The following is a 57,671-nucleotide window of genomic DNA, read 5'->3' as shown; positions in this document are numbered from 1 at the left end:
AAAGCAGCCCTATTAAAGATAAAAATCCATAAAGAGCAACAAAACTTAAGACATTCGGCACAGAAATTTTACTTGCTAATATGCCACCCGTAGCTGGACCAACAATTGCCGCGATTCCGACGAAAGAACCTGTAATCGCACTTCCGCTCCCCTGCTTTGAATTTGCAGTTGTATTCGCTAATAACGTAAAAGCAGCTGGTGTGATAAAGCCACTACTAAAGCCATGTATACAACGGACAATTAACAAAGTCGTCGTGTCATCAACAATTTGATACGCAAGTAATGATAGAACGGACGCACATAAGCCAAAAATAAGTATTTTAAATGCACCAATTTTGTCAGTGAATACCCCTGAAAAAATATTCCCAAACGTATTCATAAAGGAATACATTCCGACAACGATCCCTGCGATAAATGTTGTCGCACCAACAGAAAGTGCATATGTACTCATGACAGGTAACTGAACAAATAAATCAAAAAATGAGAAGAAAATGATTGCATAGACAAGCCATTGCTTTGGAATCGGCTTAACATGTGATTGTGGTTGCATTTTCTTTAATTTTAGCTCATAAATAAAATTCCCAAACGGAATAAATGCAACGGCAATGGCAGAAATGGACCAAAATATATTCCATTGAATACGGATTTGAACAATAGCAATTGCGATTATATATAAAACGAATATCCCACCGTGTAAACTACCATTAATCGTGACGAAAATTGGCAAATTTGCAAAATATTTAAGTGGCATCGCGATAAATAAGAGCGTAATAAGTGATAAGCCATCTAAGATTCCCATTATTCTTAAAAAACGTATCGGATGAATGGCCAACTCCCCCTCCCACAGCAAAATCGTACATCTCATTATAGCATGGTGTAGGACAAGAAACCTATTTGAAACAAATATTCATCCGATAATCCGTCGATTCGTGTCTAAATTTAGAAAAATTCGTCATGACTAGGAATCCTATTTATGATCTTCCAAAAAATCTTTACTGAAGCTTGTTTTAGAAGCATTACTTGATTTTTTTGCGCGAACTCCCCTTTGCAAAACCCCTTTACCAAACTTCTTTTCAATTGAATGAACGAGTTCGACAATCGGCTCCTCTTTCGCATGCTGTTCAAAGTTAAACAAATTCAATTGCTGTGTCGTTTCTGCTTGGTCGACAACATTGGAAACAGTAATGCCCACGAGCCTTATCGGTGTTTCATCCCAGTTTTGGATAAATAGATTCCAAGCAATGTCATAAATTGCATCCGCATTTTGAAGTGCATTTCGAACAGATTTACTACGGGTTTGATTCTTCCATTCAAAGTTACGAATTTGAATACTGACCGTTGTACCTACTAAATATTTCGCCTTTAAACGCTCCGCTACACTACGACTGAGCTTTTCGAACGTCTCTTTTAAAATGTAGTACTCTGTTTCATCCCTTGGTAATGTTGTGGAATTACCCACACTTTTAGTATCATAAATCGAATTGGGGTCGACATTTCGCTCGTCTATCCCATTCGCTCTATTTTTTAAGCGTACTCCATTTTTCCCTAAATCCTTTTGTAGCATACGTTCATCAGTATTTGCCAAGTCTCCTATTGTCGAAATTCCAAATGTCGCCAATTTTTTTGCAGTGCTCTCACCTATTCCGTGCATCTCGATAACTTTTTGAGGCCATAACAATTGTTGGATTTCTCGCTTTCTCAATACAGTAATTCCGAGTGGCTTTTTCATATCCGATGCGGTCTTTGCTAAAAACTTGTTCGGCGCAATGCCTATCGAACATGGTAAATCGAGTTCTTCCATAATACGTTGCTGGATCTCCTCTGCAATTTTCACAGGATGCTGTGTTTTGGCACGTTCTGTAATATCTAAATAACCTTCATCTATTGACACCGGTTCAACAAGTTCGGTATAGCTTCGTAATATCGAAAATATGGCAGCACTTGCGACCCGGTATTTTGCAAAATCAGGTGGTAACAAAAGCAGCTGTGGACATTTTCTTTTTGCTTCTCCAACCGTCATTGTTGTATAAATCCCGTGCGCTCTTGCTTCATATGAACTTGTCACAATAATCCCTCGGCGCTCTTTCACATTCCCTGCAATCGCAATCGGTTTTCCTTTTAAGCTTGGATTATGTGCTTGTTCAACCGACGCATAAAAACTATTCATATCCACATGAAAAATAACTCTTCCTGCCACTATTACCACCGCCTCTGCTTCTATTTTAATATGAAAAATGTTCAGAATCAAAAAAATCCGAACCTCAGAAATTGAAGTTCGGACCATTTATTATTTTCTTTTCACTCGGTAAATCACAAATAGCATAATAAACCAAAGTGGCGTGAGCATTAACGCTGTTCGAGTCGCTTCTGAAACCGCCATAATTACTAGTAAAAATGCGAAGAAAGCTAAAACTAAATAGTTAATAAACGGTGTTAATGGTGCTTTAAAAATAGAAGTTGCATGTAATTCCGGGTGACGCTTTTTGTAAATAATATGCGAAATTAAAATGATACTCCATACCCAAATAAAACAAATCGCACTAATCGTCGTAACAATTTCAAAGGCATCCTCTGGCATGAAATAGCTTAATAATGCCCCAATTGACACGACAATTGCAGAAAAAACTAAGCCATTTTGTGGCACGCTTCTTTTATTTAATTTCCCGAATTTTTTTGAAGCTTGGCCATTTGAACCTAGGCTAAACAACATGCGGCTCGTTGAAAATAAACCACTATTTCCGGCAGATGCTGCTGATGTCAATACAACAAAATTAATAATACCTGCTGCCGCTGGGATGCCGACTAAAGCAAAGACCTGTACAAATGGAGAGCTTTCCGCACTTAATGTATCCCACGGATTAATTGTTAAAATAACGAATAACGCACCTACGTAAAATAATAAAATACGTAGTGGAATTTTATTAATCGCGGAAGGAATATTTTTTTGTGGATTCGCTGTTTCCGCTGCTGATACGCCGACTAATTCCATTCCGACAAAGGCAAAGACTACCATTTGGAAAGCCATTAAGAAGCCAAATGCGCCATTCGGGAATAATCCGCCATGCTCCCAAAGATTTGATACGGCCACTTGTCCTGTATTTGTTTCAAATCCAATAATTAATAAAACAATTCCGATTGCAATTAATGCAATAATCGTAAAAATTTTAACGAGCGCAAACCAAAACTCTAACTCACCGAAAAGTTTTACGGTTAATAAATTTAATCCAAGCAATATGACTAAACATGCAATTGCTGGTACCCATTGCGGGATGTCAAACCAATACTGCGTGTACATACCAACCGCGATGATGTCGGCCATTGCTGTCATTATCCAGCAAAACCAATACGTCCATCCTGTCACATAGCCCGCCCAATCACCTATATATTCTGTCGCAAATTCAGTAAATGATTGATAGCCACCTTTTGATAGTAGTAATTCTCCTAATGCACGCATGACGAAAAATAGTGCTATACCGACAATTAAATACGCCAAAATAATAGATGGTCCTGCTAATGCAATCGCTTTACCCGAGCCTAAAAATAACCCTGTCCCAATCGTTCCACCAATTGCGATTAATTGAACATGTCGATTTTTTAGTTCGCGTTTTAATTGTTGTTGTGCCAAGATGATTCCCTCCGATGACATTATTTTGTTCCATCTTTTCAGTACGGATTGAAATAATAGCGATGTGGCTCGCGGTGAATCAATTTTTCTGAAAATAAAAAGAGACTGATCCTAAATGGAATCAGTCCCTTAAACGTAAGAATAACAACGTTATTTTATACACTAAAAATAACAACGTTTTATATTACCCTTCTGTCCTTTTGCCTGAGATTATGAACCCTTCGGCGTCGCAATGATGCGCTCTCTCCAGAAACTGCTCCCGTCTGTAGTTTTATCCACAACGATCTACGCAATGATACTTTATGCATTTGTATGCCTATTAGTTGTCTAAATTTTTAGACATCTAATAGTTCGCGTCCAACTCTATTATTGTACTACAACATATCTTATCAACTAATTTGTTATAAAACAATGACTAATTTTCATTAACAACTTTTTTCACCTGCATCAATTAGCATATTCCTTACGTTTCTATTCGATTCTATTCGTAAGATAGAGAATTTTCGAATAAAAAATTACACCCTAAATCTTATTAAGTAGTGGAATAATAGATTAAGTAACCCTAGTATATTCAAATTCTTTTAAAATAGAGCTTGAAAACCATTTTATATGATATTACCTTTTCTAGGAAGGGAGGAATAAAAAATGAAAATAACTTTTGAAGAATTACCTGAATCAAGGATTGCTTATTTTCGAAACGTTGGAGAGTACGGTGAAAAGCAAAATAAAGAATTAATGGAGTCATTTAAAAGGTGGGTACAGTTGAATGGGTTATTTTATAATTCTACAATTTTAGGTATACCACAAGATAACCCAGAAATTACTCCTAAAGAGGAATGTCGTTATGATGTTAGCGTTGTAATAGATAAAGACTTTAAAGTGGCAGAGCCAGCTCAGGTTGGTACGTTTTCTGGGGGAAAATATGCTGTTTTCTTGCTTGACCATACAAAAGAGGCAGTCAGTGAATTTTGGGGCACTATTTTTTCTGAAATAGAAAAAAATAATCTATCAATAAGAGAGCAGCAACCCATTATTGAAAGGTATACTTCACAAATGATAGATAATAATTTGTGTGAAATATTAGTTCCTATACAGTAATGAAATTGGAGAAGGGCTATTTATAAGCCCTTTTCCTCTACTGAATTCGAATGACTATTACGAGTAATGGACCATTCTACCAATCCCATTCCATTACCTGCACTTATTTTTGTGAGAATCCGTCCAAATTATTATAGATAATCTATAGTGTAAAATATTAATATCACCCCAACTATACACATAATCCAGGATAATGCAGAACTTGAACTTCTTGATATTTTATTACGAAGGTTAACTAAGATAGGGTTTATCAACTTTCCAAATAATTTATATCCCAAAAATATAAGCAGAGCTGGTAGAACCATAATAATATTGTATGCTGCTATAATTGGAAGCCACTGATAATAAGGTATATCTATTGTCGTTAATAAGCCAATAGCGGCAAAATACGGTAATGCTGTGCCTGCCTCAATGATAAAAGTCGTAACACCAATAATAATAATCGAGAATATGCTCTGAGTTTTAGGCTTTGGGATATTACTTTTATTATTTGCAGGGATAAAAAAGCTAGCAATAAATAAAATCAACCCTAATACAAAAATTCCCCAGCTAAATATTTTATTTTGAAAAATGTTTGAAAATGCTTCCATAATTAAATTTAGGCCTAACATCATGATGATACCTAACGAAAAATATAGTAGCACGACCGTAAATAGATATGCTGATAATCTTGAAGTCAAATTTTTATTGTCAGTTAAAACCAGGAATAAAGTAACACCAATAATTGTAGGGCTTAATGTATCTAAAAGAGCTAAGCCACCCAAATATATTAATATATCTGTTCCCATCTTTCCCTCCACACAATTATGTTCAAATAACTATGTTTTATTACCGAGATAATGTATATATGCCTTTTCCATAAAGTTAAGGACTCCTTTATCAATTGGATATAGGCTATACTTTCTTGATTCCTCGGATGACATTCTAATATCCCAAAGTTTATCTAAAAATTCTTCTTCGTCATTAAAGTCTTCTCCTATTTTTACATCCATCCTCTTAATGATATTTTGAATTCGTGTATTACTATAACTAAGATGCATATATTTTTTTAATTGTCCTACTAACGCAATCCACTCTAAAGAGTCTGGATCACTGCTAGCCATTTTTGGGAGTTTTCCTAATACTTCTATGTTTTTTAAATTAAATTCATCTCGATTATTTTTTATTACTTCCTTAGAATCCTTATTATTATATAAATCCATAATTTTTTTAATTCTAAATTCTTCTCCATCAATTGCTATACCGTTTATTAGTTCCCTTAAACTACTTTCAATCTTTGATAGACGCTCCTTTTCACTTATAACGTAAGATAGTTGTTTTAGTAGACTATTGGACCAATCCCATTCTTCGGACTCTAACATCATTTTGATTTCACTTAATTGAAATCCTATAGTTTTTAAGAATTGTATTTGCTGAAGTTTCTTCAACTCAGAGTTTGAGTATAATCGATGACCTCCTTCAGTTTTTGATACAGGTTTCAGAAGTCCTATTTTGTCATAATATCTCAAGGTTCTAACTGATACACCGCTCAGTTTTTTAAATTCGTTAATATGAAACAAACTAATACCCTACTTTCTTATTCATTTGTAGTATTAAAAAACATGATTTTTAATACGTAACCAATTCCTAAGCCAATTAGCACCCCTGGAAAAGCATTATCAAAAAACAAACCTACTCCTGCCCCAATAATAACGCAAGCATAAATAATAATATCGGCTTTCTTCATAATAGGATTCTCCTTTAAAATTAGTTATAAAGTAAAAGCTCTAATAACAGTATAAAAGATGACGCAAGGTCACTTTCAACTAATTTAAACATCCCACTGTAATCAGGTTTAATAAGGGAGAAAAATGCTTAAACAAACAACCGTAAATTTATTTTTAGTACTAATTTTACTTTCAGGCTGTTCAACAAGAGAGGAAGAAGTAGTCGCAAATAAAGAATCCATAGATGATATTGAGGAGATTATGATATATTTTGCAAGTACAGCTGTTGTGTTTTTCCAAGCGAAACAAATGAAATATAAGCCAATTTTACGGTTTATGATGACGGATTTTAAAAACAAACTAGCAATCAGAGAACAACCAATTATTGAAAGATATACTTCAAAAATGATTGATAATCATTTATGTAAAATATTAGTTCCTATACAGTAAAAAAAAAAATGGAGAAGGGCTCTTTTTACGCCCTTTTCCACCACTGAATTCAAATAGCTGTTCTATTCGTCATTTTCATTTCACCGCTACTTGATAGGACGCAGTGTCGATTTCACCTAATTCACGGATGATATGCTTATTTCTCTTTACTGTTGGTTTTTCGGTAGAATAGAATTGGATGGACGAGATGTGCCATAAATCCCCGTCACAAATACGAGTTAATACGGGCTGCAATAACGTAACTTCCTTTTCTTGAAGCTTAATTTTTACAAAGTGCTTATGCAGTACGTTGTCATGCCAATGGGTCATGTTCATTGGATCAACTGAGGTAATTTTCAATGGCCCTTTTATTTCTACCAAATAATTATTATTATTGAAAAACTGCTGCACTTGCTGTTCTTTATGTTGATTCATGATTTCCGCAATCGTGTATGCGTCCTCATTGCACTCTACTTCAACGTCAATATTGAAATCGCCTATTTGTTCAAGGAGCTCAAATACTGTTAATTGCTCATCAAAGAATTGTTCTTTCCAATCTGGTCGCCACTTGTCTAACGCTAGGCAAATAAATAGTCCCGAATCATAGCAACTTTTACGGATAGCTAACATACTTTCTTTCGCATCTATTAGTGATTTCCCATATAAATGAAAAACATCATCCACCGTTTGATTCGTAACAAGGAGATAAGTTTTTAGCTCACAATAAAAAGCTGGTCCTTCAATCGATTCCATCAGTTGTTCATATTGTACGAATTCAGAAAACAATATCGCACGTTTTTTCCGAATGGCAATAAATTGCTTTAACGCTTGCAATTTTTCAAACTCATTTTTTAATAATATCGCGTCGGCTAATAATGCACGCTCTTTTACCCGATACGCAATGTTTTGAGCATCTTCTGTGTACATGACCCCACTGATTTCATTCGGAAAACGCTTTTCATCCTGCAAATATTGAAAGCCGTGAAATAATTCATGAACGACGATTGCCATTAATTGTGGGAAGGTTTCATAGCGATTTTTATCCACTATCGCTGTTGGATAATCTTCAAAGATTAGCAATCCATCCGCTATAAAGCGCTCATCTTTTGGAATCTTGAAGTATTGTTCATTTGGAAATTTAGGATGATGAAATACATAAACATCATTTTCATCATAAATGGCAAACGCGACTTTTTTAAAATTTGGCCAAATTGTATGCAAAAACTCAGGTGTCTGCCTTTGTATCATTTGATTGATTTCTAGTTGTTTCAATATGCACCTCCAATGAAATCTGTCTCTAATTGCATTAGTTCCTACATAAAAACTCTTCCATAAAACGTTTCTTCATTTCCGGCCATTCCTCACTAGTGATGCTATACATAACGGTATGACGTATTGTGCCCTCTTTTTGAATCATATGATTGCGTAAAATGCCTTCTTTTACAGCACCTAGACGCTCAATCGCTTTTTGCGAGCGGACATTTTCATGACCTGTTTTAATTTGAATTCGATTGAATCTAAGTTCTTCAAAACCGTATTGCAATAATAAAAATTTGCAATTTGTATTTATATTCGAACGCCAATTTGCTGGTGTAAGCCAAGTAGAGCCGATTTCGAGGCGTTTATGCGCCATTGAAATATCCATATAAGAAGTCGAGCCAATAATTTCATTCGTTTGCGCATCGACTATCACGAATGGATAGTCGGTTTTGGCATCTCTTTTATGTATTGCATCTTCTACATAATGAACGACACTTTCCCGGTCTAATAACGTTACCGACATATGCTCCCAAATTTCAGGGAAACGCGCGGCATTTAATATTCCGTCTATATGCTCTGTATTAATAGGTTCTAATTTTACAATATTATTTTGTAAGGCTTTCATCTACTTGACCCCACCTTTAACAGTTCAATTTCGTTAAATATTCAATTTTCCATTCAAGCAAGTAACAATAATTGTTCGACAACTTCATCCATTGTCGCAACAATTTTGCCGTTTCGCTTAATGAGCCCGACAACGAATAAATTGCGGTAAATAAATTGATTTTCTGTGCCATCTTCAATTAATGCATCAATTTTTTTCGTATTCGTACGTCCCAACTGGCGAACATCAGAAAACAGCGCAATAATTGGTCGATTTAACATCGAAAACGCACCGATTTCCGCTGCCACACCCGAGTCAATCTCAATGCCATCAATAACAGCAATTAATACATCACTTACTTGCAAGCTCGCTAAATCAGCCTCTGCAATGGCTAAGCTATTGGCATAACTATTTTTATCATTTATGGCACCATTTTCTTGTGGCACATACAAGTCAATCGTTGGTACAGCTTCCCGTATTTTCGCAGCTAACACCTCATTGACGTACCGATCTCCAATTGAAAATAATCCATTTGCTAAATATGCTTTCATCATTTTTACTCCCTTTTCCACAATTCAATTTCGATTACTTTATTTTTGTACTTACAATTATTTTCCATATCATAACAACAAACAATGCAAAGAGGAACAATCCGAATGGAAGCCCTAGCGCAATATCGTCACTAACAGAAATTTCGATACTTTCATACACAAGAAAGGCAAATAACATGTTTATAATGTTTTTCATATAATTTAGCATTTGACGACTATTTAAATAAAAGGCGTGGACATTCGCTTCACATAGCCTTTCCGGGTAATTATGAACATGTGGATAACGTTCAATTAGCTCCATGAAAAACGTAATTAGAATAGCAATAACTGGCAAAATTAGAAGCTCATATTTTGACCCCCAACGATCAACCTCTCCTGCCGCATTGAAATGGGCAGCTACTTGTGCAGGCAAGGACGACCATTTCAAAAGTAAGTAAAGCACCATTGCAACAAGTGATGCGTACCCAATAATATTCGCTACACGTTCTGAATTAGATTTTTCGATATGTAATACCGGTCGATAATAGGTATTCATTCACTAACACCACCTTTTCCTTTTATACGAGTCAAGGCGCTACAAAGTTCCAAATATTCGAAATATTGTTCAATTTACATTGGATGGCTCGAAAAAACACGCACATCCCACTCTAATGGTGTTGCGTGTTTTTCGTTGCCACGTTATTTTATAATGTGGCTTCTTCTGTTTCATTTTCTAGCATTTTGTGCAAGTATTGAACAATTTCACGAATGCCTTCTAGTGAATTCACTAAAATATCTGGATCAATACAAGAAATCATGCGATCTTCTAAATTCGCAACCGCCGTAAAATATTTCGTTTTCTCATAATTCACCAAACCCATTTGCTTAATTATAGAGGGATCAAAATTTAGTATTTCTCTTGCATCCGAAACATATAAACCATAGTTCACAAGCTCGGTATTTAAAATAATGATACGGGCAATATCACCAGATGTCGAACGATTATATAAAATTCGTTGCAAATCAATTACTGGAATAAGCTCCCCACGATTTCTCGTGAAGCCTAATAAATAATTGGGTAAATGCGGAATCGGGGTCACACGCTCTAGCTTTTCAATCGATACAACTTGCTCAATTGGTACCGCATATTCCTCATTTCCACATGCGAAAACGACCGATTTTTCAAATTTCATTTTGTCACCTCTTAATTTGTTGTTTGTTTCACTATTGCCACTAATAAATCAGCTAATTTTTCTAACTCTTCAACAGGCATTCTTTCATTTGTCGTGTGAATTTCTTCATAGCCTACAGATAAATTTACTGTTGGAATCCCGAAGCCTGCAATTACATTTGCATCGCTACCGCCACCAGAAATACCTAACAACGGTGTACGATCCACTGCTTCTACGGCAGCCATCGCGATTTGAACAACTTTATCTTGTTCCGTTACGCGGAAGCCTGGGTACATTAATTTTACTTCTACCTCTGCACGACCACCATTTTCCTCTGCAATTCGCTCAAATGTTTCTTTCATATGTGCGGTTTGCACGTGTAATTTGGTTTCATCGATTGAACGGGCTTCCGCAAGAATATTTACTTCATCACAAACGATATTTGTCGCTTGTCCACCTTCAAAACGACCGATATTTGCTGTTGTTTCTTCATCTAAACGACCTAATTTCATTTGAGCAACCGCTTTAGCAGCAAGTGTAATGGCCGAAATCCCTTTTTCCGGTGCAACCCCTGCATGGGCTTTTTTACCGATTACTTTCGCAGAAACTTTCGCCTGGAATGGAGCGGCTACGACGATCCCCCCAACTTTTCCATCACTATCAACCGCGAAACCATATTTTGCAATAATATGTGCCGGATCTAATTCTTTTGCACCGACTAAGCCACTCTCTTCACCAGCAGTAATAATGAATTGAATCGTTCCATGTTCAATATTTTGTTCTTTTAATCGACGTGCCATTTCAAATAAAGCGGCCATCCCTGCTTTATCGTCTGCACCTAAAATGGTTGTGCCATCCGAATAAATATAGCCATCTTCACGGATCTCAGGCTTTATCCCTTTACCCGGTACGACTGTATCCATATGTACAGTAAAGTAAATCGGATCAATTGCCTTATCCCCATGCAATGTTGCAATAATATTTCCTGCGCCATGGCCGTTGCGTGTATGTGCATCATCCTGGAAAACGTCAAAGCCCATTTCCGTAAGTTTTTCCACTATTACTGGTGCAATGACTTCCTCATGCTTTGTTTCAGAATCTATTTGTACTAACTCTAAAAATTCATTGACTAAACGACTATTCATCTCGAAACACTCCTCATTATATAGACTATTTTATGCCTTATTTTACGCCCCTATTTTTGAAAAAACAATGCTTGTTCATCCGATTAGTAAATGACTTGCTTTTGTGTCATAATTTCTTGTTTTTTCTCTAAAGAAACGTCTAGCTTCATTTGAAGTTGCTGCAAAGTATTATTAACATCATCTTGCACGCGTGAAATTTGATTCATGGATGTAGAAATTTTTGAATGGATTGACCAAGCTGAGAAGATATCATCAAAGAAATAATCAGCAAATTTCACCAATCCATCCGTATCAATATTTAAAGTGTCCTGTTTCATTTGTTGAACATCTAATAATTCATTATGAAAGCGTTGCAACGAAATTTGGGCATTGTGAATCTTACTATTGGATTCATCTAGCTTGTCATGTTTCAAAGCGGTCGCAATAAACCCACCACCGAAATATGTGTCCCACGTTGAATACGAGCTGGCACTCTTCAACGAATGGGCAGCATCAGTTAAGGTACGTATAGCATTTTTCCCCGCATCTATCGCTTCATGAATTTCTATTACTAATTGCTTCAATAGTAGTTCATCTTCTAATAGCTTCGTTAATTTTTCCGCAACATGTGGGGCATGCTGCATAAGCCACAATTCTCGTTTTCGTTCCAATTTTTGAAGTTCTTGCGCGACATAGGACTCATTTACTGCATTAATTTTATGTACAAGGTCGACCAAATCATCCTTTAAATCTTCATGCGTTAATTGCGCTTCAATAAACTTCAATTCGCTAACTGCCACGACATCAAGACGCTGCTCAATCAGCTCATCTTTTTTCCCAGACCATTCACGGAACAAATTAAGTATCGATGTTTTTTCCAGTTTCTGAAGCTCTTTTTTCGCCGCTATCAGTTCGGATTCATAATGCTTTAATTCGCGATTTGCATGTTGAATTAATTTTTCAAGCGTCGTATGCTGCTTCTTCCATTTATCGACGTTCAGTAATTGTAATCGGTAATTTTCAGCTTGCTGTTGTAATTGCTCCCATTCCATAGAAAACGCCCCCTTATATATTACAGTGTAATATGTTTAACTAGTGCTTGTCTAAGAGGTTTTTGGTTAAATTGATTTCTTTTGCATATTTAATACATTTAATACAGGTTTAGTTGGTGCTTTTTACGGTCGTTTGAAGACTTCTTTCAAACCAAATTGTCCATATATAATAAAATACTCGCTCCTAATATAAGAGCAAGTACTAATTTATTTCTGCCATATACCGTAATGAAATTTAGCTGTTAAGCGTACATCTCGTACAAAATCATATTGCTCAAAAAATTCGGATTTATAGTGGGCTTTTAATACGACGCGTTTTTTCGCAACTCGTTTCGCCTCACGAATCCACTCTGCATCAAGTGCGATATGACTTCCAGCATGGCGCAATGCTTCAAAATTCGTCGCTTCTTCAATGACTTCCTCAAACATTGGATCCATATACACAACATCAAAGCTATTGTCTGGTTGCTGTTGTAAAAAATCTACCGCTTTTGTATGAACAACTTCTATTTGACGCATGCATTCCGTCAATGGAAGCTCTGTTGTATCATACGTTTTCATGCCATTTTGAACAATGAATGCAATATTTTGATCCACTTCAAGGCCGATTACTCGTCCTACTGCCCCCACCGCATAAGCCGCAACCATACTGTCTGAACCAATGCCAAGCGTACAATCTAAAAAAGAATCGCCGCTCAGCAATTGACAAGCTTTTAATAAGGGCTCTTCCTCACCGCGCGCCACTCGTTTCAAACGAAATGCAGCAGAGTTTGGATGGAAAAAGAACGGCGACTCAGCACCATTTGCATAATATTCATATCGATTTTTTCCAGCGACAATGATATTCGCTGTATATTCGTCCATCAGCTTTGAAACCGAACGCTTTTTCCGCGGAACCACTTTTGCATTTAACGCTTGACACGCAGCATTGACAAGCTGTAAGGACAGGTCATCCGGTCTTCCAGCTGTTGTGACAATGGTTTTTACTCCGCACATACTTGCTTTAATACATCTGATAAATGCTCACGAATTTGTTCCATTGGATAGCCTTCAATTTGGTCACGTGGAATAAAATACGCTAATTGCCCATCTTTTAAAATAGCCATTGAAGGTGAGCTTGGTGGCACTTCATCAAAATAACCGCGCATCGCAACTGTTGCTTCCGGATCTTGGCCCGCAAACACCGTCACTAAATGATCAGGCTTTATTTCAGCAACCGCTTCACGAGCTGCTGGACGAGCTAAGCCCGCTGCACATCCACATACCGAGTTGATAACAACTAAAGAAGTTCCTTTCGTTTCCGCCATAAACTCATGCACACTATCTGCAGTTGTTAATTGTGTAAAACCGGCATTTTCCAGCTCATCACGCATAGGTTGCGTTACTTGTCTCATATATTCATCGTAAGCATTTGTCATTTTTCATAACCTCTTTCTTTTTCATATGTATTCACAAAGCCTAGTATAGCAGGGTTTTTGGTGGTTGTACAAAGATTGGATTTCACCAAAATTCACCTACATTAAGAATTTCTGTTGCTTTTTTGTTGCTTTGGTTACTTTTACGTTGTCGAATTTTACATTGAAATATTCTCAATATAACTTTTCTGCTTTTTTCATATGTAATTGATTTTGATAATTTATTCCACAAAAATAGCCCTCCACAATTCTGTGGAAGGTCTATTTTTTATACTCTATAACCTGTAATTTATATGACTGACCATCGATTTCAATTTCCCTCAATTCCGCTAAGTTAATTCCTATTCGGGCATCTTCAAAAAATAACATGCTTACTCCATTAAAATTCATTACTTCCATTTCGGACGCACGAGTGTTCTATTAATTTATCTTATCCCTTCTAGCTGATTAAGAACTGATTTAAAGTCCTGTAATTCCCCAATATCTCGGAAGTTTGTAAATGGATTACCTACAACTCTAATTCGTTCCAATACAGCATTTATTGTAAATTTTTCTGGTCTTAAGGAATCATTCACCTCATCCCAATTTAATGGCGTTGCTATTAGTCCTTTTTCGTTTCCGCGTGTCGAATAAGGTGCAATAATTGTCTTACCCTCCCGATGCTGTACATAGTCTAAATATAATTTATTACCTCGATTTTTCTTTAGGCGTTCTGTGGTAAACCATTGTGGATACTGCTTTACTAAAAAATTGCAGACAAACTCAGTGAAAATCCCTGTTTCTTCATAAGTAAATGTATCAATAGGTAACGGAATATATATTTGCATCCCTTTCCCTCCCGAGGTTTTTATAAAAGATTTCAACTTAAATTGATCAAATATAGCCTTCATTTTTACAGCAGCACTGATAGCTAAGTCAAATTCATTAACTGACGGTGGATCTAAATCAAATACAATTTCGGAAGGCTTCTCAGTATTCATAGTTTGAAACGGTATGTGAAACTCTAATGCAAGTTGATTCCCTAGCCACAAAAGGGTTTCGATATTATTACAAAGGATAAAATTAGTACCCTCCACATGTTCAGTTGAAACAAATTCCGGAATGTTGTCTGGACTATTTTTCTGATAAAAACTTTCTCCTAGTGCACCATGAGGAAATCGAATAACCGTTAATAGACGGTCACGCAAGAAAGGCATCATATGTGGGGCTACGGTTTGCAAATATAATAAATATTCGTCTTTATTGATACCTATTATTGGCCAAACAGGTTTGTTTGGATGAGTTACTTGTACCGCTTCTGGAATTGGTTGAAGCTGTCGTTGCATTTGTTGCCAAATACATTGGTCGGGATTCAAATCAAACCTAAATACATGGAATTGTGGTTCTCTTAATTTACTTCCATCAAAATCAATGCATGCAATATCGACACAAACTGATGGTTCAACTGAAATTGTTTCATTTACTTTTCTTCCATTGGACTGAAAGAAAGTAATAAGTGTTTTCATCTCTTCTTCCCGTAAGCCGTGTTTAAATGTGACAATCTCAATCAAATTATCATCTTGGTAAACACCACCACTAAAATAGCCATTTCCTGTGTCATACTTGAACACAATCACCGAAACGAATCGCCAATTCTTTATCTTCAACCAATTTTTTGACCGAGTATCACTCAGCCATTTACTCATCTTTTTCTTAGCGATCATTCCTTCTCCATTGTAAATTTTAATACTATTCCATAAGTCTTCACTTTCCACAAATACGTCAATTGACTGAAGTCGCTTTGTATTTTCATAGTTAATTTTTATTGGAAGTTGGACACCTCTAAAAAGCTTATCTAGTATCTGCTTACGAGTCGTTATATAACGATTAAATTGATCTTCACCTCTATATTTCAGAAGGTCGAATACTACATAGTGACAAGGAAATTTTCTAGCGTGTTCTGTAATAACTTCCTTGTTACGCATCCGACCTCTTTGCTGAACAATAGAAAAGTTACTTTGAATATTATTTACTAAATAAACAAGTTCCCCATCTAAGAATAAAGGTAAATGAGCTTTAATCGATTCGTATATTTCATTACAAAAAGCTATAATCTCAGGAAACATTTTATTTAACTCATTATCGTTTCTACTTTTTAGGATTGGCACTTTTTCTACCCACTCTAACGTACATCGAAAGCCATCGTATTTGGTTTCATAAAGCCATTCATCACCCATAGGGATTTCGTTGGAATCTGTTAACAACATAGGTTTCATTATGTAGACCTCTTTTTTCCTTAGTTTTTGATTAATAACTATTACTAATACATAAAAATTCAATAAAAATTAATAATAAGAAGATTAAATAATAAAAAGTAGGTGTACTATGCATACAGTTTGGAAAGGTAGTATTAGTTTTGGGCTTGTAAATATCCCGGTTAAACTTCACACAGCAACAGAAAATAAAGATATAAAATTACGCCAGTTACACAAAGAATGTAATACACCCATTAGCTATAAAAAAGTTTGTGAAGGTTGCAGCAAAGAAGTTACAGAAGAGGATATTGTAAAGGCATACGAATACGCGAAAAATAAATTTGTGGTATTAGATGCAGAAGAATTAGAAAATTTAAGAAAAGAAAACGAAGATAAGGCAGTAGAAATAATTGATTTTGTGAAACTAGAAGAAATTGACCCTATTTATTTTGAAAAAACCTACTTTTTATCTCCTGACACAACAGGTTCTAAGGCATACGCGTTGTTACGGAAAACATTAGAGGAATCTGGTAAAATAGGTGTTGCGAAGATTATTATACGATCCAAAGAGCAACTGGCTGTTGTCCGAGTTTATAAAGAAGCTTTGGTTATGGAGACAATACATTTCCCCGATGAAGTCAGAAGTGTTAGTGATGTTCCAAACATACCTAATGTAGATGCTGTTGTTCAAAATGAACTTGATACTGCACTTATGTTAGTTGAACAATTGACAACAATCTTTAATCCCGAGAAATATAATGATGAATATAGAACGGCATTAATGGAATTAATAGAAGAGAAAAAATCTAACAGTACAGTTACTGTTAGCGACAAACGACCTTTACCCGATAACGTTACTGATCTAATGTCAGCGTTACAAGCTTCCCTTGATAAAACTAAAAAGCCTGCTACAAGAAAAAGAACTACTAAAGCCAAGAAAAACGCTTAATAACTACAATTTTATCTAGTCGCAGCGCTTGTACTCGCTGCGGCTTATTTTTTTCTATCATACAGGCACACGGCTAATTAAGTGCACTTCCATTTCATAGAATATAGCGTAAAGTAATTTAACTTTACAAATCCTCTTCCATATTTCCTTAAAAGGGTCACTTTTAAACAAGTGATCCTTTTAATAGTTTCTTTAATACTAATACATATATTTTTCCATAACCGCCCAAGCTCGTCGGTATGTTACATCACAACTATTTTGACTAGGTGTTTTACCACTTCTCACCAAAATAAATCCCCTTTTCTCAAGGACAGCGATTGCCATATCTAATTCTTATAATAGGATAATGCAAATTTAGCCTTACAAAAAATCTCTTCTTTTACAAGCCTCTTGTAATTAAACCGAGGGCCACTTTCGATGTGGCCCTCACAATATTCTTCTGTCGTCACAACAGGCTGCCTTTAATCCCAGTCCATTCAAAGGTTATAAAAATTGCCCAGAAACTTGAACGCAAATCTAGTATTTTCAATTTCAAAATCCCCGGCTCTTTACTACTATTACTAAATAATTTTGACGAAGTGTATAGTAACCCTTTTTAGTGATAAAATCCGATATTCCCTATTAAATTTGCAAATCAGTTTCATAAAACCCCAAAATTTGTTACAATAAGTTGGAAATTCCATTTTTTGAAGGGAGCACTTTATATGTTTAGCAAACTTTCCATTATTTTCTCTGTAATAGGGACTGTTTTAATGAGTTCTTCTTACATTTATCCAAATAACTTTGAAATTCTTATGATATCGGGATTAACTTTACTTATAATAAGTTTATTATTAAGTTCTACTGCTTTATTTAAGAGAGAACAAGGAAAAACGAAGTTTTTACCTGTTGTAGCGTTTTTCATTTTAAGTTTTATAATTACCTGGAACGAACCGTTTCAAATTGTAAGATTGCTAACTTGGATTAAAAATTAATCAAATTAACCGTCAATTAGTTTTCAACTTCTTACACTCTTTTTTACTACACATTTTTTTAATTCCGAACAATGGTATGGATCCAAATAAAGTTTTCGGAATCCATACACGAACATTCACAAATTATTCAGTAACGCCCAAACACTTTTGCAGATGCTATATAGAAGTTATCTAGTCTTATATGAATACAATCTACTTTCGACTATTCGTATATTTCTTCTAATGTTTTTCGTATTGTTGCATTTTCTCAAGGATTTAATAATTTCATGGTATTACCTATGCTTTTCAACTACAAAATTACAATCACTTACCGTTAACGCTCCTTACCACACATTTTATTTCGAATGCTACGTACTAAATCGCCTCTAAATAATGCATCGTGTATCCGTCTTTACTTTTAACCTCTTCTGCCAATTGTTAGAATTTGCTTACAATTTATTATTTCCATAATTTAAATCTTCCATTAAAATGTTATTTCTTGTATATTTGTCTTATTAAGTTAATTAATAGGAGAATTTAAAGTGCCTTTTACTGATAAATTAAAAATTATGAAAAAAATAGAAAAACTAAGATCCCAATTGATAAATGTTGGGATGGAAAAAGGTCTAACCCATCCAAATACTATTAAAATAAGTCAAGATCTTGATAAGTTGTTAAATGAATACGGAACGAAATAATTAGGTAATTACGTTCTTCTCTCGGTAAAATGTTGATTAACTTTTAACTTTAAATCGACTTACACCCCATTGTTTTGACCTTTCCAAATAAATATAATTTTCTTGAGTCCATTGATGTTCCTGCCATAAATTGCGCCATCCTTTGATGAGATGCTGTTTGATTGTTTGTTAAATGGCCACCGATTTGACGCGTTTCCCCATCAGTAAACTTGAAGAGCACGATCACTCTCATCATCCATCACATCATCAATGGAGTAAGTTCGATCCACATAAAACGGTACGCCACCTTGTAAATGGATCCGTAAATTATGCTGTTCGTAATTACAACGACAATTATGGATATCAACATCTGCTTTTCGTTCGATATCTTTAAATTTGTATACATGCCCCTCGAACTCAAAGAATCTAGCTGGTTCACGATAGTCGCCGTAAATAGCAGAGTTATTTTCTAAAAAATCCTTTAATTCATGGGAGCTTTAACCCCTTCACAACAGAATTTATGTTCCATTTTTAGCATGAGGTATTTTTGAAAACAAAAAAAATCAGGCTCAAAATTAATTGACACCTGATCGTAAATATATAGAATTGGAGGCAGTCTAATTTCAGTTCAAATATCTTTAATATTTTCACATAAAATTACTATTAACCGTGTCTATTCATTAATAATTTGTTTTTTTTGAACGCAGAGATAAGCGTAATGCATACTATTGAGATAATTCCAATAAAAAACATCAAGAACCCTATTGGGATTAAAAAGAATGCCGGTTCTACTAAAGTACCATCTTCTGCTACACTACTACCAATTACAGTACTCACAATAAAACAAATAACCCCTAAAAGTATCGGTGTAGAAGCAATTAGATATTTTTTCATTATTTTTTTCCTCCATATAATTTATAATTTTCAAATTCCGTTCCAACATTGCCGCAAAACAAAAACCAAAATATTCCATAAATACAATTATCATTTTTTAAACATGTTGATAATTCCTTTTATTTCGTAAGGTACCTCCTTAACTTCTAATGCTAGAATAACTAAAAATATATCTTAAGTCAATTATTTTTTATTGATAATCAATAAAAATATATTGTTATTCACACCTTACATTTACAATGTGTTAGATGTATTTTTTCTTTGCCGAAAAAAGGTGAGCTCAGCTAACGTGAAATAAACAAAAAAGTCCGTCGTGACTGCTAATAAACAGTAATGACGGGCTAAACATTGTTATTTAGTTACTGATCGATGAATGATTATAAACTTAAGGCCTGCATAATCCCATTTGTCATTGACCCTTTATCGAACTTATCTAACGAGGATCTATCGATGAATTTTTATTATCAGCTTATTGTAATTCATCTCTCAATGCGTTTTTTTCGTAGCTGATGTAAATTCCAATTTGTCCACTTCTTCTATTTTAATTGATAATTTAGCATTAAATAACGTTTGCTCAGCTTTACGGGAATTGAGCAAACCTTTTTGTATATCTGATTGGTGCACCAGTAAATCAGATAATTATAACTAGTATCTGTTATTATTTTTTAAGCAGCTGGCGTAATCCGTTCGATCCTGCAGCGTTGCCTTGACAACGATTATGTAATAACTCACCAATCAATCAAATTGATTTTGATTTATCCTACCAGTTAAACCGTACGTTTTAACGATGGTATTTGTATGATTAATAAACTTTTGCTTATCCTCAATCAAGTTAGAATCAGCTGGCGCATGCGTAATCTTGTCGCCTTGTTTAATACCTATTTTTTAGCTGATGTGACTTTGATAATTGATAAATTTTTGCTATTTTATTAAGTTAAAACGCATTTTGAAACTAATCTTCAACAAGTAAAGCCAACAAATTGTTGACTTAACTTGTTAAACTAATGTACTTTAACTTAAATACCTATAGAGTCTTAAATTTCTTTAATAATCTCTATTCTGTTTCCAAAAGGATCTCTAAACTCAAATCGTTCAAAATTGGGAATTGGTACTGAATCCAAAATTTTTATTTCATTTTCTACTAATACTTTCCTCCAATAAGATACATCTTCTACCTGGTAAGCTAAATGGGCTTTTGTAGATAATCTATCAAAACCATCTTCTGTTCCCACATGTACCTCTTTATCACCAACTTTTAACCAAAAGCCACCTCTACCTCGAAGTGAAACTGGCTTTTCAATTGCCTCTAATCCTAAAACGTTACAATAAAAATTTTTACCTTCCTCTTCAGCACCTTTTGGAATAGTTATTTGTGCGTGATGTAATCCTAGAATCATGCATTTTCCCCCTAAGTATTAAAACAATATCTATTCTTACAATTATTAATTCGTTGTTTATACAAAATTCCCCTCTTTGTCTTTAATGTCTCTTTCAAATAAAGCTTCAACAACTTTTGGGTCATCTTTACTTGCTAAAATCAGTGCTTCTTTTATGGTAAGGAAAGCATTATAAAAAGAATAGCTATTAATATGAATTTTTTATATGGGACACTTCAATTTCTGCTGTTTTGTTTTATTCACATCTCATTTAAAAATTATAAGTTCAGAATTAATTTATTGCTATAAATGACCTGTATAGTTTTGTTGTTAAGAATGGGAATTCATGTATTTTTTATGCTTATTTCCCGCGCAATATTTTCTTAATATTCAGTAAATAATTCTTCACTCAGGTTTACTTTTTAATTTCTTTCCACTCTAACAAATTAAGTAGTCCACCTTTATTAAGACAAGAACCATCAAGGACATTAAAGTAATAAACTAATAAAAAGTTCATAGAATATTAATGCATCATACAATTAGTAATTGTGATTAATTACAAAATATAACAAAGGGGAATGGCTATTAGCATTGAAATTATTACTCTTGCACCAACATTATTTCATGTGTATAAAGCGGGAGAGTCGAATCCTAAAAAAGAAAAGCGCATTATTTATGGGCAAGCTACATCAGACGCAAATGGTATAGCAATATTTTACTTTACAGACAATGCATTAGCTAATGGCAATACACTGTTATCAACGATTGACTATGCAGTGTCAAGTGTATATTCTACAAATCCATCGATAAATTTAAGACCGAGAGTACAAATGAGAGAGAAGAATATTAGTGCAAAATATGTCTCTGCTAATATAACAAATATTAGTGGTGTAACAGTATTAGGTATTAGTGTATTAGGTTCCGAAAATCCAGTAAGTGGAGTTACTGTAGATTTTATGGTTCTAGGCAGTTTTAATAATTAAGGGAAAGCGACGAAGAAATTGTAAAATTCGTCACACCTCAACTACACGTGGGTGTAAATACGTTAAATAATGTAGTTACTAAAATGTCTAATAGAATAGGTAATGGATTGTATACACTGGGAATGAAGTAACTGAAACAGATATTGCATATGCTTTTTATTTAGAAACTGATTCAAAATTTATTAATTCTTATGATAAAACTAATTACCACATAGATTGTTTGGAATTTAATTGAAATAGGAAATTGAAAAGTCTAAAATCACCAATAAAAATGCCCTCCAACGGCTATGTGGAGGGCTTTTAATTTTTGTGCACCTTATTAACTTTACTTGGAGAGATTTTTCAAGTACCCCGATATCATTGGAACTGCTACACGTACATCGTTTAACTCGGAATACTTGAGCTCTGCTTCCTCTAAATTAGCGTGGGTAAAACTCTTTATGACTTCAAATTTATCTAAGTCTATATCCGTTATTTCGTCATTATTCGCTCTGTAATATTGTACCTTTACTATAAATTCTTTACGGTCAAGCATTACCATTATGTATTCTGGCAATTCATCAAAAGTCATAAATACGTTAACTTTCATTTGTTCAGCGCTATTCGTAAGCATGCTATCTCCCCTTTTCTACCTAACTTCGACATAATGTACAATACTCCTTCTATAGAGAATCAAAATAGTTCGGCATAGTTTCTTCCAACATAAATCACCCTTGCATTTATCGCTTTCGTCAATTGTTCCACACTATTCAGCTTCTATTTCAAACGTGGTAATCGTATCGATTAAACTGCTAATAGATAACTCAATAGCTATGTATTAGCAAATAATTCTGCTTTCCTATTTATTTGATTATCACTTTCATAGCAAATTTAACTTATATTTTTAATATAATTTTTTTCATAAAAATAGACATAGACCAAGAAAAATCCAGTTTAAAATCATTAATTATTAGTGTAAGACTAAATATTGAAAATTTATTTAACAAACTCTAAAAATCGCAAATGGTTTATGGATGGGTTCAACAATTTACTTTAAAAGTGAGGTGACAAAAAAATTATGAACGAAGTAAATCCCCCAAAAATGGAATATAACGATTGTAGTGATGAAAATAGATTTTATTGGCCCCCTATAAAAGCCATTGAAAAATCCCATATTCCCTCTCCCCCAGTCATTGTACCTGGTGGAACTATTATTCCTACGATTAATAGATATTTTTATATTGCTCCACAAAATATTAGTCTTACAAATGGAGTCACTTTACCGGCGAATCTATTTTCAGATGATAATGGAAATTCAGTAACAGCATTCAAAATTTTTAATCCCAACGGATATGTCAATCTTTATATCAATGCGATGATGCAAGAAGGCAGTATTTATACAGTAACTCCAACTTCCTTAATCTTACCCCCTAATAATGCAACGATTTTTGCTAGAACTCCAATCATTATAGAATCATTGGGATTTACAATGGATTCGGGTTAAAATTTTCGGAAATTACTCTTTTCCAATGAAGGAAGGTGAAAAAAATAGCACTTTCAATTATTAATATTAATGTAAACGTTACTGGAACTTCGACAAGATTTTTTAATGTATTGGCTGCAAACTTAACGGTAGCTGATGGTACTACGATTGCTGCAACTGCTTTTTTAAACGACAGTGGGGCTGCTGCAACTGCTTTTCCGGTAGTAGTAAATGGTTACTACAATTTCTATATTAACGGTGTATTACAAGAGGGTGGTTCTTATACAATTTCTGCAACAGAGTTAACTTTTAACGTTGTTACAGGTACACTTGGAGCTGGAACACCATTAGTAGTAGAAGCTGTAGAATTAATTACACAAACTTAATGCAATTTTTAATTATTCACTAAACTATTCAAACTATAATTCTTAGCTATTACCATGTAAAAAAACAATACCAAATCACAAGTTCAAATAGAAGGTAGCTTTTAGTCTATCTTCTATTTTCGTGCTTAGGTCCAATTTTATCCCAAGTGGACACTTTTTTATTTCATCGAGTTTTACTTCTCTAATATTAGATTAGCCTTTAAGCTGCATACTAAATTAGTTTCCTTTTACTCAACTATTTTTTTTTATCCAAATTCTGTTTTAATTCTTTGTACTTCTCCTCACAAGCCTTAGCAGCATCTCACTAGTATAGACCTCCTTGAGGATTTAATAGGTAATTGATATAGAAAGAGCCCCCATTCTTCAATAGGGGCCCACTAAATTAATTTCTCCCACACATATAATTAAAATAATTTCACTTTTTAAGATAATCATTGTTATTTTCTCTCTGCTCACAGGTGCTATTCATAATATTCTTCTAATGTTAACCCTTGATTATATAATTCAGTGGCTATATTTACACCAACATAACGAATATGCCATGGTTCATATTGGTAACCGGTAATATTTTCTTTGTTCTTTGGAAAGCGAATAATATATCCATATTTATGAGCGTTATCTTCAAGCCATGCTGCCTCTTCTGTATCCGCGAAACAGTCAGCTACTGCACAGGAACCATCGGATCCACTAACGTCAATTGCTAATCCTGATTGATGTTCGCTTGTTCCAGGAACAGCACTATATGTTTTTGCTTTTTCGATTCCATCTCTTTCAACATAATTATTAAATAGGACTGTTTGAGTTTGAGAAGAACGATAGGCTGAAACACCTGCTAGATGAATATTCTGCTGATTCGCCGCATGGAACATTTTTTCAAGATCCTTCGCTGCTTCTTCTCTCATCATTCTTTTTTCTATTTTTTCATTAAATAAAAATGGAACATTTGGATAAACGAGATCTTTCGGTTCATAGCCTTCCGGAAAAGCATTTTGTTTGTTGACAAGTACGGTCATACTTTCAGGATCAGCGACAGTGAGAAACCCCTGTTGTATTTGTTGGTTGTTTTGTTCATTTCCGGAACAACCAGAAACAATTAGAATCATCATGGATAGTGCAATTGTAGTTGTTTTTTTTATCATATTTATATGCCTCTTCTTATATTAGTAGTAAGAGTTCTTTCCGATAGAATTTCCAGTTGATCCGGATAACTGTGGGATCTGTTGGATTTCCTATAGGAGATAGTCACCTTTTGGCTCCTTCACTCTTTTTTATGTTTTACCTGTTTGACCCTGGTATACACGAGGGACCAAAATAAAACTTCCATTTTAACCATTCAAAATAGTATAGCTAACAGGTGCTTACCTGCTTATTTGTGTTATCTAATTTAATACTTGTACGCCTCGTGCATTCGCTACTACGCACGAATCAGCTGTACAAACCACCGGAGAGGAGAGAGTAAATTTACCCATTCACTTTCTTTCAAACTCTTTAATAAACATCCATTTTTTTTGCACAAAAAATGCAAGGTTTATTTGAGTGCGTTTAAAAACATTTTAGATTCTTAGAAGCTCAAGAGTTTCCATTTCCGAAGTTTTTTATGGTTGACATATCACCACTGGGCTTTTCGACCAAATTCTATTATCTGTAAAAAATCAGTGATTTTTTTCTCTGTATTATCTCCCTTTCATCAAGATAGTATTAATTATAAAGAATAATTATTAATAAAAACTTAGGAGATTTCTTAAGATTTAATGAAATTAAAGGGAGGTAATTTATAACAAGGATAATGAGGAAAAACTTTCACCTTCAATGTAAATGCTCAAGAACTACGGACTTTTTTATTAATCTAAAAAACTACATCTTCCCCTATTCATCCAAAACTTTATAAAAACTATTCTTCTTCAACCCCAATAAATCCGCAAACTTACCAAGGGGTGCTGACTATTTATATACGTTATTTGAATACGAGCTTACTTTATTTTGGTATGCCACTACTTTGGAATGATAAAACTTATCTCATATTGGGGAAACTTTTTTATTGTTATCAACTTTTTCTCCCCTTTCACACGTCTAGTAGTTGTATACAATTTGAAAATGTTAAAAAGGAGCTTCTTAGGTCATGAAAACAAGAAATGCATTTCAACATGAAGAAATATTTGTCCAGTTTATTCGCGAACAGAAAGAACGGTTTTATTTGCTCGCGTATAACTATACGAAAAATGAACAGGACGCACTTGATGTTGTACAAGACAGTATTCAAAAAGCAATGCTTTCTCTCGATCGACTAGAAAATGTCGAGTATATGAAAAGCTGGTTTTATAAAATCGTCGTACGTACAGCCATTGATTTTTTACGTAAGCATAAACGCTTACAGGTGACAGACGATGATACATTGCAATGTTTAACACCTGCACAAGAGGATGTCTACGAAAACGTTGATTTAGAGCATGCATTAGACGAGTTACCTCAAATGTATCGTGAAGTTGTCATTTTACACTATTTTGAAGATTTAAAGCTCGATGATGTAGCTAATATCCTTAACATTAAGTTGAGTACAGCCAAATCTCGCCTTTATAAAGCGTTAAAACTCTTAAAAATTCAATTGCAAGATGTGAAAGGAGAAACAGCACATGGATAAAAAATTAAAAGAATTAGAAAAGCAGTATAATGAGGTACCCATCCCTAAAGAGCTTGATTTTGTAGTGGAAAAAGCACTAAAACAAGGCACAAAGAAAAGAAAAAACCAAGCACCACTATGGTTACTTGGATCTGCAGCGGCGGCTATACTTTTTACAGCTAGTTTAAATGCCAGTCCAGCAATGGCACAAAAACTTTCAGAAATCCCTGTTGTTGGTAGCATCGTCAAAGTTTTAACATGGACTGAATATGAAGTAAAAGAAGACACATATGATGCTAGTATTAAAGTACCTTCTATTGAAAACCTAGAAAATAAAGAACTTGCAAATACTTTAAATGAAAAATACCGTTCAGAAGGTAAGGAGCTTTATGATGCCTTTATTTCTGAGGTTGATTATATAAAGGGACTTGGAGGTGGTCACGCAGGGATAGATAGCGGTTATGAAATCAAAACAGATAATGACCAAATCCTATCCATTGGCCGTTATACTGTCAATACCGTTGGATCGTCTTCTACAACTATGAACTACGATACAATTGATAAACAAAATGAAATTTTAATTACACTACCGATGTTATTTAAAGACGGTAATTATATTAAAACTATCAGCGAAAACATTATTGAACAAATGCGTGAACAAGCTGCATCCGACTCAGATAAAAAGTACTGGGTAAAAGGTGGAGGTCTTCCTGATGAAGAAGTAATAGATGGATTTACAACTATTAATGCTGAACAACAATTCTATATTTCTGATAAAGGTAAACTTGTTATTTCCTTCGATAAATACGAAGTAGCACAAGGCTATATGGGTATAGTAGAATTCGAAATCCCAACCGATGTCCTAAAAAATGATCTTGTAAGTTCTGAATATATTCATTAATCATTTTGCTAAAAAGCATAGTCCCAAAATACGAGGGATTTGGCAATTAAATTGTCAAATCCCTCGCTTTTTTATTTATGAAATACTTCTTTGATTCTTCCCGTTCTAAATCTAAGGAATATTAGCCTATTTAAAAAGTTCATTATCCAGTTAAAGAACCAAATTATAAAGCCAAGAATGTTGATTTAATTGCTTCATGGCTTTGTGTTATTATCAATAATTCACTATAGAGTACTTTTCTGACAGCCTATTTCTTTCTTCAACTAATTCGAATGGAATAGTAATGATAGCATTGTTTTCAATTGTGTTGAGATTCGCTGTAACAGACTCTATCACTTTAAATTGACTGGTTGTTGTTGTGTAACACAGTGAATCATACCACCATCTTTATAAAGTTCCCTTACATCAATACCAATTACCTTACGATTAGGGTATAGTTTTTGGATTGTATCGTTTGCTATTTTGTCATGAGGATCATTATAATTTGGAACTAATACAACCGTATTCCCAATATAAAAATTTACATATGAACCTTTATATTTTAAATTTTTTCCATTATCCAAAATAACATTATTTTTACTGATTGGTAAATACACATACTGATAAGGCTTGTCAAAGGCATTCTTTGCATTCATTAATTTTCTAATATCCTTATTGGAAAGACCCCATTCTTCTAAATCATCTTTTTTCATTGTAATGATTGAAGTCTTATCATGAAATCTTGCAAAACCATCAATATGAAAATCTGTAATATCTAGATTCGGCACGCCATCTAACCAAATAAAGTTAATAGCACCCAGATTCTCTTTCATATACTCCTCGATTTCTGATTCTGACAATTTAGGGTTTCGATTTTTATTCGTAACTGCACTACGTGTCGATAAAAGAGTGCCATTACCATCTAGTTCAAATGCTCCCCCTTCAAGTACTACACTATTTAGATTAATTCTTTCCATACCTAACTGCTTGCTAAGAACACTTGGTATCAATGCATCTTTTTTGTATGGCGTTTTCTTACCCCATCCATTAAATCCCCAATCCATGAGTTTCAGATTGTTTTCTTTATCATATACAAAAATTGGTGCTGTATCTCTTGCCCATACATCGTCAGTAGGAACAATATAAAAATCAATTTTGTCCATATTTATGTCCTCATCAAACAGAAGATCATTAATATAGTTCATTTCATATTCATCATATGCGATAATATGAACATTTTCTCCTTCACTAAGGGCAGCTGTCATCTCGATCCAAATTGGTTCAACCTTTTCTTCATAGCCTTTACCGTATGTAAAGGAATGAGGCCATTGTAACCACGTACCTTCATGTTTGCTGCTTTCATCGGGCATTGTGTATTTACCTACATGCTGTTTTTCCACGAATTGACTCCCCTCAGTTTTACTGGGATTACACCCCCCCATTATGATTCCGGCCGTTAATACAGCCCCTGTGCAAAGTACAATTATCTTTTTCATATCCAAGATCTCCTTAAGTTGTGATAGCTTTCTCTTGGAAGTAGAATAAGCTTTGACATAGTGTCAAGGTCAAGCAATTATTGCGTTGTTTTTTTGATGATGGGAAGGCTAATTTGCGTCACATACTCCTCTACATGACAGTCACATTCTGAACCTTTCAAGTAAGTTTCAAAAGGCGGACCATCCATGCAGTAGCCGTTGCTTTCTGTCCACTCTTCAAGTGCCAGATGTGCGTATCCGATATAGTCATAACTTCCGATATGCAAGGTAGTAGCAACAATCTTTTGGGGGAGTTTTTTTATATTCCATTCCCTTGATATTTTTTCGTCACTTATATTTATGATCGGAATTATTAATTCAATATCGCAGTGATTAGGGGTATATTCTTCATCGAAAAAAATGACAGTCGGAACACCAAGTAACTGAATATTACTCTCTTTTGCCTTATCGTAAAAGGAATCAATGTGCTCGTCCATGTCATCAATATTTATATGCAATCTTTGACTTACGACTCTAATCTCGTTTCGCATTCCATGCAAAATATCATACGATTTTTTTTCTCCATGTATTAAATCCTCATTTTTTTCGATCATCTCATGCATTTCTGTAATAATCTGTCTATATCGACTCATCTCTTTTGATATTTCATTTATTTTCGCGTGTACCATTCCGATAAAAAATGTCCTATCCGACGACTGGAGGATCGTTTTAATTTCTGGCAGGGAAAATCTATATTCTTTCAATTTCTTGATAAGTAATGCTGTTTCTAATTGACTCTTCTCATAATATCTGTACCCGTTTGTTGTATCTACATGTACGGGCTTCAAGAGTTCTTCCTTGTCATAATGTCGTAACATGCGAGCACTCATTTTGCAAAGTTGTGAAAATCTGCTGATTGTGTACATTTTTCTCCTTTACTTATTGTGATGTTTTTTAGGGCAAAATAGGTAGTATATCTTCTTGAGCTTATGATATCAATAGCCTTTCGCAAAAAGCAAGGTAAGCTTCTGGAAGAGCGTAATCCTTCTTGTACTAACGCACACCGTTAGCCATCCGTGTAGCGCAAAACCCGCGCTACACCATAGAGAATGAAAATTGATTAGGGACTGTCAATTCGATGAACTATGGTTCCATAGAGCACATCCGTTAGTTAGAATTTCGGGGTTATTCCAAATGTCATTAAGAATAATTTAGGGATTAACCCTTTTTTTATCTCCTTATTGAACGGTATAGGACACTCTCTGTATGCTTTGTTTCCACAGTTAAACGAAGATTTTGAACTATCCTGCCCCGATAGTTCAATAACTAAAATCATTTAAGAATATTGGAACGTTAAAAACTCACTAAACGTGTATTTACTTTAACAGTGAGTAAACATCCGTATCATATGGTTTATCATTTTGATACATATACTTTTTTAGCGTACCTTCCTTTGTAAAACCTAATTTTATTAATACCTGACTCGAAGCTTTATTTTCAACAAAAACAACTGCACCTATACGTTCTAATCCAAGTTCTTGAAACCCATACGAAATCACTTTATCAACAGCTTCACTAGCATATCCATTACCCCATTTTTCTGGAAAAATTGCATAGCTTATGTTCGCTCTTTTATGTTCCAAAGACCACTCCTGCAATCCAATTGTTCCAATAATAGTACCTGTTTCTTTGAGTTCAATACCCCATTTCATTCCATTTTTTTCTTTGAATTGTTCTGCGAAATTTTTAATAATTTGTTTTACCTGCTCTATACTTGTTAGAGGTTTCTGTCCGTAATAACGTAATACATCATCATTCGAAAAACACTTTAAGATATTTTGAGCATCATTTTCAACTAATTCCTTTAATACTAATCGTTTCGTTTCAAGCACAGGAAACATTCTACCACTCCTTAAATAATCATTAAAAATTTATTATGTTTATGTATATATCCTAATATTAAAGTCCGCTTTCTTATTGAACTATTCTGCTGCGTTAGTTCAATATGAAAAAAGAGCTGCATAAGCAACTCAATGATCTTCAAGTAAAGCCTCCGTTAGTTGAACAAGCAATCTATCTATACTCTTTAATTCCACATTCAAAAGCCTGTCTATCGTTATTATCAATCCCTTGCAATGCTTCTTGTAAAGCAAATGTGCTTTTATAAAACTTAACTCGTTCAGATATTGCATCACCGTTAGGATATAGGTTAATACACATATCCAAAAAATCTTCACCATAGCTGGAGAGTATTCCAGCAAAGTCATAGGCCGGATCACCTAGACCAGAACCCCCAAAATCTATTATCCCTGAAATCATACTTGTTTCTGGATTCCATAAGATGTTCGATGCTCCGAAATCTCCGTGTATTAGTGTTATTTCTAAATTTGAGAATGCTTCCCCTTTTAGAAACATTTCAAAAGATTGTGATATTTCCATTTGGGCGTCTTTTCTGATAAAAGGAAATAATTTATTTTGAATCTTATCATACAGGTTAAACATCTCTTCACTAGGATTACGAACCTTTAGATTCAAATCTCGACTTGCTTTTTCTCCTGAAATAGAATGGAGTTCTACAAGAAAAGAAACAAGTTGTTTTGCCAACCCTTTAACCAATTCAACACTCTTTATATCAGTTAAACTTTCCTTCCACAAAGGAACACCATCTATTAGATTATAGCCAGTGAAGACCTTACCTGGTTCTAACTCTTCAAAAGACTGATAAATTGGATTCGGAATAAGAGTGGAGACTAAACCTTTAATGTATTTCAAAATTTCCGTCTCTCTTCTTAATTGAGTTATTCCATTTCTATATTTTGGGAATCTAAAAACCAAAGATTTGTTTACAATTAACACATCATTATTCTGCCCAATTTCATTAGGATAAGAGTCTTCAATGGAAAGGTCAGGATAAAAAGATTGAATATTTTCAATAAAGTTGTTATTCATTTAGTAATACCCCCTTTTGTTCTCTTTCTATGGTGTGTAAAAATTGACAAACATTAATCCCTATAAAAAATAGTTTTTTATTATTTCGACAAAACTACTTTTATTCCCTTTTTATAAAACCTTCTTGAACTAAATTGCTCCATTAATTCAATAAAGAAATAGGCTATGTTATAGGAAAAAGTTGATTTATAACGTTAAGGAATCCGCTATATGCAAGATTTTATTCAAAATATGATCCAATTTCTTTTGAACAGCATTGAAAGCTTTGTTGTATCTAAGTTCAAACGATAGTGCATGAAAAGGTGTATTTGAATAAAATACAGAAAAACACTTAATACATTGGTATGACAACGTTTTAAGTGTTTTATTTCGTCCCAAGACTTTGATTTGGGAACGTTATTTAAAATGAATCACAATAGATATTTTATTTATCATATTCAAATGCATTCTCATAGCGGTGTTGAAGTGACCACTAAAGGTTAACTTTTTAGTTATGCACCTAATTGGCGGGCTTGTTGTTTTGTTTATAGAATTTCTCTTTAGTACTGAAACTCTGTATTTAACAAACCATATACCCACATATCTTTACATTTTCCAGTAACAACACTATGACATTCAACTGTCTTAAATAACCTTCTTCTTTGAAGTTGAATTTTTTTATTATCTCCTTTGAAGTAACATTTTCAGCACTTGGGGGGCATTTTTATTCATATATCAGGCTAGATGTTTGAGGAAAAAGAAACGGCTGAAGATCTTGTGTTACAAGGGTCTCAGCCGTTTCTTTTCCAGGATGGATGTTGGGTGCTAAAATAGTGTTTTGATTTTTATTTTATAACTAGTTTGACCATTTACATTTCATTAACCTGATTCATAACCTAGTTTAGATTGGAGTTACATCCTAATCATGAAATACTTAAATTCTTTAATTTCACGCCTTCTCATAGCCTTTGAAAAAGTCCCACTTATGACTAATACCCAATTTTACCTGTTGGGTATAATGTAGTACCTCCAATTGAAACTTTTATTTCATTAGATAATGGAACATTGTATTCATCAATAATTGTTCTCCACCAATCCCATGCAAGACCCGTACATTCTCTTGCATAAATTCTTATATTTTTTGAATTAGGCGGAATTGGTATTACTGTAGAGAAATGAGCTGTTTTGTCTTTCCAGCTTCCATCCCAAGTTTTATGGGATAGTACTTCTTTTCCATTCTCATCATATGAAAATTCATCCCAGGTTACTTCAAATTGAGCAACATATGCACCATAATGATCAAGGATGATGCTGCCTTTAGAATATTCTGTAGCTGTCGTCTCGATATAATCTGTATTGTTATGAACAGCAGCAATCGAATTGTCCTTTAAGAAAACACTTGTATATGATATAGGGTATGCTGGATTTTTAAGACTAAATTCTGCATTATCTTTAATTATTTTTCTAATATCATTAAAGTCTTTTGAGACAACCTGGTTATGCGCTTGTGAATCTCCACCTAATACTACAGCAGTAAAGGAACTTTCTTCAAAAATATCTTTGTACTGTCCACTAGTTTCTACATTAGTATTGATATCCTTCAGTAAGGCTTTAAAAGCAGCTTGTACATCCTTGCTCTTAGAGCTTGTTTCTAATTTCACATAAATTGTTCTGCCATAAGCTACATTTGACACCATAACCGGAGGGGCATCATTACTTACTCCTTTACGTGTTAACTCTTCAAAATGAACACTGTCATCAAATAGGTCTGAAGGATTGTTAGGTAGTTCTGCACTTACGGTATAAAATATTTGTTTATACGCCGCAACCATCACTTTTTTCTCTCCATTTGCAATCGCATTAAAGTCAATCCCCAGTGAATTGTCAAGAACATTGGCGTTAACATTCAGAGTGCTTGCTATCTGAGATTTGCTATAAACCATAGATTCTGAATATTGTAGTCTTGCAGGTAAAGTATGGGTTGTTGAATATTTTTCACTCCAAGTAGATACTAACTCATCTACTGCCCCAGACACATTACCATATGTTGGATTATCTACTGTGATAGTATTTTCTCTTTTCATTCCGGGTAAATCTATGCTAATATTTAGCGGTTTTCTTTTGGCCACCAATAAACTAGGTTGATTGTCTGCAAAAGCTTGGTTTGCAAGTTGTAATGCTCCTGGATATGCACGATTCGCCATAGAATCGATAATTGAAATATCCACCGGTGAAGTTGTAAGTGATTTTTTGTTACGTTCAACCACTATAAATTTATCATTTGAGTTTATACCTTCTTTTGGAACAAAACTATCAATCTTATCACCATTCACTGCTAAAACTTCTCTGTTATTATAGTTCAAGTTTGCTATACCAGTATCAATGTCATTAGATTTGCTTGTTTCGCTAGCTAAATTAGTATCAAGTGTTTCAGCAAAGGAAATAATCGGATAATTTATAATGCATAAACAAACAGATAAACTCACTAAAAATTTCATTACTTTAAAATAATTTCGAATTCCCAAAAAAATCACTCCTTTTCTAGGAAATTATACCACAAAAACATTTTATTCAAATATAGTAGTTTAGTTGTGTGTTTGGTTCACTATAGTGCGAACAAGTAGTGAATATAGCATATTGGACTTATCAATTTTAATTACTCTAGTCGTAATGGTTGCTTTTTGGTCTTCTAATTTCCGTAATATATCATCTAATTTCTGGTTAATTATCTGGCTTTGTTTACCTGAATTTATTAACCGTTTAAAAACTAGAAATACAAAAGCAATAAATAAAATCATAAACAATAAATATATTAAAGTTCCTATAACATCACCAATATTCACCTCAGCCATAGATAAAGCCCCCATTAAATCATTCTCGCTTTTATATGGATAATTTTAACACACTTAATTTCACCAATTAATATATTGAACTAAACTGCTTCGTTAGATTAATAAGGATTCTTGCGTTTAGTTTACTTTAACTCATGTGAATGTCTGTTCCATATTGACGCAATTTTAGTTTCCTTGCGATAGATTGGGATGCGAAATTATCCCACGAAGTGCTATAAAGAGCAATTCTTCCTTGTTTTTGTACCTCTGCTGCCCAAGCATTTGTAACATCGATCCCGAATGCTCTTCCACGATAATCTTCATGTGTGAATACACTTGCTTCATCTGCTTTAGTAGTCTTTCTTGCACTACAACAAATCGAAACTGGAATATTGTTTTCCACAATTACAAAACATGGTTGTTTATACTCAAAATCCTCAAATGTATATGGAAAATAAGGTTTTAAAAGTTCTTTGTTTTCATGTGTTACTTGTATTGCTTTTGTATGAACCTTGTCTCTTACATCAGGAAATACATAGGCTGGTCCAATCCATAAATTATTTAATTGACGATCCATACTTAAAACATTGATTATTTCACCTAGATTAGTGCCAGAGTTTGTGCCTATAACCGGTTTTAACTTCTCAACAAGACTTGCATCCAGTGCATTTGAATACCTTACTACACTTCCCAAGTTGGTAACACCAATGAAAATTCTCGGTGCATCATCGTATGGTGGTTCATTTACGACTTTTATACGATTTTCAGTATCGTGTTTAAATAACACATTCACATGATGTTCCATCAATTCTAAATTAGTTACCATTTATATACCTCCGTAATTTTAACGTACCAATCAATGCACCGTTTATATTGAATTGTTTTTTTAAATAAAAATAATAATTATTACAACTGTTGTTAAATTCTTTATAATTTCTATATTTTTCACTCATAAGTTCTATTCCCTTAAGATTTTTCGAATCTTTTAAACTTTAAACATTTTGCGTAGTTAGTTCAACCATAAAAAAAGAGCTGCATATGCAACTCAATGATCCTCAAATAAAGGCCCAGTTAATTGAAAAAGCTATATTTGTTATTAATCCATTTCAAAGTTTTTAGAAATCCCTATTTTCTTCATGTTCTTTATGAACGTCCCATCATACGCATGTCTAGCTGTTCAAGCACAAACGGCCATGCCTGTTCGTGCTTGTTCATTGATTCCTCATCTGGAAAACCTGCGTGCGTAAGACGTAGGCGGGTGCCATTGTCGGAAGGTTCAAGTTCAACTGTAACAACCGTCTCAGCTCCTTTTGTTCCCCCAGCTCCAGTAACCCACGTAATTTCGACGAGGCGGTCCTGCTCCAGCCTTAGAAACCGTCCGTAATGAGGTGAACGCTGTTCTTCACTATGAGTTTCAAGTTTATACCTTGTCTCAAAAAAGAAGACCGTGTTAACTTCTCCCTCCATTATTACAGTTCCAGGAGCTGCAAACCAACGATCAAACTGCTTCGTCCAGGCTTGGAACAGTACATCGGACGGTGCATCCATTATGCGCTCAACCATCAAATTAAATGGTCTTGTTGAAAGGTTAGGTATAGTAGTAATAGGTTTCATTATTAAGTCCTCCATCTTTATTTTGAATTGAACGTACGATTATCAATGTCTCCAAATAGATACTTATTGAAAGTAATTAATAAATAATTGAAAAAAACCAAACATATTCGGTAAAATAAAGATCAAAAATAACCCTGTAAACGAGAAGGTAATAAATCTTTTTCTATCTATACCAACTCTTAATTCCCAGAGTCCCAGACATACTAAATACAAACCTAACAGCATACTAATCATTGGTAATATTACTAAATAAATATTCATTTCATTTTCTCCTTTTAATGATTACGTTTCATATGTATCTCTTTGAACTGACATAGTCCCTTTACTTTAATACGTCTGGCATGAATAGAAGTTTCCTTTTAAGAAAACATTTAAAATTAACAAAAATCGTAAACTAAACTGCTGCGTTAGTTGAAGAAAAAATGCACCCAAGCAAAGTTTGTGTGCATTATTAGGTTTATTTATGTATGCGTTATAAATCCTTGTTGCACTAATATGTAGTGTTACTGTCTCTTTTCAACAAATAACAAAATCAGTGTTGCCAATGGACCTGCTATAAGGGAAAGTAAAAACCAATTTAACCCTGTTCTATTCTTCCCTTGTGCAATTGCAGCATTTATCAAGGCCAATGTACCCCAACCTACGAAATATTGGTTATCCATCTTCTGTCCCCCTATTACATTTAATCATACTGCTCCGTTAGTTGAATAAAGCACCCAAGCGTCATTTGGAATAAGGAATTTCTAATTAAAAAGCTTCTTTAACTGACCATCCTAAATATTCACCTTTATATTTTTTTGAATATAAAGACATAAGCTCAGTTTGATAATCAATCAGTGCCAAAGCCTCTGTTTTTGTTACTTTAATATTTGTACACTCGCTATTTTTATTATCGATAGCAATATTAAACCCTGTTTCACCTATCTCGTTGATACATTCTTCTGCCCATTCATTTGGTATGGCAAGAGCATGAGTAATGTGACATGTATTGTCCTGAGATAAGTTAATTTTAGTTTCTTTTACTTTTAGTCTGTTTTCTTTAAGCCTCTTTTCTTTTTCCTCGGTAGTTTCATAATAATTATATAAACCTTCTTCAAAAGCGCCGTCTATTGCAATACGGTTATAGTCTAAAATCCACTTACTAAACTTATGGTATAAGGGCACAAGAGTATCTTTATTTAAGCCAAAAACATCACATCCGCGGTCGTCATACATACGAAATATTATGTCCTTGTCAGTACTAATAAAGTACACAGATTGTCCAATAGAAGGTTCTCTTCCTTGTTCATAATTCCCTATACCTTCAAGTATTTCCTGGTGGGGTACAGACTTTAATGGTGAGTATACAAATCTCACTTTGTATTCATTCTTAACTTCTATTGTTTGACCCGTTACCTCATCATAATCCTCATCTATATCGAAGAAAGTTTCCTGTTCTATATTTTGTTTACTTAATAAATCATACAGGTATTCTGGAGTGTTATTTCCAAACATAATATCCTCTGTTACATCCCAATCTTTTATATAAAGATAAATAAAATCATCCAGCTTGAACACTTCTTCGAACAATGTGGTAACTCTTGTAACAACCTGATTAATTCTTTCTTCTGTTCCATTTTTATATGGGGCTCCTAGTTCGAACCTTAGATGCAAATCGCTTGTTAAGTTAGGAAAATTATTTTCTATGTACTTCAATATTTTTTCCTTCATTGGAATTCCTCCTATAAATAAATCTTCTGTATAATCTCCTGTCCGCTTGTAAATTCGTTATCTCCTTATAGATTCCTTACTGAATTAACCTGCTTCGTTAGTTCAATAAGAATCAAACTGTAGGTTTAATATAAATCCTTTATTTTTTATATCTTTTGTACAAAAATACAAATATGACCATAATGAATGTAGTAATTATTGAGTATCTTAAAATCAAAAATAAAAAATCTGAATAAGAAGTTTCTTCTATTGAACTCATCCCATTGAAATCTGTTGTATATCTCGTTCTTTGTATCAATACTATCAACAATAAGAAAGCAGTAATAAATGAATATATAGCAGTTTTTACTAAAGTTCTTTCCACGCTGATTCTCCTTATATTTTCATTGTTTATTTTACCACAAAAACCCAAATTCTTATAATGTTAAACTGCCCCGTTAGTTCAATAAGAAAAAAAGAGCTGCTTAATCAACTCAATGATCTTCAAGTAAAGCCCACATTCTTTTAAGAACGAAATTTTATAAGTCACCAAATTATACTTTAATTTTAAGTTAGCGAATTACATACTCATAAATTTCCCCATTGGCTGTTATTACGGCTTTCAATGATTTATCATCTTTTTCGATACCTGCTGGAACAGAGGTTAAAAAATGAACTACTCTAGTCTGCAATTGTTCAATAATCGAGTTGCTTATTGTAGTGAATTGATTCTCCCCAACCTGCTCAAACCTACTAAATAAATTAAATTTTTCTCTTTCATCATAGATGATTTCAATATTCATAAAATTATCTACCTCTGATAACTCAGTGGGTGATATGTTTCTTACGGTTACTAAAATATCTAACCAAATTTCACCTCCATTACCATTAAATATATAACTAGAAGTAGGTCCTGAATTTAATGGATTAATTAGAAAGCGTCACGTTTTTCAATTATGTTTATACAAACAAAAAGAGCATTAATCCAATATTAGATTAACGCTTTTGCCCATCTAAGATATCCTAAAATCCAACACCACTTATAGAACTAACCGTGCCGTTAGTTGAAGTGAAAATGCACTCAAAACGTGGTTTGGGAAAGTTTGCCTGTACAGTTACCAATCTTGCATTTGGGAAAGTTATTTATTTTCGACGTGTATAACAATACAATTGAAATGTTAATGATTGCATAACATTTTGCATACAAAAAACGAACTCCTTAAAAAGTCCGCTTGTGTTAGAAAATTATTTGACTTCAAGTTTTAAAACATCAATATACTGTTTGGCTTCTATTAATGAGAGTCCTAATGTTTCTCTCACTCTTTTTACCGCCTTGACATCATTGCCTTCTTTTAAGAGTTGTCGTAATTCGTTATTTATGCTTTCAGGTACATGAACTTGTTTGGATATCTGTTCCAACGTATATTCCAAACCTTTCACACGACTATTAAGTTTATTGACAGTAGAGAATAAATAAAGACAAATAAATAATATCAAAATATTAACTATATAAAATTCCATGAAAATCCCTCCTTTAAGACTATTATTACATTTACGAATTGAATTACAAAATGTTCCATCTTTTTTATAGATAAAACATAAACCTTCCCAAAGCGTCATTAGGGAATATAACAATCATTAGCAGCCAAAATAACCTCCTCATTCAATTGAATGGGGGAGTATTCCATAACTTTCATTTGGGAACATTTTTAGGTATATATGTGTATATTTTATTGGACAATTTTTTTGGGGTTGTTTAATTTATATGAGTGAATAAAATTTACTGCGTACTTCACTAAAAATAATCCTGACGGGACCCCGATTTGGGAACGTTTATTAGGTTTATTTTGAATACTTTATAAATCCTTGTTCACTAAAACCTCCGTTAGTTTAATAAGAAAACAATTAAATTCTTTATCTTTTTTCTAAACTTCTTATATAATTTGAAACGCAAACTTTAAACCGATAGGGATAGTTAACCAAAGCAGCGAGTTGCTTAATAAAATTTTAAAATATGAAGTATTTTCTAATTTGTTTTTAGAAACGAATCTCCACATTAATAGTGCCCCAATAGCCCAGATTGGTAAGATTAAAAAGAATTCTGGTGTTAAATTAGCAGCGTCACCTATTGCCCCTTCTGCAAAAAAACAAGCAATAAATAATGCAACAAAACCACTAGATGTAATACTACCCTTAACTAAAAATGATTTCATTTTGAACCCCTCATTTCTCTTTGTTTATATAAAATACTTTATTCCATCGATTGTATTACATCCAACTAACAAGATTGAACAAAATACAATTCCTGAAATTATAGCTTTTTTCATCACTTCTAAATTCCCCTTTTAAAAATAAATTGCTTATTTCACAACAATTCCCCATACGTAATCTTGACGGTATATATTGGTAAAAGTTCCAAATTTAATAACGTTAAACTAACCTGCCCGTTAGTTTAAGTACATTTCTTAACACTCTTTTGTAGCTTTGAAATAAAATTTGATTAAAAGAATGCTGCAAACGTTGATTTACGTTATAAAAACCCCACCGTTTTGAAAAAAAGATCTAAACGGTGGGGTTTTATTGATTTAATATCGTGTTTTTTATAAAAAAGATTGAACAAAATTTTTAACAAAGTTATCATATATATTCTCTAAATGATTCGTATCATTTATAAAGTGAATCACCTTTTCCTTATCAGTAAGTTCAATTAAACTAATCCCTGTATCTCCGATTTTAAAATAATAATCCATGTTGATTTGGCACTTGGAAAAAAGCACGTAACAAAGCCCCCGTTTGTTTAAGTGAAACTCATCTCAAAGTTACAATTTAATTTGTGTTAACACTCACCATGTGCTTGAAATTTCTTAAGCACACGAAGACTGTAAAAGCTATACTAATTAGTCCACTTACTAAAGTAATCCAGAAAAAAATTCTTCCGCCTATTGTTGTTGAATTAAAAATAAAACCACTTAGTAATATCATAATACAACCTATTAATCCCAAAAAACCAATAGCCCATTTAGGCTTATATTTTACAAAATAATAACCAACTACACTCAAAATGTAGAATACACTAACCATCATAATAGCAGGAAATAGTGGTTGAAATTTAGCTGCATAAACAAAATAATCAAGTTGACTAATATCTCGACCATTCGTAATCTCAATGTTAAATAATTTGGTAAACGGTGTTGAATACTTCCATTCCCACGAATTTTCTATAATGGCACTTCCTTCATACCAAGCTATTAATGTTGATACCACTAAAGTAAAGATTCCAACGATAAGTTGTAATACATACTTAAACAATTTTCGTCCTCCTAATAAATTCTATTTATTACCGAGACGGCATTAATTTCCTTTTGTTCCAAAATCGATTATTTTGTTGCCGTTGAGTTTAAATAGCTTTATTAATCTTCAACTATCCTGCTGCGTTAGTTGAATATGAAAAAAAGTCGTTTAAGCAGCTCGGATCCCGTTAGGTAAGTTTTTACCGATAAAAAATTGATTACCTAATTCAAGAAATCATCTTTTTAAATTTTTCAGAGGTAACTAATTATTATGTCGTTTGTTAACTTCAATCGTAATGAACTCCGGCAAATAGCTGGGAGTACATCCTTTTGCTACTATTTCATCTTTGTAAAGACCCGTTTTCTCACCAAGTTTAATACAACGTGCACGATTCTTTTCATCATAAACGCCTATCCAGCCTGCGGTGAAATTCATAGCCCATTGAACTTCCGGTTCTTCCTGCGTAATATTAGCTTCTAATGCAGATAGCAAGTCTGCAGTGTTATCAGGCGGTGTTTGTCCAGTCCATCTCAATCGCCCTTGATAATACCAGAAAGCTCGCCTTTGAAGAGCAAAAGGACTATTTTCCCATGACTCCATCAATGCAATCTTCTTCTTGTCTTTGGTGAGCTGATTAGCCATTAACCAATCCATTAAATTATTTCGCTCATCAAAAGTGTGAGTCTGCATATCCTTATCAAGCTTATTTAGCACATCATGTGAAAGAAGTTTTTTCTCCATAATTAAGATTGCTAATAATCTGGGCAAAAACTCTTCGGTTGACCAAAGTTCCATAGCTAGTTCGTGATCTTTTTTAATGTCCTTCGCGATTTTTCGTAAGTCGCCTAGCTTAGTTTTACTATTGATCTGAGGTAGAATGTTTTCTGCTTTTGAAGAGCGTTTTATTTCTGTATCTTTTTTTTCATCCATTTTATACAACTCCTTTATTAAAGCACTGTTTCATAATATGTCCTTGACGGGATATATCAAGAACTTAATTTCGTTATAAGTCTTATTGAAGTGATGTGCCTCCAAAGTTTACCTTTTTTAATATTGTAGCAAATATCGTATTAAAACTTTCTCCACCTATAATAGAAAAGCAACCATCTTTAATAAAATAATAACATTTACTTCCTTTTAATTGGATACGAAAAGAGCATTCCTTTTTAAAGAAACACCCCCGTTAGTTATACATAAAGACTTACACATTAGTATCAAAATGAGAAAGAGAATCATTAAGCTTATGTACATTAACTATTCAACTTAACCCCTTGTTCAACTAAACTTCTCCGTTAGTTCAATAAGAAAAAAGAGCTGCATAGGCAACTCAATATTTCTCTAGTAAAGCATCCCGTTAGTTGAACACTACTTCAATTTAATTAAACATAATGCCATCAACCGCAACGAATAAAATGTATAACGAAATGCATAAACAGATAGTACCCCACAATAAATTCTGAGTTCTTTTATATTCTCGTAAACCCATTGTAAATAACGTTACACTTAGAAGTATTAACATCAATGGTAGTAAGTTGTAGTTTTCCGTGGCCTTACCGTAAATACCAATTAATATAACAAGGACTGCAATAAGAAAAGAAATTGAAATAACATTAAAATGTCAAATTTTTTTGCTTCCATTTTTATACCTCCCACTGATAATCTGTCACTTTCAAAAGATACCTAATTAAACTAAACTGCTTCGTTAGTTTAAGTGAAAATATTCAAATCTTTTTTTACCTCAACAAAATCTAATCCCTTAATGTGGAGGGACATATTTTTTCACTGTAAAGTACTATCTCACTTTTTAAGTTATTTATTCCGGGACGATACCTAGTAATCTTCTACCCATTAACCATATTGCCAGACCAGTTGCCCACAAGATCAGTGCAGAGCCAAAGCCTACCACAGACATAAATGCATTTATTTGATGTTCCCCTAGTGTGACCTTCGCAGGCACAAACAGTAATGTAATAATAGCGAGTAAACAAAGGAGTGCACCTGTAAAATAATAGAGTCTAACTTGAAATAGAGGGGCCAATGGGATAAAATGAACACCGACAATAATAGCTATTAAGACAGGTATAAGTTCAGTGTGACGAGTAGCGTTACAGACAGCAATCGTAATTGCTATAGCCAAACCCTCTGCCGCGAAAATAATGTTAAACCAAAACCTTATACGCTTCCCACGCCTAAAATCAGTTTTTGAAACTTGTTCCGTTAATTCTCGCGATGCACGTAATAATGAAACACCGCCGATGAACAGAGCTATACCTATGGTAACAGTAGCAACTAACAACAATGGAACTCCCCAGCCTTGCAATCCCATAATTCCTGTGTACGCCCACAAAGTACCGAAAAACGCCATGAAAAATACACCAGATGCCGTTCCGTGTACTGCGGATCTAGGATTAGTTCTTGATGTTTGTGTCACAAATAAAAACCTCCTTTTAACCTAAGTATTTGTTCATTGCAACCGCATATCAACTTACCTTAGTATAAGAAAGTTTATTCGTGAAAATATCCGATATACCTTTTTATATTTATATTCAGGTGGGCAAATTACTGAACCATTTTGCCCCTTTACCTCTATTTGCCTTATTCACTATGTGACCCGATTGTTGTACAAAGATCAACCAGGACTCTTCCACTAAACTGCCCCGTTAGTTTAAGTGCAGTTCTTCACAATCTTTATAGTGATATTAACATAAACATCCAATGAAAATTCATCTCTCGACTAAGAAGACTCTAGAAGGGAGATATTTTTTTCAATCTAATACAAATTATCGAACTTTATTATAAATTATCAATCTTAATTAAAGGCTACAAAAAAATATATACCGAAAAAAAGTCAGGTAAAGATTTTTCTCGTTTAGTTTATCGTGAAATGAGATCCAAAATGCGGTTCGGTGATCTGTTAGTTATCTATGATTTAGGCCGTTTTGGGCGTAATAAGCAAGAAATACTAAATGAGTGGAAGCGAATAACTGATGATGAAATTGATATTGTGGTTGTAAATTTGCCGATCCTTGATACACGGAAATATTAAGGATTGAAAGGGATCTGACAACAGGTAACGGATTTAGTTTTATATCTGCTTTCCTGGATGATCGTAATCGATTAAAACAATGAAGCGTGAGGGCATTTCTATTGCGAAAGAACGATGGGCTTTCAAAGGGAAGCGAAGAAAATATCATGCTGAAGCAAAGAGGAAGAATCCTTTAGTTTATAAAGAGGCTGTTCGCCTTTTAAAAGAAAAAGAATCAGTAATGAATATTCATTGTGAAACTGTCCTTACTAGGAACACTATTTACATGATAAAAAAAGAATTGAATGATAAATAAAAATTAATGAAATATAGATTGCCAAGAAGTCTGCTCGGCTAATTGTATGCGAATAGTTACACTTAACCTTTTGGCGGCTAAGTGCAATTACAGTTCCCCAAAAAAGGGAAAGCACCAAAAACCCATGTTAATAAAGGATTTGAAGCGCTTTTCAGTTGGTTCAAATTTATTCTATCTGAACCTTGATACGTCCAAGGAGGGATTCGTTCATTTCACATTTTGAACACAAAATATCTATGATAGAACTTTTCAAAATCTTATTCACTGCCCTATTTCCACTATTCGTTACTTCTCTTTGACAGGTTATAAGAAAAAGTTCCGATTCCTTCGATAAGCGTTGAATTCTTTTGAATCAACGTACCAAGTTAGTAACAAGTACTTGAATTTTTTGTGTCCCTAGCGTGCGTCCCTTACTAATTTTAACCTTCAAAGGACTAATAAAACTAATTAATTATGATAAAAAAAAGGAACTCTACTTTTGAGTAGTAGGTGACTGGCATCCATAAGAGTATGCAAGACAACAAAAACAATGCTTTTCTAGGATTGGTCTACTCATTGGACTGGCGTCAACAGTAAGGAAAGGATGTCCCTTTTCATATGCTTTTTGCGCACGAACAGTTAATAGTTTTGTGTAGTAACCCTTTCCTCGAAATAATGGTAGCGTTGAACCTCCCCAAAGGCTAGCAAAGGACGAGTTTGTCTCTAAGTACATCCAAGCAGCACTTACAAGCTGACCATTTTCATAAATTCCATAAAGATATAATGAGTCAGGATTATTCTGTTTGTCTCTCCAAAGTCTCTCTCCAAGCTCAGCATGAGATTCGTTCCAGATGGTATCTTCTAGAACAACAATGTCTTGAATGCCTTGTTCATCCGTTATTTCCTTTACACTAAGGAACGGGCTATTAGAAAGAAAAGGGTGTCGATCATCTAATTTCATGACCATGAGTGCTTCGGGATTATCAATTTTAAATCCTTCTTGGTCAAGAATATCTTTCAAACTATCAGGCTTATCGTAGCTATACACCTTCCACTCAAAGTCCTGCTTACAGTTACTAAAATAGTTTAACTCATTTCTAATAATTTCTCTTGCATTTCCTACGTTTACATTAGAAGCGATGATAAACCCTTTTTCATCAAACATTGAAATGTGACGCACAACATGCTCTGTTTCCTCTCTTATGTAACCTTGTATTAGAGATTCATATCGAAGTTCTTTATGGAATCGTGAAATTAATTCATTTTTATCCATTTCCAAGCTCCTTTCGGTTTTAACTAAAATAACAAACCTTCTAGAATAGCGATTGATTTCTCACACATACAGCTGGACTTCTTTTTTTACTTATTATACCATTTAGTTATACCTAATCACAGGTACTTAACCTTTTATTTTACTATAAACACTACGCAGAGGATTATTTATAAAATACACATTTATAAACCAATAGAATTTTAAAATTGCTTTCTCATTTGGTGAATTATTTTTTTCAGTTGTTTTTATTTAACATAGTTGTTTTACTAGTTCAACTCAGTAAATTTAGATTGATTAAGGTTAATGTAAGGATAAGAAGTAATCCTTTAAAGACAGACTTCAATATCTAACCTCCATTTTTCTTTATTTCATTTATTTTCTGAGATTTTATATACGTTTATTTGCATCACTTTAATTAATAAAAAATGAAAGTACTTGTTCCACTAATTCAAAATTAAAATCTACAACCATTGTGGTAAAATAAGGATAAATTGCGTAAATTTATTGTAATTACAAAATATCCCATAGAGGAGGCAGTAAATAAATGAGGATTGAAACTGAATATTTGAGGGTTATAAAAGAAAGGTTTCAAAGTGTTAAAAGCCTTGGAGATAATGCAATTGAACAACTTGTGGAAGATGATATACATTGGGCATTAAATGAGGAATCAAATAGCGTTGCGGTTATCGTATCGCATTTAAGTGGGAATATGATATCTAGATGGACAGATTTCCTAAATTCTGATGGGGAGAAGCCATATAGAAATCGGGAGCAGGAATTTGTTGACAACATCTCATCAAAAGCTGAATTGATTGCGATTTTAGAAATCGGGTGGAATACTCTTTTTGAAGCATTAAATAACCTAAGCGAAGAAGATTTATTAAAGGTTGTCTTTATTCGTGGGCAAAGTCATTCGGTCATCGAAGCAATTGAAAGACAATTAGCTCATTATGCTTATCATATTGGGCAAATCGTTTACATTGGGAAACAAATTAAAAGTGAGAATTGGGAAAGCTTAAGTATCCCAATAGGCCAGTCAGAATCCTATTTACAGCAGATGCTAAAAAAACATCAGTCTGAATGATATAGTTTGGAGAAAATTTAGCATCTTTCTTTCAATCACTCCAATTGCCTAATTAATTTCAAGCATAAACACTAAATAATTCCCCATACTAATTCCATTACGATATAAGGAAGTGGTTTATTTGGAAAATACGAAGATTGCAAAGCTTGGCCCAGAACAAATTAAAGAGTTAAAATCACTCGAAGAAAAATTAGATGTAACCTTGATTGCCTATGCTCCCTCTTCATCTGGACATCATATTGGACAAGAAAATAATACAACTACAACTAACCCTGCTTAATATCCCCTTCCTCAGTGTTTAGATTCATCCAAATCTAAACACTGATTATTTTAAAACGACATTATCTCCAGGAACAACCTCATTTCTTTATCAAACAACTTATTTCAAAATTTTTTTAATTTGTTTTAATTCCGAGATTAAAAAATCAATCTGTTTTTGCATACTTTCTGTTTTTTGAGATTGATCGGTCGAGTTTTCAGAACTTTGATTGTTTGCATTTTTTAAAGATTCTAATGTTAGTCCAGCAGCAATAGCTTGTATACCATCTCCTAATGTAGAGATTGCTGCACCGATATATGAAAGTTGAGCAATGAAAATTTCTTGTGATTCATTGTTATCCATGGTCATCTCCTCCATATTCCGATGAAAAGAAAAAATTACCTTCGTGTCATCATATGCGTTTTATAATGGAAAGAATAATAACCACTTTTATTTTTTCGGATTTTCACTACATTTTAATTAATTTTTATTCAGCATTGTTCAAAGAATAACATCAAGGATACTTCCAATATTCAGGGAATTTATTTACAGAGCTAAGTATTATAACCTAATTAGTCCATACATTATCTTGAAGACAGGCACTTGCTAAATACAACGTTAATATGATGTATTTGAAGGAGTGATAACACTATGCAATGGCTTCAAAAAGTCGGTCATTTAACTGGTCAACCTGTTGGAATTTCATTAACAAACGGTCAAGGGACTTCAGGAATTTTATGCGGTACATCAAATGGCAAACTACTTGTAATCGAATACTTATATCAAGCACAATTCGCGTTAAAACAATACGACTTTTATTTAATCCAGGATATACATGGATTTCCACATTGCCAGAATCAACATCCACTTTATTAAGGCATGCGTCCCTCTCTTGTAGAGGGATATTTTTATTCTCGTCTTCATTAATTAAACTCCATCAAACATTTGAACAAACATGCCATCGTTCTCTAACCACTCCGCAATAAATACATTACGGATATCTGTTACGTTATTGATTTTAAGTTGAACCATCAATCATTGCTCATCCCTGCCAATATCACCTAATTCATCACTTAACAATTCCCCATCTCGATTTAATGTGACTGGGATATGCACTTGTTTAGGTGATATTTTAAAATCTTCTTGGGTCGTCTTTTGGTAAGGCAAAAGGTGTTATTTGATTAATTATTTTCTTCCCTAGTACTTTGACAAGAATGAATAACAGGAAAAAACCAATTATTAGCTCCATAGTTAAATAAAAAATACTCAACCATTTACTTCCCCTTTTAAAAAGAACTTTTGTCAATATTAACTCTTTTGAAGGTATTAAATCATTTCAACTAAAAGTGAGAGCTCATTATTAAAGGGAAAATTATTTTTTCTCATTAACAATCCTGCAAAATTTTCATCTCCTGAAATTTAACAATTTTGGAACAGCATCCTTCTGATTTTTTGCTATACTCAATTTAACTTGATTCAGCAAAATTCCTCCACTACTATAGTTGAGGGATGAATGTAAAATGTGCACTAAATTCAATAGTGAGTTCAATCATGGTTGAATCAAGTTAAAGCCCCCGGCGATGTCACAGATTTTAAAGGGGAGCTTTTCGAGCATGCTCAAAAAAAATTTGTACTCAATTACGCAGAGCCGTAATTGTTAGTACAAATTACTGTACTGTAGGGGGAATTTTTATGGATACGATAACAACCTTGCAAGATATTTTGGACTATGTAGACAAACATATTAAAGATGATATCAGTCCAGATATTTTAGCTGCACGAGCCGGATATTCAACTTGGCATTTCAGTAAGGTATTTCAATGGGGTATCGGATACTCTTTGATGACCTATGTAAGAAACCGTCGTCTAGCATTTGCCGCACACGAACTCTCTTCTGGTCGGAAAATTCTAGATATTTCAATGGAATATGGGTTTGAAACTCACTCGGGTTTTAGTAAGGCTTTTCGCCGTCATTTCGGCTGTTCACCAGGAACCTACCGCTTACATACGCATTGTGACCGGCCGTTTCCACCAAGTCTCCCCCTTACAAACAAATACTTGATCGGAGGAATTATTATGGAACCGAAATTTGTTACACGCTCAGCTATTAATATTGCTGGTTTTGCCATCAAAACGACTTCAACTGATGGTGAAAACTCAAAAGCAATCCCAGCTTTTTGGGACGACTATATGAGTAGTGGAAAGATGGAAAACCTTCACGCAGAAAACTTTATTAAAAACCACGATGAATATGGTGTATGTTTTCAAGTTGACATGGAAACCGGAGAATTTGAGTATGTGATTGGTGTTGAGCCAATTGACGGTGCAGAAATTCCGAATGATTATCATGTTTGTGAAGTGCCGCCCGCATCTTATGCTGTATTTTCAACACCCCCTTGTGCTGCTGCAAACTTTGCTCAAAATATTCAGGGCACATGGAATTACATTTTTAATGAATGGTTTCCTAAGTCGGGGTACGAATATGCACCAAATTGTGTAGACTTTGAACTATACGATGATCGGTGCATGGAAGATGAGGGGAAAATTTGCGACATCTATATTCCAGTAATTAAAAAGCAAAATTAATTGGATTGGTACAGAAATGAATGCATTAATTTATGTGCATTCGTTTTTTCACTTTGTATGTCACCTCCCCCAGCCATAAATTAATACTCCTCAATAAAAAAAGAATGGGAAAGCTCAAGTATCCCATAAAGCAAATCAGAAACCTACTCACAGTAAATACTTAAAAAACATCCGCCCAAAAATAAATGAAAACCGGGATTCTAAGAGCTATATACATTTTACAAAATTTTATATTTATACCAACTGATAATAATCCTTCAGCCCTCGCATTATACTACCCTTCGTTACAAAAATTTGCCCCACAAATACAATAATTAGATTGTCTCCTTTCATTATTCAAATGGTAGTTGTAGCGCTTGTACTCGCTGCAGCTTTTTGATTATCTACAAATGATCATGGACATAATCGTAACTACCTTTTCCCATATTCCCACAAACCCCACTACAGTACTTGCAAGCTCGATAATTCCCATGCAATGCGACCTATTGTATTTTCTCCAAATTTTTATTCCAATTCATGAATTGCCAGTCTAGTAGTACTTACACCAGTTCTGACACTTAACCAACTTTATAGCAGTCAATTAAACCACAGTTGCTAGTACAACATTTGATGTCTCTGAACGAGTTATGGCTATGCATTGCCATCAAAAAACTGGACATTAATTTGTCAACCTGTTGGAATTTGATTAACAAATGTTCAATGAACTTCAGGAGTTTTGTGTGGTGCATATAAAGGGAAAGTCCCCCGTGAGATTTAAACTATACATCTTTATTTTTCGACATCTACTCTTTTCATGCTTAGGCTGAGTAAGATAATGATATCACTATATTTGTAAATTTATCCAATTAACCAATCGTATTTTGACATTCTTCAAGTAAAACAAGAGTTATAATAACACCAAGTACATACCCTTATATTCCTAAATCATATATTCCCAAAACGTGTTAATTCACGTTCGTTTTTATTGAGATTGTGTTCAAGGTAAGCTATTTGTTACTCGAGCTTTCGATAATCCTTCAAACATTCGTATATATGGAACACATACCTTTATCTTCTTGTCGGATCCCCATTTTTCAACTTTTTTATATTTAAATTTATTACTACATCAATCCTCTGTGCAAATGTAGATTAATAAATATTTTAAAATTTCTAAACAAAAGATAATATTTATTGGATAGATAACACCTCTCCTTTGCACAACTATTCATAGTATAGATTGTAGAAAGGAGGTTTTATCACGGGCTACTCAGGAAATGTAGGTAATTATAAATAATAGCTACTGTAGAGGAGGAAACTATGGCAATTGTAAGATTGATATCTCATAGAGCGAATCTTATTTCTTGTTCAATTAACTGGCAGGTTTATTGAATAAGAATGACTAATGACCATACGTCACCACTACGGTTTCAAAGGAGATGATACCAGTCTAATAAACTTTAAACGAATAAATTAGTAATATAGTCAAACAAACTAGAACAATAATTTTCAAAATCATACTGTATAACGTCAAGTAATATTATTTCTGCTTGACCATTATTTTAGAAAGGAGAAACTACTAGATGAGTAATAAAAAATGTAAATACTGTAATTATGAGTGTAAAAAAAATAGTAGAAGTTGCAAGCGATGTAACGCTTGGAATCCCTGGATATATGAGGAAAATAGCGAGTTGAACCAGGGAATATCATCTGATGCTGATGCTAAAGCTACTGCTGATGCTGACGCTACTGCTGATTCCAATTCTACTGCCGATGCTGACTCTACTGCTGATTCCAATTCTACTGCCGATGCTGACTCTACTGCTGATTCCAATTCTACTGCCGATGCTGACTCTACTGCTGACGCTGATTCTACTGCTGACGCCGACTCTACCGCTGATGCTGACTCTACTGCCGATGCAGATTCTACTTCTGATGCTGACGCTACTGCTGATTCCAATTCTACTGCCGATGCTGACGCTACTGCTGACGCCGATTCTACTGCTGATGCTGACTCTACTGCTGACGTTGACTCTAACGTAGACGCTGATGCTACCGCTACTGCTGATGCTGACTCTACTGCCGATGCCAACTCTACTGCTGACGCCGACTCTACTGCTGATGCTGACTCTACTGCTGATGCCGACTCTACTGCTGATGCTGATGCTACTGCCGATGCTGACTCTACTGCTGATGCTGACTCTACTGCCGATGCTGACTCTACTGCTGACGTTGATTCTAACGTAGACGCTGATGCTACTGCTACTGCTACTGCTGACGCCGACGCTACTGCTGATGCTGACGCTACTGCTGATGCTGACGCTACTGCTGATGCTGACGCTACTGCTGATGCTGACGCTACTGCCGATGCTGACGCTACTGCTGATGCTGACGCTACTGCTGATGCTGACTCTACTGCTGATGCTGACTCTACTGCTGATGCTGACGCTACTGCTGATGCTGACGCTACTGCCGATGCTGACGCTACTGCTGATGCTGACGCTACTGCTGATGCTGACTCTACTGCCGATGCCGACTCTACTGCTGATGCTGACTCTACCGCTGATGCTGATTCTACTGCTGATGCCGACTCTACTGCTGACGTTGATTCTAACGTAGACGCTGATGCTACTGCTACTGCTGACGCCGACTCTACTGCTGATGCTGACTCTACTGCTGACGTTGATTCTAACGTAGACGCTGATGCTACTGCTACTGCTGATGCTGACGCTACTGCCGATGCTGACTCTACTGCTGATGCTGACGCTACTGCCGATGCTGACTCTACTGCTGATGCTGACGCTACTGCTGATGCTGACGCTACTGCTGATGCTGACGCTACTGCTGATGCTGACGCTACTGCTGATGCTGACGCTACTGCTGATGCTGACTCTACTGCCGATGCTGACTCTACTGCTGATGCTGACGCTACTGCTGATGCTGACTCTACTGCCGATGCCGACGCTACTGCTGATGCTGACGCTACTGCTGATGCTGACGCTACTGCTGATGCTGACGCTACTGCTGATGCTGACGCTACTGCCGATGCTGACGCTACTGCCGATGCTGACTCTACCGCTGATGCTGATTCTACTGCTGATGCCGACTCTACTGCTGACGTTGATTCTAACGTAGACGCTGATGCTACTGCTACTGCTGATGCTGACGCTACTGCTGATGCTGACTCTACTGCCGATGCTGACTCTACTGCTGATGCCGACTCTACTGCTGACGTTGATTCTAACGTAGACGCTGATGCTACTGCTACTGCTGACGCCGACTCTACTGCTGATGCTGACTCTACTGCTGACGTTGATTCTAACGTAGACGCTGATGCTACTGCTACTGCTGACGCCGACTCTACTGCTGATGCTGACGCTACTGCTGACGTTGATTCTAACGTAGACGCTGATGCTACTGCTACTGCTGACGCCGACTCTACTGCTGATGCTGACGCTACTGCTGATGCTGACGCTACTGCTGATGCTGACGCTACTGCCGATGCTGACGCTACTGCCGATGCTGACGCTACTGCTGATGCTGACGCTACTGCTGATGCTGACGCTACTGCCGATGACGCTACTGCTGATGCTGACGCTACTGCCGATGCTGACGCTACTGCTGATGCTGACGCTACTGCTGATGCTGACGCTACTGCTGATGCTGACGCTACTGCTGATGCTGACGCTACTGCCGATGCTGACGCTACTGCTGATGCTGACGCTACTGCCGATGCTGACGCTACTGCTGATGCTGACGCTACTGCCGATGCTGACGCTACTGCTGATGCTGACGCTACTGCTGATGCTGACGCTACTGCCGATGCTGACGCTACTGCTGATGCTGACGCTACTGCTGATGCTGACGCTACTGCCGATGCTGACGCTACTGCTGATGCTGACGCTACTGCTGATGCTGACGCTACTGCTGATGCTGACGCTACTGCTGATGCTGACGCTACTGCTGATGCTGACGCTACTGCCGATGCTGACGCTACTGCCGATGCTGACGCTACTGCTGATGCTGACGCTACTGCGATGCTGACGCTACTGCTGATGCTGACGCTACTGCTGATGCTGACGCTACTGCGATGCTGACGCTACTGCTGATGCTGACGCTACTGCTGATGCTGACGCTACTGATGCTGACGCTACTGCTGATGCTGACGCTACTGCGATGCTGACGCTACTGCTGATGCTGACGCTACTGCGATGCTGACGCTACTGCTGATGCTGACGCTACTGCCGATGCTGACGCTACTGCGATGCTGACGCTACTGCCGATGCTGACGCTACTGCTGATGCTGACGCTACTGCCGATGCTGACGCTACTGCTGATGCTGACGCTACTGCCGATGCTGACGCTACTGCTGATGCTGACGCTACTGCCGATGCTGACGCTACTGCCGATGCTGACGCTACTGCTGATGCCGACGCTACTGCTGATGCTGACGCTACTGCTGATGCTGACGCTACTGCTGATGCCGACGCTACTGCTGATGCTGACGCTACTGCTGATGCCGACGCTACTGCTGATGCCGACGCTACTGCTGACTCTGACGCTACTGCTGACTCTGACGCTACTGCTGACTCTGACGCTACTGCTGACTCTGACGCTACTGCTGACTCTGACGCTACTGCTGACTCTGACGCTACTGCTGACTCTGACGCTACTGCTGACTCTGACGCTACTGCTGACTCTGACGCTACTGCTGACTCTGACGCTACTGCTGACTCTGACGCTACTGCTGACTCTGACGCTACTTCTACTGCTGATTCCGACGCTACTGCTGATTCCGACGCTACTGCTGACTCTGACGCTACTGCTGACTCTGACGCTACTGCTGACTCTGACGCTACTTCTACTGCTGATTCCGACGCTACTGCTGACTCTGACGCTACTTCTACTGCTGATTCCGATGCTACTGCTGACTCTGACGCTACTTCTACTGCTGATTCCGATGCTACTGCTGACTCTGACGCTACTTCTACTGCTGATTCCGATGCTACTGCTGATGCTGACTCTACTGCTGATTCCGACGCTACTGCTGACGCAGATTCTACCGCTGATGCTGATGCTACCGCTGATGCTGGGCACAATACCTTTACAAACGGAAACAATACCGTTATCAACGTAACGGATAATAGTGCTGGATATATAGCTATGACTCTATCTACACTAATTATGATGCAAAGCTTAATGGGTAACCAAAATTCAGACAATAAAGAAGAACTAGTTTCAAAATTCACTATTATGTTAAATGAATTGTTACAAGGAGAGAGTAATAATCGTAAAGCTATACTTGATGCTATTAAATCTCTCAAAAAAGAGTAAAAAATAAAAGAATTGGAGGAGGCTACATGTCAAACACAACTGTCTCACGCTGTACAATTCCTAGAGAGGAAGATAGCGATAGCATATATGTGAAAGTTAAAAATAAAAACCAAAAAATTAGTCGCCAAATCACTATAAATGCATACAGTAAAAATTCCCCAACAAAAGAATTATTACCTGTTTATGTAGATGACCAACCTACACATATAGATACACTGGAGCCTGAAACAGAGAGGGTCTATAGAATAGACGTGTCTAATGTAAAGGGTCAGGTAATTTTTGAGATTACTCAAAAAAATGGCAGCTCAGGTATTAAAGTATCAAAAAACAGCAAAAACCCCTCTTCGGTAGAATTACACATTAAATAAATAATATAAAATTCGGGGCTGACGCTAAAAGATTAATTTATGAGTCTTTTACGTCAGCTTCTTTTGCTTTTAAGATTACGATGTTCGGTGTATGGCAGATGAGGGGAAAATTTGCGACATCTATTTTCCGGTAATTAAAAAATATAGGTTAATTAGGTGTTACCTTTCATTAAGCAAGAGTAGCCGCAGCACTTGTATTCGCTGCGGCTTTTTGTTTATCTACAAATAATTATGGGCAAAATAATACACAAATAAAGGAGTGATTGTTTGAAATTATTATTAGTTATCTCGAGCATAGTTGTACCGATTGTTATGCTTTATCTACAACAAAAAAGCAATCAATTCAAAATGCTTTTTAATATTGTAGCTACTATTTCAATCATCATTTTTGGTAGCCTCGCTTCAATGTCTATTTACCAAGTCATTATTGATGATGCTGTATTTATGACTACCATTCACGGCCTTTTTTTAAACCCTGTTTTCTTAGTAACTGGCGCTTACCTTGGGACGTTTGTTATTTACAGATTAATGATGCTGACATTGGATGAAAGATAATGATTTCCTGCATTCATTTCATTCTAAACGACATGCGGATGCGCCCCTCAGCTACTTTGGTTGTTAATGTAGCTAACTCCCTCTGTATTTCCGGAAGTTGCGTAATTTGCTCGGTGGTAATCTGTCGCTCGGTTTCAAATTGATCGCCTGAAATCGTGACGACTTTGCCACCATCCTTTACGATTTTCATACTTGTTAAGCTTGTTCCCGGTTGAATGGCCAGTGCATCATCAACACCATTTGGCATCAGTAGCCGCACCTGTTCAGCCCATGTCGCTTCTAGATAATGTACGACTTTCTCGGTACCGAACCTACAAAAGGAAGCGCCGCGCCTATCAATAAAACACCCATCATGACTCCCTACACCAACAGATTAAATGTGGACAAGGACTTCTTCCTATTAATGGTAGGAACGGCAATGTCCATAAGCGTCAAGTCATGCGGCTGTGCTTCGTGTTGAATTCCGTTTACTTTCATCATTTTCTTAGATTCTTCCCTCGTTTGTTAGTTGAAGATAAACATTAGAAAATTATTTTATAAGGAGCCACTTTAAACCCTAAACTCGCTTAATGTATACTACACTTACCAATGGTGCGCTATAAATCATTTCCTCGTCTGAATCGAAGAAGAAATAGGCCCCATCCTCTACCGTAATTTCATCCACACCATTTACACTGTCTGTAATTAAACCTTCACTACCATACGCAAACGCCACTTCATAATCCATTAAAACACCCCTTATCAAATGGTAAATTCAAGTAAATTATATCATCTAATACAACGAAATATGAATTGATTATTCATAAAATTAAACTGACAGCCATTCGGATTTACTTTACAATTCATTTATATGGTAATTATCAAATGCCACTTTTTGTAACTTCAGCTATATTTATTTGTATTTCTCTACCGGTAAAACTAAACACGATATATGCAATATATATTGCTGAGATGAAGATGTTTTTTTACCGGGTAATCACTATTAATCAAGAGACAAGCAAATAGCTACCACTTTTGCGTTCGATGTAGAGGTTCGGCTTTTTATTGTTAGGAACGAACGGTAAGTGAACAAGAAATTCCAGGAGGATTCGCATCGAAATTGTTCCTAATAATTCGTTATATCAAGATAAAAAAATAGTTCCAAAGTAATTTTCACTGAAAATCAATAATGTTTTATTGCGGAAAAGTAATTTCACGCACTTCTTCACAATCACTTCCTTGGTGGGGAGTGTGGATTAAATACCGAATAATTGAGTAAAAATACTTTCTTTGAAAGGATGTTGATTAATGGGAAGCATGTTATTAGAACAGGTAAAACACACTCGTAAGTTTTTAAGGCACGATCAGCTTAAAACAATTTTTGAAGAATTTGATGTACAATGCATGTCTTTAAGTGAGGAGCAGCGTTTGGAGAAATATCGCACTATGCTCGACAGCCCTTTCCGCTTTTTCCGCGGTAGTGCGTATTTATTTTATTATGACATGACAAAAACGCCGTCTATATTCCATACGCCAGATGCAAAGCCTACTTGGATTCAAGGCGATATGCATATGGATAACTTTGGTGCATTTCAAAATGAAACAGGTGACATTGTTTATGATGTCAATGATTTTGACGAAGGCTATGTAGGTTCGTATTTATACGATGTTATCCGCATGAGT

General features: G+C 35.1%; 65 protein-coding genes, 2 pseudogenes and 1 riboswitch (2 of these 68 only partly in view). Of the genes and pseudogenes, 24 read left to right on the top strand and 43 right to left on the bottom strand.

Annotation, left to right across the window (positions count from 1 at the left end; genetic code table 11):
• The 3 genes from CSE16_RS07865 to CSE16_RS07855 form a co-directional block, all read right to left on the bottom strand.
• On the bottom strand, positions 1-832 hold the 5' portion of the coding sequence (locus CSE16_RS07865) for an MFS transporter (RefSeq protein WP_099423391.1). Its footprint begins 644 nt before the window's first position; 832 of the gene's 1,476 nt are visible here — the first part of the coding sequence; it begins with the start codon at positions 830-832; its stop codon lies off the left edge, out of view.
• 135 nt (positions 833-967) lie between these two features.
• On the bottom strand, positions 968-2,197 hold the full coding sequence (locus tag CSE16_RS07860) for a DNA polymerase IV (protein WP_099425785.1): 1,230 nt from the start codon (positions 2,195-2,197) through the stop codon (positions 968-970).
• Between the two features lie 90 nt (positions 2,198-2,287).
• Positions 2,288-3,625, bottom strand: coding sequence for an amino acid permease (locus CSE16_RS07855; RefSeq protein WP_099423390.1), 1,338 nt, complete (start codon positions 3,623-3,625; stop codon positions 2,288-2,290).
• A gap of 182 nt (positions 3,626-3,807) precedes the next feature.
• A riboswitch (glycine riboswitch) is annotated at positions 3,808-3,885 on the bottom strand.
• A gap of 385 nt (positions 3,886-4,270) precedes the next feature.
• Here CSE16_RS07855 and CSE16_RS07850 point away from each other — a divergent pair.
• Positions 4,271-4,723, top strand: coding sequence for an AraC family transcriptional regulator (locus CSE16_RS07850; RefSeq protein ID WP_099423389.1), 453 nt, complete (start codon positions 4,271-4,273; stop codon positions 4,721-4,723).
• Between the two features lie 131 nt (positions 4,724-4,854).
• On the opposite strand, the gene CSE16_RS07845 is transcribed toward CSE16_RS07850, so the two are convergent.
• The 3 genes from CSE16_RS07845 to CSE16_RS21535 are packed head-to-tail and all read right to left on the bottom strand — an operon-like array spanning position 4,855 to position 6,449.
• Positions 4,855-5,511, bottom strand: a complete 657-nt coding sequence (locus tag CSE16_RS07845) for a GAP family protein (protein ID WP_099423388.1) — start codon at positions 5,509-5,511, stop codon at positions 4,855-4,857.
• Between the two features lie 30 nt (positions 5,512-5,541).
• Positions 5,542-6,282 (bottom strand): MerR family transcriptional regulator, encoded by a 741-nt coding sequence (locus CSE16_RS07840; protein WP_099423387.1) that lies wholly within the window; start codon positions 6,280-6,282, stop codon positions 5,542-5,544.
• 17 nt (positions 6,283-6,299) lie between these two features.
• A complete protein-coding gene (locus CSE16_RS21535) occupies positions 6,300-6,449 on the bottom strand; it encodes a hypothetical protein (protein ID WP_172954364.1) in 150 nt (49 codons plus the stop codon).
• Positions 6,450-6,780: 331 nt separating this feature from the next.
• Between CSE16_RS21535 and CSE16_RS07835 the strand changes: the two are divergent.
• Positions 6,781-6,879: pseudogene (locus CSE16_RS07835) on the top strand (transcriptional regulator); the annotation flags it as partial.
• A gap of 75 nt (positions 6,880-6,954) precedes the next feature.
• On the opposite strand, the gene CSE16_RS07830 reads toward CSE16_RS07835, so the two are convergent.
• The 10 genes from CSE16_RS07830 to CSE16_RS07785 form a co-directional block, all read right to left on the bottom strand.
• Positions 6,955-8,130, bottom strand: a complete 1,176-nt coding sequence (locus tag CSE16_RS07830; RefSeq protein WP_099423386.1) for a hypothetical protein — start codon at positions 8,128-8,130, stop codon at positions 6,955-6,957.
• A 34-nt stretch (positions 8,131-8,164) separates the two neighbouring features.
• Positions 8,165-8,743, bottom strand: coding sequence for a GNAT family N-acetyltransferase (locus tag CSE16_RS07825; RefSeq protein WP_099423385.1), 579 nt, complete (start codon positions 8,741-8,743; stop codon positions 8,165-8,167).
• Positions 8,744-8,796: 53 nt separating this feature from the next.
• The gene (locus CSE16_RS07820) at positions 8,797-9,273 is read right to left on the bottom strand and encodes a nucleoside 2-deoxyribosyltransferase (RefSeq protein WP_099423384.1); all 477 of its coding nucleotides are present in this window, start codon (positions 9,271-9,273) and stop codon (positions 8,797-8,799) included.
• A gap of 34 nt (positions 9,274-9,307) precedes the next feature.
• Positions 9,308-9,808, bottom strand: a complete 501-nt coding sequence (locus CSE16_RS07815; RefSeq protein ID WP_099423383.1) for a DUF1648 domain-containing protein — start codon at positions 9,806-9,808, stop codon at positions 9,308-9,310.
• Positions 9,809-9,956: 148 nt separating this feature from the next.
• Entirely contained in the window at positions 9,957-10,445 is a 489-nt protein-coding gene (locus CSE16_RS07810; protein WP_099423382.1) for a chemotaxis protein CheW, read from the bottom strand.
• An 11-nt stretch (positions 10,446-10,456) separates the two neighbouring features.
• A complete protein-coding gene (locus CSE16_RS07805; RefSeq protein ID WP_099423381.1) occupies positions 10,457-11,569 on the bottom strand; it encodes a M20/M25/M40 family metallo-hydrolase in 1,113 nt (370 codons plus the stop codon).
• A gap of 83 nt (positions 11,570-11,652) precedes the next feature.
• On the bottom strand, positions 11,653-12,600 hold the full coding sequence (locus CSE16_RS07800) for a hypothetical protein (protein WP_099423380.1): 948 nt from the start codon (positions 12,598-12,600) through the stop codon (positions 11,653-11,655).
• A gap of 207 nt (positions 12,601-12,807) precedes the next feature.
• Positions 12,808-13,596 carry a class I SAM-dependent methyltransferase gene (locus CSE16_RS07795; RefSeq protein ID WP_099423379.1) on the bottom strand — a complete coding sequence of 263 codons (789 nt, stop codon included), beginning with the start codon at positions 13,594-13,596 and terminating at the stop codon, positions 12,808-12,810.
• On the bottom strand, positions 13,584-14,018 hold the full coding sequence (locus CSE16_RS07790; RefSeq protein ID WP_099423378.1) for a BrxA/BrxB family bacilliredoxin: 435 nt from the start codon (positions 14,016-14,018) through the stop codon (positions 13,584-13,586). Before CSE16_RS07790 ends, CSE16_RS07795 begins: the two co-directional genes overlap by 13 nt.
• A gap of 422 nt (positions 14,019-14,440) precedes the next feature.
• Entirely contained in the window at positions 14,441-16,270 is a 1,830-nt protein-coding gene (locus CSE16_RS07785) for a DNA ligase D (protein WP_099423377.1), read from the bottom strand.
• A 109-nt stretch (positions 16,271-16,379) separates the two neighbouring features.
• Here CSE16_RS07785 and CSE16_RS07780 point away from each other — a divergent pair, with 109 nt between their 5' ends.
• Together CSE16_RS07780 and CSE16_RS07770 are read left to right on the top strand one after the other, a co-directional pair.
• Positions 16,380-17,198 carry a non-homologous end joining protein Ku gene (locus CSE16_RS07780; protein WP_099423376.1) on the top strand — a complete coding sequence of 273 codons (819 nt, stop codon included), beginning with the start codon at positions 16,380-16,382 and terminating at the stop codon, positions 17,196-17,198.
• Positions 17,199-18,693: 1,495 nt separating this feature from the next.
• Positions 18,694-18,849: an aspartyl-phosphate phosphatase Spo0E family protein gene (locus tag CSE16_RS07770; protein WP_371514579.1), complete on the top strand. Its 156-nt coding sequence runs from the start codon at positions 18,694-18,696 to the stop codon at positions 18,847-18,849.
• Positions 18,850-18,898: 49 nt separating this feature from the next.
• On the opposite strand, the gene CSE16_RS21285 is transcribed toward CSE16_RS07770, so the two are convergent.
• The 3 genes from CSE16_RS21285 to CSE16_RS07760 form a co-directional block, all read right to left on the bottom strand.
• Complete coding sequence (locus CSE16_RS21285) at positions 18,899-19,084, bottom strand: hypothetical protein (RefSeq protein ID WP_157764770.1); 186 nt, start codon at positions 19,082-19,084, stop codon at positions 18,899-18,901.
• Between the two features lie 407 nt (positions 19,085-19,491).
• Entirely contained in the window at positions 19,492-19,722 is a 231-nt protein-coding gene (locus tag CSE16_RS07765) for a DUF3955 domain-containing protein (RefSeq protein WP_099423374.1), read from the bottom strand.
• 1,034 nt (positions 19,723-20,756) lie between these two features.
• The gene (locus CSE16_RS07760; protein WP_099423373.1) at positions 20,757-21,119 is read right to left on the bottom strand and encodes a VOC family protein; all 363 of its coding nucleotides are present in this window, start codon (positions 21,117-21,119) and stop codon (positions 20,757-20,759) included.
• A gap of 557 nt (positions 21,120-21,676) precedes the next feature.
• On the opposite strand from CSE16_RS07760, the gene CSE16_RS07755 reads away from it, so the two are divergent.
• The gene (locus tag CSE16_RS07755; RefSeq protein WP_253896201.1) at positions 21,677-22,081 is read left to right on the top strand and encodes a hypothetical protein; all 405 of its coding nucleotides are present in this window, start codon (positions 21,677-21,679) and stop codon (positions 22,079-22,081) included.
• Positions 22,082-22,406: 325 nt separating this feature from the next.
• On the opposite strand, the gene CSE16_RS07750 is transcribed toward CSE16_RS07755, so the two are convergent.
• Positions 22,407-22,694 (bottom strand): trypsin, encoded by a 288-nt coding sequence (locus tag CSE16_RS07750; protein WP_099423372.1) that lies wholly within the window; start codon positions 22,692-22,694, stop codon positions 22,407-22,409.
• 444 nt (positions 22,695-23,138) lie between these two features.
• On the opposite strand from CSE16_RS07750, the gene CSE16_RS07745 reads away from it, so the two are divergent.
• On the top strand, positions 23,139-23,564 hold the full coding sequence (locus CSE16_RS07745) for a DUF4183 domain-containing protein (protein WP_099423371.1): 426 nt from the start codon (positions 23,139-23,141) through the stop codon (positions 23,562-23,564).
• Positions 23,565-23,599: 35 nt separating this feature from the next.
• Complete coding sequence (locus CSE16_RS07740; RefSeq protein WP_253896200.1) at positions 23,600-23,929, top strand: DUF4183 domain-containing protein; 330 nt, start codon at positions 23,600-23,602, stop codon at positions 23,927-23,929.
• Between the two features lie 461 nt (positions 23,930-24,390).
• On the opposite strand, the gene CSE16_RS07735 is transcribed toward CSE16_RS07740, so the two are convergent.
• Positions 24,391-25,068: a M15 family metallopeptidase gene (locus CSE16_RS07735; protein WP_099423370.1), complete on the bottom strand. Its 678-nt coding sequence runs from the start codon at positions 25,066-25,068 to the stop codon at positions 24,391-24,393.
• A gap of 980 nt (positions 25,069-26,048) precedes the next feature.
• Between CSE16_RS07735 and CSE16_RS07730 the strand changes: the two genes are divergently transcribed.
• Together CSE16_RS07730 and CSE16_RS07725 are read left to right on the top strand one after the other, a co-directional pair.
• Entirely contained in the window at positions 26,049-26,567 is a 519-nt protein-coding gene (locus tag CSE16_RS07730) for an RNA polymerase sigma factor SigV (RefSeq protein ID WP_099423369.1), read from the top strand.
• The gene (locus CSE16_RS07725) at positions 26,560-27,447 is read left to right on the top strand and encodes an anti-sigma-V factor RsiV (protein ID WP_099423368.1); all 888 of its coding nucleotides are present in this window, start codon (positions 26,560-26,562) and stop codon (positions 27,445-27,447) included. Before CSE16_RS07730 ends, CSE16_RS07725 begins: the two co-directional genes overlap by 8 nt.
• Positions 27,448-27,779: 332 nt before the next feature.
• Here the strand turns inward: CSE16_RS07725 and CSE16_RS07720 are convergent, their stop codons facing one another.
• The 18 genes and pseudogenes from CSE16_RS07720 to CSE16_RS07635 all read right to left on the bottom strand — a co-directional run bounded on the left by CSE16_RS07720 (position 27,780) and on the right by CSE16_RS07635 (position 43,685).
• Positions 27,780-28,922 (bottom strand): agmatine deiminase family protein, encoded by a 1,143-nt coding sequence (locus tag CSE16_RS07720; protein ID WP_099423367.1) that lies wholly within the window; start codon positions 28,920-28,922, stop codon positions 27,780-27,782.
• A 77-nt stretch (positions 28,923-28,999) separates the two neighbouring features.
• A complete protein-coding gene (locus CSE16_RS07715; RefSeq protein ID WP_099423366.1) occupies positions 29,000-29,827 on the bottom strand; it encodes a MerR family transcriptional regulator in 828 nt (275 codons plus the stop codon).
• Positions 29,828-30,277: 450 nt separating this feature from the next.
• Positions 30,278-30,802, bottom strand: coding sequence for a GNAT family N-acetyltransferase (locus tag CSE16_RS07710; protein WP_099423365.1), 525 nt, complete (start codon positions 30,800-30,802; stop codon positions 30,278-30,280).
• Positions 30,803-30,974: 172 nt separating this feature from the next.
• Entirely contained in the window at positions 30,975-31,850 is an 876-nt protein-coding gene (locus tag CSE16_RS07705) for a phosphotransferase family protein (RefSeq protein ID WP_099423364.1), read from the bottom strand.
• Positions 31,851-32,818: 968 nt separating this feature from the next.
• Entirely contained in the window at positions 32,819-34,327 is a 1,509-nt protein-coding gene (locus CSE16_RS07700; protein ID WP_371514642.1) for a thiol-activated cytolysin family protein, read from the bottom strand.
• A gap of 87 nt (positions 34,328-34,414) precedes the next feature.
• On the bottom strand, positions 34,415-34,681 hold the full coding sequence (locus CSE16_RS07695; RefSeq protein WP_099423362.1) for a DUF4083 family protein: 267 nt from the start codon (positions 34,679-34,681) through the stop codon (positions 34,415-34,417).
• A gap of 127 nt (positions 34,682-34,808) precedes the next feature.
• A complete protein-coding gene (locus tag CSE16_RS07690; RefSeq protein WP_099423361.1) occupies positions 34,809-35,486 on the bottom strand; it encodes a GNAT family N-acetyltransferase in 678 nt (225 codons plus the stop codon).
• A gap of 317 nt (positions 35,487-35,803) precedes the next feature.
• Positions 35,804-36,274 (bottom strand): SRPBCC family protein, encoded by a 471-nt coding sequence (locus CSE16_RS07685; RefSeq protein ID WP_371514576.1) that lies wholly within the window; start codon positions 36,272-36,274, stop codon positions 35,804-35,806.
• A 503-nt stretch (positions 36,275-36,777) separates the two neighbouring features.
• Positions 36,778-36,936: a hypothetical protein gene (locus tag CSE16_RS21530; protein ID WP_172954363.1), complete on the bottom strand. Its 159-nt coding sequence runs from the start codon at positions 36,934-36,936 to the stop codon at positions 36,778-36,780.
• 85 nt (positions 36,937-37,021) lie between these two features.
• Positions 37,022-37,984: a DUF3885 domain-containing protein gene (locus CSE16_RS07675; RefSeq protein WP_099423358.1), complete on the bottom strand. Its 963-nt coding sequence runs from the start codon at positions 37,982-37,984 to the stop codon at positions 37,022-37,024.
• A 551-nt stretch (positions 37,985-38,535) separates the two neighbouring features.
• Positions 38,536-38,766 carry a hypothetical protein gene (locus tag CSE16_RS07670; protein ID WP_099423357.1) on the bottom strand — a complete coding sequence of 77 codons (231 nt, stop codon included), beginning with the start codon at positions 38,764-38,766 and terminating at the stop codon, positions 38,536-38,538.
• A 442-nt stretch (positions 38,767-39,208) separates the two neighbouring features.
• Complete coding sequence (locus tag CSE16_RS07665) at positions 39,209-39,484, bottom strand: hypothetical protein (RefSeq protein WP_099423356.1); 276 nt, start codon at positions 39,482-39,484, stop codon at positions 39,209-39,211.
• 413 nt (positions 39,485-39,897) lie between these two features.
• Positions 39,898-40,176: a hypothetical protein gene (locus CSE16_RS07660; protein ID WP_099423355.1), complete on the bottom strand. Its 279-nt coding sequence runs from the start codon at positions 40,174-40,176 to the stop codon at positions 39,898-39,900.
• 387 nt (positions 40,177-40,563) lie between these two features.
• A pseudogene (locus CSE16_RS07655) lies at positions 40,564-40,750 on the bottom strand (hypothetical protein); the annotation flags it as partial.
• A 39-nt stretch (positions 40,751-40,789) separates the two neighbouring features.
• Positions 40,790-41,272 carry a YjdJ family protein gene (locus CSE16_RS07650; protein WP_099423354.1) on the bottom strand — a complete coding sequence of 161 codons (483 nt, stop codon included), beginning with the start codon at positions 41,270-41,272 and terminating at the stop codon, positions 40,790-40,792.
• 243 nt (positions 41,273-41,515) lie between these two features.
• Entirely contained in the window at positions 41,516-42,184 is a 669-nt protein-coding gene (locus CSE16_RS07645; protein WP_099423353.1) for a DNA alkylation repair protein, read from the bottom strand.
• Positions 42,185-42,629: 445 nt separating this feature from the next.
• Positions 42,630-42,773 (bottom strand): DUF3953 domain-containing protein, encoded by a 144-nt coding sequence (locus CSE16_RS22150; RefSeq protein WP_099423352.1) that lies wholly within the window; start codon positions 42,771-42,773, stop codon positions 42,630-42,632.
• A gap of 294 nt (positions 42,774-43,067) precedes the next feature.
• On the bottom strand, positions 43,068-43,685 hold the full coding sequence (locus CSE16_RS07635; protein ID WP_099423351.1) for a hypothetical protein: 618 nt from the start codon (positions 43,683-43,685) through the stop codon (positions 43,068-43,070).
• A gap of 327 nt (positions 43,686-44,012) precedes the next feature.
• On the opposite strand from CSE16_RS07635, the gene CSE16_RS21785 reads away from it, so the two are divergent.
• Positions 44,013-44,300: a recombinase family protein gene (locus CSE16_RS21785; protein ID WP_371514641.1), complete on the top strand. Its 288-nt coding sequence runs from the start codon at positions 44,013-44,015 to the stop codon at positions 44,298-44,300.
• A 79-nt stretch (positions 44,301-44,379) separates the two neighbouring features.
• Positions 44,380-44,595, top strand: a complete 216-nt coding sequence (locus tag CSE16_RS21780; RefSeq protein WP_253896199.1) for a recombinase family protein — start codon at positions 44,380-44,382, stop codon at positions 44,593-44,595.
• A gap of 472 nt (positions 44,596-45,067) precedes the next feature.
• On the opposite strand, the gene CSE16_RS07625 is transcribed toward CSE16_RS21780, so the two are convergent.
• Entirely contained in the window at positions 45,068-45,847 is a 780-nt protein-coding gene (locus tag CSE16_RS07625) for a GNAT family N-acetyltransferase (protein WP_099423350.1), read from the bottom strand.
• Positions 45,848-46,391: 544 nt separating this feature from the next.
• On the opposite strand from CSE16_RS07625, the gene CSE16_RS07620 reads away from it, so the two are divergent.
• On the top strand, positions 46,392-46,931 hold the full coding sequence (locus CSE16_RS07620) for a DUF1572 family protein (RefSeq protein WP_099423349.1): 540 nt from the start codon (positions 46,392-46,394) through the stop codon (positions 46,929-46,931).
• 121 nt (positions 46,932-47,052) lie between these two features.
• Positions 47,053-47,211, top strand: a complete 159-nt coding sequence (locus CSE16_RS07615; RefSeq protein ID WP_099423348.1) for a uroporphyrinogen-III decarboxylase — start codon at positions 47,053-47,055, stop codon at positions 47,209-47,211.
• Positions 47,212-47,310: 99 nt separating this feature from the next.
• Here the strand turns inward: CSE16_RS07615 and CSE16_RS07610 are convergent, their stop codons facing one another.
• A complete protein-coding gene (locus CSE16_RS07610; protein WP_253896198.1) occupies positions 47,311-47,553 on the bottom strand; it encodes a translation initiation factor 2 in 243 nt (80 codons plus the stop codon).
• Between the two features lie 288 nt (positions 47,554-47,841).
• Between CSE16_RS07610 and CSE16_RS07605 the strand changes: the two genes are divergently transcribed.
• From CSE16_RS07605 to CSE16_RS07570, 10 genes are all read left to right on the top strand, one after another.
• Positions 47,842-48,066, top strand: coding sequence for a hypothetical protein (locus CSE16_RS07605; RefSeq protein WP_099423346.1), 225 nt, complete (start codon positions 47,842-47,844; stop codon positions 48,064-48,066).
• 816 nt (positions 48,067-48,882) lie between these two features.
• Positions 48,883-49,776: an AraC family transcriptional regulator gene (locus CSE16_RS07595; RefSeq protein WP_099423345.1), complete on the top strand. Its 894-nt coding sequence runs from the start codon at positions 48,883-48,885 to the stop codon at positions 49,774-49,776.
• A gap of 1,689 nt (positions 49,777-51,465) precedes the next feature.
• Positions 51,466-51,795: a hypothetical protein gene (locus CSE16_RS21280; RefSeq protein ID WP_157764768.1), complete on the top strand. Its 330-nt coding sequence runs from the start codon at positions 51,466-51,468 to the stop codon at positions 51,793-51,795.
• Between the two features lie 6 nt (positions 51,796-51,801).
• Positions 51,802-51,999: a hypothetical protein gene (locus CSE16_RS21275; RefSeq protein ID WP_157764767.1), complete on the top strand. Its 198-nt coding sequence runs from the start codon at positions 51,802-51,804 to the stop codon at positions 51,997-51,999.
• A gap of 6 nt (positions 52,000-52,005) precedes the next feature.
• The gene (locus CSE16_RS21270) at positions 52,006-52,371 is read left to right on the top strand and encodes a hypothetical protein (RefSeq protein ID WP_157764766.1); all 366 of its coding nucleotides are present in this window, start codon (positions 52,006-52,008) and stop codon (positions 52,369-52,371) included.
• Between the two features lie 84 nt (positions 52,372-52,455).
• The gene (locus CSE16_RS21265; protein ID WP_157764765.1) at positions 52,456-52,887 is read left to right on the top strand and encodes a hypothetical protein; all 432 of its coding nucleotides are present in this window, start codon (positions 52,456-52,458) and stop codon (positions 52,885-52,887) included.
• Positions 52,888-53,163: 276 nt separating this feature from the next.
• Complete coding sequence (locus CSE16_RS21260; protein WP_157764764.1) at positions 53,164-53,796, top strand: hypothetical protein; 633 nt, start codon at positions 53,164-53,166, stop codon at positions 53,794-53,796.
• Between the two features lie 220 nt (positions 53,797-54,016).
• On the top strand, positions 54,017-54,889 hold the full coding sequence (locus CSE16_RS21255) for a hypothetical protein (RefSeq protein WP_157764763.1): 873 nt from the start codon (positions 54,017-54,019) through the stop codon (positions 54,887-54,889).
• A 223-nt stretch (positions 54,890-55,112) separates the two neighbouring features.
• The gene (locus CSE16_RS07575) at positions 55,113-55,454 is read left to right on the top strand and encodes a hypothetical protein (protein WP_099423344.1); all 342 of its coding nucleotides are present in this window, start codon (positions 55,113-55,115) and stop codon (positions 55,452-55,454) included.
• Positions 55,455-55,721: 267 nt separating this feature from the next.
• Complete coding sequence (locus CSE16_RS07570) at positions 55,722-56,009, top strand: transposase (RefSeq protein WP_099423343.1); 288 nt, start codon at positions 55,722-55,724, stop codon at positions 56,007-56,009.
• Positions 56,010-56,022: 13 nt separating this feature from the next.
• Here the strand turns inward: CSE16_RS07570 and CSE16_RS07565 are convergent, their stop codons facing one another.
• Both CSE16_RS07565 and CSE16_RS21250 read right to left on the bottom strand, forming a co-directional pair.
• On the bottom strand, positions 56,023-56,256 hold the full coding sequence (locus CSE16_RS07565; protein ID WP_099423342.1) for an MDR/zinc-dependent alcohol dehydrogenase-like family protein: 234 nt from the start codon (positions 56,254-56,256) through the stop codon (positions 56,023-56,025).
• 309 nt (positions 56,257-56,565) lie between these two features.
• A complete protein-coding gene (locus tag CSE16_RS21250; protein ID WP_157764762.1) occupies positions 56,566-56,736 on the bottom strand; it encodes a hypothetical protein in 171 nt (56 codons plus the stop codon).
• Positions 56,737-57,296: 560 nt separating this feature from the next.
• Here CSE16_RS21250 and CSE16_RS07560 point away from each other — a divergent pair.
• On the top strand, positions 57,297-57,671 hold the start of the coding sequence (locus CSE16_RS07560; protein WP_099423341.1) for a DUF2252 domain-containing protein. The gene runs 915 nt beyond the window's last position; the window shows 375 of its 1,290 coding nt (coding positions 1-375); it begins with the start codon at positions 57,297-57,299; its stop codon lies off the right edge, out of view.

Source organism: Solibacillus sp. R5-41, from assembly GCF_002736105.1.
Classification (GTDB): domain Bacteria; phylum Bacillota; class Bacilli; order Bacillales_A; family Planococcaceae; genus Solibacillus.
The sequence above is the reverse complement of the archived record's forward strand: the minus strand, read 5'-3'. Positions and strand labels throughout refer to the sequence as shown.

What these genes read in the sequence shown, in the direction of transcription:
- CSE16_RS07645 (WP_099423353.1), bottom strand. Translation starts at nt 42,184, where the DNA reads ATGGATGAAAAAAAAGATACAGAAATAAAACGCTCTTCAAAAGCAGAA.
- CSE16_RS21530 (WP_172954363.1), bottom strand. Translation starts at nt 36,936, where the DNA reads ATGGATAACCAATATTTCGTAGGTTGGGGTACATTGGCCTTGATAAAT.
- CSE16_RS07620 (WP_099423349.1), top strand. Translation starts at nt 46,392, where the DNA reads ATGAGGATTGAAACTGAATATTTGAGGGTTATAAAAGAAAGGTTTCAA.
- CSE16_RS07820 (WP_099423384.1), bottom strand. Translation starts at nt 9,273, where the DNA reads ATGAAAGCATATTTAGCAAATGGATTATTTTCAATTGGAGATCGGTAC.
- CSE16_RS07825 (WP_099423385.1), bottom strand. Translation starts at nt 8,743, where the DNA reads ATGAAAGCCTTACAAAATAATATTGTAAAATTAGAACCTATTAATACA.
- CSE16_RS07575 (WP_099423344.1), top strand. Translation starts at nt 55,113, where the DNA reads ATGTCAAACACAACTGTCTCACGCTGTACAATTCCTAGAGAGGAAGAT.
- CSE16_RS07745 (WP_099423371.1), top strand. Translation starts at nt 23,139, where the DNA reads ATGAACGAAGTAAATCCCCCAAAAATGGAATATAACGATTGTAGTGAT.
- CSE16_RS21265 (WP_157764765.1), top strand. Translation starts at nt 52,456, where the DNA reads ATGCTACTGCTACTGCTGATGCTGACGCTACTGCCGATGCTGACTCTA.
- CSE16_RS07785 (WP_099423377.1), bottom strand. Translation starts at nt 16,270, where the DNA reads ATGAAACCTATGTTGTTAACAGATTCCAACGAAATCCCTATGGGTGAT.
- CSE16_RS07565 (WP_099423342.1), bottom strand. Translation starts at nt 56,256, where the DNA reads ATGCCAAATGGTGTTGATGATGCACTGGCCATTCAACCGGGAACAAGC.
- CSE16_RS07810 (WP_099423382.1), bottom strand. Translation starts at nt 10,445, where the DNA reads ATGAAATTTGAAAAATCGGTCGTTTTCGCATGTGGAAATGAGGAATAT.
- CSE16_RS07610 (WP_253896198.1), bottom strand. Translation starts at nt 47,553, where the DNA reads ATGGATAACAATGAATCACAAGAAATTTTCATTGCTCAACTTTCATAT.
- CSE16_RS21250 (WP_157764762.1), bottom strand. Translation starts at nt 56,736, where the DNA reads ATGGATTATGAAGTGGCGTTTGCGTATGGTAGTGAAGGTTTAATTACA.
- CSE16_RS07670 (WP_099423357.1), bottom strand. Translation starts at nt 38,766, where the DNA reads ATGAATATTGAAATCATCTATGATGAAAGAGAAAAATTTAATTTATTT.
- CSE16_RS21260 (WP_157764764.1), top strand. Translation starts at nt 53,164, where the DNA reads ATGCTACTGCTACTGCTGACGCCGACTCTACTGCTGATGCTGACGCTA.
- CSE16_RS07755 (WP_253896201.1), top strand. Translation starts at nt 21,677, where the DNA reads ATGGCTATTAGCATTGAAATTATTACTCTTGCACCAACATTATTTCAT.
- CSE16_RS07665 (WP_099423356.1), bottom strand. Translation starts at nt 39,484, where the DNA reads ATGGAATTTTATATAGTTAATATTTTGATATTATTTATTTGTCTTTAT.
- CSE16_RS07800 (WP_099423380.1), bottom strand. Translation starts at nt 12,600, where the DNA reads ATGGAATGGGAGCAATTACAACAGCAAGCTGAAAATTACCGATTACAA.
- CSE16_RS07735 (WP_099423370.1), bottom strand. Translation starts at nt 25,068, where the DNA reads ATGATAAAAAAAACAACTACAATTGCACTATCCATGATGATTCTAATT.
- CSE16_RS07685 (WP_371514576.1), bottom strand. Translation starts at nt 36,274, where the DNA reads ATGAAACCTATTACTACTATACCTAACCTTTCAACAAGACCATTTAAT.
- CSE16_RS21285 (WP_157764770.1), bottom strand. Translation starts at nt 19,084, where the DNA reads ATGATGAGAGTGATCGTGCTCTTCAAGTTTACTGATGGGGAAACGCGT.
- CSE16_RS07730 (WP_099423369.1), top strand. Translation starts at nt 26,049, where the DNA reads ATGAAAACAAGAAATGCATTTCAACATGAAGAAATATTTGTCCAGTTT.
- CSE16_RS07705 (WP_099423364.1), bottom strand. Translation starts at nt 31,850, where the DNA reads ATGAATAACAACTTTATTGAAAATATTCAATCTTTTTATCCTGACCTT.
- CSE16_RS07675 (WP_099423358.1), bottom strand. Translation starts at nt 37,984, where the DNA reads ATGAAGGAAAAAATATTGAAGTACATAGAAAATAATTTTCCTAACTTA.
- CSE16_RS21255 (WP_157764763.1), top strand. Translation starts at nt 54,017, where the DNA reads ATGCTGACGCTACTGCCGATGCTGACGCTACTGCTGATGCTGACGCTA.
- CSE16_RS07790 (WP_099423378.1), bottom strand. Translation starts at nt 14,018, where the DNA reads ATGACAAATGCTTACGATGAATATATGAGACAAGTAACGCAACCTATG.
- CSE16_RS07795 (WP_099423379.1), bottom strand. Translation starts at nt 13,596, where the DNA reads ATGTGCGGAGTAAAAACCATTGTCACAACAGCTGGAAGACCGGATGAC.
- CSE16_RS21780 (WP_253896199.1), top strand. Translation starts at nt 44,380, where the DNA reads ATGAAGCGTGAGGGCATTTCTATTGCGAAAGAACGATGGGCTTTCAAA.
- CSE16_RS07750 (WP_099423372.1), bottom strand. Translation starts at nt 22,694, where the DNA reads ATGCTTACGAATAGCGCTGAACAAATGAAAGTTAACGTATTTATGACT.
- CSE16_RS07815 (WP_099423383.1), bottom strand. Translation starts at nt 9,808, where the DNA reads ATGAATACCTATTATCGACCGGTATTACATATCGAAAAATCTAATTCA.
- CSE16_RS07780 (WP_099423376.1), top strand. Translation starts at nt 16,380, where the DNA reads ATGCATACAGTTTGGAAAGGTAGTATTAGTTTTGGGCTTGTAAATATC.
- CSE16_RS21270 (WP_157764766.1), top strand. Translation starts at nt 52,006, where the DNA reads ATGCTACTGCTACTGCTACTGCTGACGCCGACGCTACTGCTGATGCTG.
- CSE16_RS07850 (WP_099423389.1), top strand. Translation starts at nt 4,271, where the DNA reads ATGAAAATAACTTTTGAAGAATTACCTGAATCAAGGATTGCTTATTTT.
- CSE16_RS07690 (WP_099423361.1), bottom strand. Translation starts at nt 35,486, where the DNA reads ATGGTAACTAATTTAGAATTGATGGAACATCATGTGAATGTGTTATTT.
- CSE16_RS07760 (WP_099423373.1), bottom strand. Translation starts at nt 21,119, where the DNA reads ATGATTCTAGGATTACATCACGCACAAATAACTATTCCAAAAGGTGCT.
- CSE16_RS07625 (WP_099423350.1), bottom strand. Translation starts at nt 45,847, where the DNA reads ATGGATAAAAATGAATTAATTTCACGATTCCATAAAGAACTTCGATAT.
- CSE16_RS21280 (WP_157764768.1), top strand. Translation starts at nt 51,466, where the DNA reads ATGCTGATGCTAAAGCTACTGCTGATGCTGACGCTACTGCTGATTCCA.
- CSE16_RS07765 (WP_099423374.1), bottom strand. Translation starts at nt 19,722, where the DNA reads ATGAAAAAATATCTAATTGCTTCTACACCGATACTTTTAGGGGTTATT.
- CSE16_RS21535 (WP_172954364.1), bottom strand. Translation starts at nt 6,449, where the DNA reads ATGAAGAAAGCCGATATTATTATTTATGCTTGCGTTATTATTGGGGCA.
- CSE16_RS07695 (WP_099423362.1), bottom strand. Translation starts at nt 34,681, where the DNA reads ATGGCTGAGGTGAATATTGGTGATGTTATAGGAACTTTAATATATTTA.
- CSE16_RS07845 (WP_099423388.1), bottom strand. Translation starts at nt 5,511, where the DNA reads ATGGGAACAGATATATTAATATATTTGGGTGGCTTAGCTCTTTTAGAT.
- CSE16_RS07595 (WP_099423345.1), top strand. Translation starts at nt 48,883, where the DNA reads ATGGATACGATAACAACCTTGCAAGATATTTTGGACTATGTAGACAAA.
- CSE16_RS07715 (WP_099423366.1), bottom strand. Translation starts at nt 29,827, where the DNA reads ATGTACACAATCAGCAGATTTTCACAACTTTGCAAAATGAGTGCTCGC.
- CSE16_RS07720 (WP_099423367.1), bottom strand. Translation starts at nt 28,922, where the DNA reads ATGAAAAAGATAATTGTACTTTGCACAGGGGCTGTATTAACGGCCGGA.
- CSE16_RS22150 (WP_099423352.1), bottom strand. Translation starts at nt 42,773, where the DNA reads ATGTTAATACTTCTAAGTGTAACGTTATTTACAATGGGTTTACGAGAA.
- CSE16_RS07660 (WP_099423355.1), bottom strand. Translation starts at nt 40,176, where the DNA reads ATGAAATCATTTTTAGTTAAGGGTAGTATTACATCTAGTGGTTTTGTT.
- CSE16_RS07605 (WP_099423346.1), top strand. Translation starts at nt 47,842, where the DNA reads ATGCAATGGCTTCAAAAAGTCGGTCATTTAACTGGTCAACCTGTTGGA.
- CSE16_RS07710 (WP_099423365.1), bottom strand. Translation starts at nt 30,802, where the DNA reads ATGTTTCCTGTGCTTGAAACGAAACGATTAGTATTAAAGGAATTAGTT.
- CSE16_RS07725 (WP_099423368.1), top strand. Translation starts at nt 26,560, where the DNA reads ATGGATAAAAAATTAAAAGAATTAGAAAAGCAGTATAATGAGGTACCC.
- CSE16_RS07805 (WP_099423381.1), bottom strand. Translation starts at nt 11,569, where the DNA reads ATGAATAGTCGTTTAGTCAATGAATTTTTAGAGTTAGTACAAATAGAT.
- CSE16_RS21275 (WP_157764767.1), top strand. Translation starts at nt 51,802, where the DNA reads ATGCTACCGCTACTGCTGATGCTGACTCTACTGCCGATGCCAACTCTA.
- CSE16_RS07700 (WP_371514642.1), bottom strand. Translation starts at nt 34,327, where the DNA reads ATGAAATTTTTAGTGAGTTTATCTGTTTGTTTATGCATTATAAATTAT.